Below are 53,810 nucleotides of genomic sequence, written 5' to 3'. Positions count from 1 at the left end.
TTCGGCCTTCGCGTTCCTGGGATACCTCTTGCCTTCGCTCCTGTGGTCAGCCGCTCGCTCGTGAGCGCACGGAGCGAAAGCTCGTATATCTGTTCGCGACCCATCGTGCCGTGAGTCACGTCCGGACGCGTGCGCTCAGCTGCAGGTCGTGAGCTGTGCTGAGCAAATCGTCACCGGAGCAGAGCTGCCCGACCGGGCTCCCGGAACGATCCAGCCCCGCCCCAGCAGCTTACCTTCCAAGGTATGGATGGTGACCTCGACATTGCCGGCGCGGCAGGCGTGGACGGCAGCAACATGGACGCCTGGTTCACCATCCCCGCTCGGGAAGCGGGTTGAGACGGGAGCTTCGGCAGATGGGCTGGCGCGCAGGCCGTCTCCCGACTGGATATGGAAGTCGAGCCGTGATCCGTGCACCCAGCCTCGACCGCGATACCAGCGACCCAGCTTGCGCTTCTCGTCGGCTGTCTCGATGTCGTCGACGTTTGCATTCTCGATCAGAAAGAAGCCGTCCTTGACGGCGACGATGTCCACTTGCGCGCCCTCGTCGGGGCTCTGAAGACGCTTCCTTGCAGCCGGCAATGTGCCAACCATGGGAGCCTTCGCCGACGCCCCCGAACGCACATTGGTCTTTCCGTCAGCATCGACCACGAACGCATGGAACCGGCAGGCCTGAACTCCAGCAGGCAACGGTGTCTTTTGCGCGTTGGCCGATTCTGTCGCCAGCAAGAGGACAACGCTGACGGCGCACGAAACCGATGTGATCGATGATCGATACATGATCCCTCCATAAACGCACGCCGCGCTGGCAAGGCACAGATTAGAAGGCTGCCGCGTCGACCGCCAGTTGCCGGTGACATGCAGAACCACTGCCGTGCGAGGGCGTCACGCTCCGATGGGACGTTTCATGCTGGCCCGCGTCCGTCAGCGACCTTGAAGGGCGAGCAGGTTGACGTCGATCGTCCGGGCGCGGAAGCCAGCCTCGCAATAGCAGAGATAGAACTCCCAGAGCCGGCGAAACGCCTCGTCGAAGCCCAACGGCGCGATTTCTGCCCAGCCTTCCAGGAAGCGCCGACGCCACTCCTTCAAAGTCATGCCGTAGCTGTCGCCGAAGTCGAGCTGTTCGACCACGGCGAGAGCGGCAGCCTCGGCGCTTCGTTTCAGCACCGGAACCGACGGAAGACTCCCTCCGGGAAAGATGTAGCGCTGGATGAAATCGGTGCCCTGCTGGTAGCTCTCGAACAACGCATCGTCGATCGTGATCGCCTGTAGAACGACCCGGCCGCCGGGCCTGAGCGAGCGGCTCAGGGTATCGAAGTAAGACGGCCAGTAGGCGCGGCCGACCGCCTCGATCATCTCGATCGAAACGATGCGGTCGAACTGTCCGGCAATGTCGCGATAGTCCCGGAGTTCGACGGTGACCCGCTCGGACAGGCCTGCGGCGGCGATGCGCTGCCGTGCCGCTTCGAGCTGAGCCGGCGACAAGGTGATCGCTGTCACCCGGCAGCCCTCGCGGGCCAGCCGCTCAGCCAGCGCCCCCCAGCCGCAACCGATCTCCAGGACATGCTCGCCGCCCGAGAGACCGAGCATGGCGATGATCCGGTCCAGCCGGCGCTGTTGGGCGGCCTCGAGCGTCTCGGCCGGCGCCTCATAGAGCGCCGAGGAATACATCATACTGGCGTCGAGCCAGCGGCCGTAGAAGTCATTGCCGAGGTCGTAATGCGCCGTGATGTTGCGGCGGCTGCCGCTACGGGTATTGGCGTTGAGAACATGCCGCAGGCGGTTAAGCAGCCGCGCCGGCCAGGCACCTGAAACCAGCTTGCGCAGCGTCGCATCGTTGCGCGCACCGAGCTCGATCAGTGCCGTGAGGTCCGGCGTGTGAAGGTCGCCGTCACGATAGGCCTCGGCCAAGCCGATATCACCATCGAGCAGAAGCCGGCGGATCGAGCGCCAGTTGTTCAGGATCATCGTCGCCTGAGGCCCCGGCATGCCCGGCGCGCTGCAAATCCGCTCGCCGTCTGGCGTGAAGACCGTCAGGTGGCCGACCGCGATCCGGGATAGAATGCGGCGCAGGAACCAGCGCGACAGGCCCATTCCGCGCGATGGCGCAAACACCTGTTCCGACATACGAAGGCGATGCTCGGTTTCCGGCCGGCTCATGGCTGCAGCTGTCCTTTCGCATGGGACGAGGCGATGCGGCCCCGACTGAAGGGCGGCTCAGGCGCGGCCGAATGCGGCTGCCAGGGGATGCGCTTCGCCAGCAGCCGCAACGCATGCCAGTGAATGGCAGCGGTGACCTTCAGCGTGAGGAGCGGATGCGTCGCCAGCAGCCGCAACAGCGCTGCGTCGCTGAGTTCCGATCGCTGGCCGCTCAATACGGCCGTGATCAGGCGCCCTTCGCCATCGCTACCATCGATGGCGATGGAGACACGCTCTTCCGGTGGGGCCACCGTGAAGTCGTAGCTCATGCCGAGCTTCATGAACGGCGAGACGTGGAAGACCTTGCCGGCCTCCTGCCTCAACGCGCCGTCAGAAGCACGGGCCGGCGCGACATAGCTGTGAACCTCGCCGAAGGTGTTGTGCACCTCGTAGACGGTGGCGCAGAGACTGCCGTCGCGGCGATAGCAGAAATAGGTGCTGAGGGGGTTGAAGGCATAGCCGAGGATGCGCGGCATGGTCAGCAGTCGGATCGGGCCACCATCATACGCGATTCCGGCTTTCGCCAGAGTTTCTTCGATCTGGGGTCGTAGAGGCCGACCGCTGCGATCCCCGTAATCCGCGTCACGAAATGCGTAGAGATTGAAGCGGTTATGCGAGAACAGCGTGAGTTTCGCGGCCAGCCGATCGATCTCGTCGAGATCGAGAAGAAGCCAGAACACGCGATAAACCAGCGCATGCGGTCGCGGCCGAAACCGATGATGCCTGACACGGCCGACATAGAGGGCCGATTGCAAGGTCATGCGGCCAGCTCCTGCCGGGGGGCGACCGGAATCCGCCCGGATTCATCGCGAACCTGCCAGGGCCGACGGACACCGCCGAGCGCCTCGGCAACGGCAAGCCCCGCCTGCAAGCCGTCCTCATGGAAGCCCGAACCGAAATAGGCGCCGCAGAACCAGCTCCGACGCACGCCCTGTAGCGACCAGAGCCGCTCCTGCGCCTCGAGCGCCGCCGCATCGAAGAGCGGGTGCTCGTAGATTTCCTCGTGAAGGATAGTCTCTTCGCGCAGCGTATCCGGCGGATTGAGCGTGACGAAGAAGGGCCGCTCATCGGGCAGGCCCTGGAGTCGGTTCATCCAGTAGGTGACAGCACAGGCGGAATCCGGCTGCGCACGATGACCGATATGGTTCCAGCTCGCCCAGGCGCGGCGACGTTTCGGCATCAGCGCCGTGTCGCCATGCAGCACGGCGCGATTGCGGCTGTAGCGGAACGCGCCGAGGGCCTCGATCTCGCCCGGGCCGGGGTCGGCGAGCATCGCCAGCGCCTGGTCGGCATGGGTGGCGAAGACGACATGATCGAACGTCTCGGTCCAACCGTCGCCGGTCAGGATGACAGCATTGGCTTCGCGCCGAACCCGCCGCACCGGCGAGCCGGCTCTCACCTCGCCCGAGAAGGCGGTGCGCAGCTTTTGCACATAGGTGCTGCTGCCACCGGTCACGGTGCGCCAGACCGGCCTGTCGGTGAGCTGCAGCAGGCCGTGATTGTGATGAAAGCGCAGGAAGGCCGCTGCGGGATAGGACAGGATTTCCGCGCAGGGCGCCGACCAGATGGCCGCAGCCATCGGCAGGAGATGGTCGTCCCGGAAGGCGGCGCCGTAACCGCCGGCAGTGAGATAGTCGCCAAGCGAGACGCCGGCCGCACCGCCTGCAAGCGCGTCCCTTGAGGCATCGCGGTAGAAGCGGGTGATGTCCTGCAGCATCGCCCAGAAGCGTGGGCGCACCAGATTGCTGCGCTGGGCGAACAGGCCGGCGACGCTGGTACCGCTATATTCGAGGCGCCCGCCGTCGAGCGACACCGCAAACGACATCTCGGTCGGCTGCGTGGCGACACGCAAATAGTCCATCAGCGCGATGAAGTTCGGGTATGTCGCCTCGTTGTAGACGATGAAGCCGGTATCGACCGCGGTCTCCCCGGCAACGCGAACCGTGTTCGCATGCCCGCCGAGGCGGGGCGCGGCCTCGAACAGCACCACGTCATGCGCCTGACCTAGCAGCCACGCGGCCGACAGGCCGGAGATGCCGGCACCGATCACGGCGAGCCTCATTGCCTTGCCCTGCGCCCGCTCCATCGTCGCGTCCCTGCTTTTCATGACCGGTATACGCGCCATGAGCCGGACTGGATTTGTCGCGGGGCCGCCGAAAACGCGCAGGCGGCGTGACCCAACGCCGGGTCACATGCGTAGACGAAGGGAAGCCGGGATAATCCGTGAGAGGTCGGAATGATGCTCGTGAGCAGGCTGAAGCGGATGGCTGCCGCGCTCTGCGCCTATGCGGCGCATCCCGATCCCCGAAGCGCCGTGGCCAATACCGTCGCGCTGGTCATCGTTTCGAACCAGCCCTTCTATCCGCTTTATATCGACTGGGCGGTCTCGCCCGTCATCGCGCCGTCCTACCTGACTTTCCTGTCGACGCCGTTCTTCGCGGCTGTGCCGGCAGCCATGCGACGCAGCACCTTGCTCGGGCGAGCGCTGCTTCTCTCAGCCGGCATCGGCAACACAATGCTCTGCCGCGCTGCCTTTGGCGCCGGCTCGGGGGTCGAAGTCTTCCTGCTTCCCTGTCTCATGCTGGCTCTGATGCTGTTTCGCCGCTCGGAGCGCGCCTTTGCGCTCGGCTTCACAGCGCTCGCCTTCGCCGCCTATCTCCTGCCGGCAGCTCTTCTCGGCGGGCCGATACACCTTTACCAGACTGACGAATACGCAGCCCTGCAGCACCTGAATTTTTTGAGCGCCGCATCCCTGACAGTCCTGATCGGATGGCTCTTCTCCGGGCATCTCGACACAATTTCGCGCGCCGATGAAACCAACGATGTCCGGGGAGCGTAGAGGAGACGCACCCGCCGAAAGGACTTCGTCATGACGCGCCTTCTGCTTGCTCTCGCCCTCGCTGCCATTGCGATTGAAGGCGCGGCCGCCAGCGACATTGACGGCACATGGCTGCGCGATGACGGCAACGCACGCGTGCGCATCGCGCCTTGCGGCGACAAGATCTGCGCCACCAATCTCTGGATCGGCGACACCAGCAAAGGCGAGGCGGCCGGCGACAAGCTCGTCATGACGCTGGCCCGCCAACCCGACGGAACCTTTTCCGGTAGCGCCTACGACCCCAAGCGCGACTGGACCTACGCGATGACGATCACCGCGATGCCCGGTGCGCTGACCACGCGTGGTTGCATCGTCGGGCGCTTGATCTGCCGCGACGTGAACTGGAAGGCCGCCGAGTGATGGCGAGTGATCTGATCCCGGTGATCCGGCGCGGCACTGCCCGCGTATCTCGTTCATGGTCCCCGCTCTCGCCCTGACTGTCGACGGCATGCGCGAGGCGGGAGCCAGCGTTCAAGGAGGTCGTTTCATCGCTTTGTTCGACCCCAATAGACTGATTGCCGCGATTGCGCGCTCGGGGGACCGGGCCGCTTTCGCCGCGCTGTTCGACCATTTCGCGCCGCGCGTGAAAGGGCTGCTGATGCGCGGCGGCACCTCGGCGGAGCTGGCCGAAGAGGTCGCACAGGAAACGCTGCTCGCGGTCTGGCGCAAGGCTGGCCTGTTCGACCCGGCGAAAGCGAGCGCCTCCACTTGGATTGCCACGATCGCACGCAATCTGCGCATCGACATCGCCCGTCGCGAAACGCGCTCGCGGCTGTCGCAAGTTTACGAGATTCTCGATGACGAAGCCCCCGAACAACCCGATGCGACGCTCTCCGGCGCCGAACGCGATGCGCGTGTGCGGGCCGCGATGACCCAGCTGTCTCCCGACCAGTACCGTGTGGTCGAGCTCGCCTTCCTGGAAGGCTTCAGCCACCAGGACGTTGCCGATCGCCTCGCCATCCCCTTGGGCACGGTGAAATCCCGCCTGCGCCTGGCATTGTCGCATCTGCGCGGCCGGCTAGAGGATCTGCGATGAGCATCATCCATCGCCCATCCGAGGAGACGCTCGCTGCCTTCGCCGCAGGACAGCTCGACGAGGGCCTGGCCGTTGTCGTCGCCTGCCATATCGAGGCGGATTCGGAGAGCCGACGGCGCCTGCGGGAGCTTGAGGCCGTGCAAGGTGCGCTGCTGGATACGATCGAGCCCGTCGCGATGGCGACCGCTCCCCGGGATGTTGGAGCGGTCGCGCAAGCCGTACCGGTTCCCGGCATGGCGGGTTCCGCCCCCGAAACCGGTATGCCGCAGGTGCTTCGTCCCTATGGCCTTGGTCCGTGGCGGCCGATCGGCATCCGCATCGCCATGCGGCGCGTCGAGGTTCCCGGCGCAACCGCGCGCGTCTTCATGCTGCGTGCCGGCCCGGGGATCGCCCTGCCGCACCACAAGCATACCGGGTTCGAATGGACCACGATCCTCGCCGGTGCCTACGAGCACGAATACGGGCGCTATGCGGCCGGGGATTTCGACGAAGCGGATTCCGAGCATGACCACACCCCGCGCGTCGACCCTGTCGAGGGTTGCACCTGCATCGTCGCGATGACGGGAAGCGTGCAGCTGCAGGGATGGCTTGGCCGGCTGCTGCAGCCGCTGGTGCGGTTTTGACGATCTCAGCCTTCGTCGTGGCTCTGGCCTTCGTGGCCGTGGCCATGTCGGCCTTCATGGCATTGGCGACGATGGTGGAGCGCCGCACCGGCAATTCCGGCTGGATCGACGTGGTCTGGACCGCCGGGCTGGGCCTGACGGGGATCGCAGGTGCGTTGCTGCCCTTCGGGACCGGACCGATGTCGCGGCGCCTGCTCGTGGCAGGGCTTGCACTGGCCTGGGCGCTTCGCCTCGGCCTGCATATCGCGCAGCGCACGAGCGGCATCGCTGAGGATCCTCGTTATGCGAGACTCAAGCGCGACTGGGGCAGCGATGCCTCCCGGCAACTCGCCAGGCTTTTGCAGATGCAGGCGCTGGCCAGCATTCCGCTGGGATTGGGCCTCATCCTCGCGGCACATAACCCCACGCCTTCGCTCGGTTGGGGCGATATCGCAGGCATTGCCATTTTCGTGACAGGGCTGGTGGGCGGAGCGCTAGCCGACAGTCAATTGCGCGCGTTTGCCCGCTCAGGCCGTGGCGGCGTCTGCGACCGTGGCCTCTGGCGCTGGTCGCGCCATCCCAACTACTTCTTCGAATGCGTGCTCTGGTGCGCCTATCCGGTGCTCGCGCTGGCAGTCGGCTACCCTTGGGGCTGGCTCGCCGTGTTGGCGCCGGCCTGCATTACAGTGCTGCTGACGCGCATCTCCGGCATCCCGCCTTTGGAGGAGCATATGCTCGCCAAGCACGGCGACGCCTATCGCGCCTACCAAAACCGAACCAGCGCCCTGATCCCGCTGCCGCCGAAAGGAGCGACGTGATGACGATCATGCAGAAGCTCTCGACCTGGGGCGAAGGCCTCCCCGTTCCCGATGCCGTCAGTCGCATGGTCATCGCCTCGCTGGTCGGGCGAACGGATCGTTCGCTCGCGGGACAGCCGGCTGATGCCGCAGCCTTCGCCCGCGACATGGCGGCGTTTCCGATCGCCGTTCATACCGACGCCGCCAACGCCCAGCATTACGAGGTGCCGGCCGCCTTTTTCGATCAGGTGCTTGGCGCGCGGCGCAAATATTCCTGCTGCTACTACGCCGATCCCGGCGACACGCTGGCGGCAGCGGAAGAGAAGGCGCTGGAACTGACCGCGGACCATGCCGATCTCGCCGACGGGCAGGACATCCTCGAACTTGGCTGCGGCTGGGGCTCGCTGTCGCTGTGGATGGCGGAGCGCTATCCTAAGGCGCGGATCGTATCGGTCTCCAATTCGGCCTCGCAACGCGCCTTTATCGAGCAGCAGGCGCAGCGCCGCCATCTCGGCAATCTCCGCGTCGTCACTGCCGACATGAACGCGTTTGCGACCGACGAGCGTTTCGACCGTGTCGTCTCCGTTGAAATGTTCGAGCACATGGCGAACTGGCGCGAACTCCTCGGGCGGGTTCGTGGCTGGCTGAAGCCGGACGGCCGCCTCTTCATCCATGTCTTCGCTCACAGGCAGGGCTGCTACCGCTTCGATGCGGCGGATACGGGTGACTGGATCGCGCAGCATTTCTTCACCGGCGGCCTGATGCCGAGTGCTGCGCTCGCGCACCAGTTCCCGGACCTCTTCGCGGTGGAGGCCGAGTGGCGCTGGAGCGGCGAGCATTACCGCGCCACGGCAGAGGACTGGCTGGCGAATTTCGATCGCAATCTCGCGAAGATCGACCCGATCCTGCGCGAGACCTATGGCGCGCAGGCGCCGCTCTGGCGCCGCCGCTGGCGCCTGTTCTTCCTGGCGACAAGCGGCTTGTTCGGCCATGCCGGCGGCGAGGCCTGGGGCGTCCATCACTACAGATTGCGCGCAACCTGACGGCCCGGGGCTAGACCCAGCCCCAGTCGGCAAGGCGGCGGACGACGCCAAAGGCAATCCATGTGCACAGGCCGACGACGACCGTGCCGTAGACGAGGTCAACCAGCGTGATCGTCAAGGTCCACGGCCGCAGCGTGGCGTAGTTCGTCAGGTCGTAGGTCGCGTAGGCGAGCAGGCCGATGAGCGCGCCATTGATCAAGGCGGCGCTTGGGCTGCCCTCGCGCAGAGCCGGCATCAACGCGAAATAGACGACCCCGAGCGGGAAACCGAAATAGAACAGCGCCGCAGGCCAATAGCGCACCTGCTCGACGATCAGGTCTCCCAGTACCGGGCGATAGAGTTTGGCCGTCATCGTGCTCAGCCAGATGGCATCGCAAATGCCGAATGCGATGAGGAAGGCGACATAACCGGCGATGAAGCGCATCGTGACCTCCAGGGGTTCCGCGAGGAGATACGCCAGGCAAGCTGACGTGGTTCAGTGTCGCCGACGATCCTGAACCATCGCGGCGCAGATCCATCCCGACGGCCGGAGCGTATCGATAGCGATGTTTCCTCGACCCTAGGCGGCCATGACGACCCGAATTGCCCGACGCACGATCCTGCCGCTGCTTGCCGGGCTCGCCCTACCCGCTTGCACAGCCCTGCGCCCCGGCGGCCTGACCGAGGGCGCGCGCGATGTCGCCTACGGCCCGCATCCCCGGCAACGGATGGATATCTATGTGCCTCATGGCGATGGAGGTGGGCCGAAGCCGGTTGTCTTCTTCATCTATGGCGGCTCATGGGCCAACGGGGCGAAGGAAACCTATTCCTTTGTCGGAGACGCCCTTGCCGCGCGCGGCTTCGTCACGGTGATCGCGGATTATCGCCTGGTGCCCGAGGTCCGCTTCCCGGTCTTCATCGAGGATGGTGCGCTGGCACTGCGCTACGTGCGGGACAACATCACGCGCTTCGGCGGCGCACCGCGGAACCTCCACCTGATGGGGCATTCCGCGGGCGCGTATAATGCGATGATGCTGACCCTGGACGGGCGTTACCTCGCCGCGGCGGGCATGCGTTCCAGCGACATCCGTTCGACCATCGGCCTCTCCGGCCCTTACGATTTCCTGCCGTTCGACATCGACGTCACGAAAGAAGCGTTCGGAAACGCGCGCGACCCTGCCCAGACGCAACCGATCAATTTCGTGCGCCGCGACGCTCCGCCGATCTTTCTGGTGACGGGCTCGGACGACACAACGGTCCTGCCCCGCAACAGCGAGCGCCTTGCGCGGGCGCTCAAGAAGGCTGGCGCCCAATCGGTCTCCCTGAAGATCTATCCGGGGCTTGGCCATGCCGGCACAGCGACCGCGCTCTCCAGGCTGCTGAAATGGCAAGCGCCTGTCCTCGACGATGCCGTCGCGTTCTTGCAAGCGACGTGAGGAAGTTCCCAACCGCTGGTCAGCGCCTCTGTTGCGGAGCTGCCCGGAAATCGACACACCTTGGGTGTCCTTTTGATCGTTGCGGCCGCTCACGAACGGCTCCGAAGTTGAAGCGCCGCATCGCACCGCTGACAGAACACCGTCAGCCGCCGAGCGTGGCCTGACCATCGTCATGACCACGGATGAACCGGCCCATGCGCTCGAAATCGGCGATTACCCCGTCCCGCTCTACGGGGCCGGCCGCTTCTAAGCAGGGACGGTGGCAGACATGCGCGCGCCGGAGCGGCTGTCGACCCTCTGTTCTATCGGCATGCAGAGCCCGGACCACGCCGATGGCTGATCCGCCAGGACCCTGCTTCACGCCGCATCCCGCCGGCGCCGACGCAGCGCGGATGTCCGCATAGAGCAAGCACGGACCCTCAACCAACCGCTGGCGTCGGCGGGCCAGGCGGCGGATCACGCCTGCGCGTGCTTGATCAGGTTGTTGCGGAGCTTGACGATCGACTTTTGCGTCTTCGCGAACTCGTCCGCCTCCATCCCTGTCGCCTTGACCAGACTCCGCTGCGCACCCCGCTCGCGCAGGCGCCGCCCCTCCTCCGTCAGGCTGACGATCACCTGCCGCTCGTCGCCGGGATCGCGCTGGCGGCGCAGATAGCCGAGTTCCTCGAGCTTCTTGAGGATTGGCGTCAGCGTGTTGGATTCGAGAAACAGCTTCTCGCCGAGGCCCTTCACCGTCTGATTGTCATCCTCCCACAGCGCCACGATCGCGATCCACTGGGTATAGGTGACGCCCAGCTCCTCGAGGATCGGCTTGTAGGCCCGGCCAAAGGCGAGATTGGCCGAATAGACCGCGAAACACATGAAATCGGCGAGATTCCTGGTGGCGAGATCAGGCGGCTTCGATTGGGTCATCAACATCTCCCATATCCGTACAGGCCGGATGCAACCCATATAAATCGCATCCGATTAAATCGGAAGGGATTGACACGCGGCTACGCGCTTCTAGATAAAGCGTATCCGATTAAAGCGGATACGATTCAAATCAGAAGGCGCAGCATCATGAGCACCAAGGTTCTCTATACCGGCCGAACCCACACCACCGGCGGGCGCGACGGCGCCGCGCGCAGCTCCGACGGCCGCCTCGACGTCACCCTCTCCCCGCCCGGCTCGTCCGGCGCCGGCACCAATCCGGAGCAGCTTTTCGCGGCGGGCTGGTCGGCCTGCTTCATCGGCGCGCTCGGCCACGCCGCCGGGGCGCGCAAGCTCCGGTTGCCCGCCGACACGGCCGTCGATGCCGAGGTCGATCTCGCCAATACCGATGGCGCCTATTTCCTGCAGGCGCGGCTCAATGTCAGCCTGCCCGGCATCGAGCGTGAGGTCGCCGAAGCGCTGGTCGAGGCCGCGCATCAGACCTGCCCCTATTCCAAGGCGACCCGCGGCAACATCGAAGTGGTGACCACCATCGCATGACGCTCCAGCCGATGGCCGCTTCCCTGCCGGGGAACGGCCATCGGGTCATGGACGGCCGGCCCGGGCAACCCGGGCCTGTCACCGACGACGCCAACGCCTGAACGGGAGCGCTCCGATGTCGCTTTTCATTCTGTCCTATCTCGCGGGCGTTCTGACGATCGCGTCGCCCTGCATCCTTCCCGTCCTGCCGTTCATCCTGGCGCGCGCCGACCGGCCCTTCCATCGGAGCGGCCTGCCGATGCTGCTCGGACTGGCCATCGCCTTCGCGGCGGTGGCGAGCCTCGCCGCCTTCGCCGGCGGCTGGGCGGTCGCGGCAAACCAGTTCGGCCGTGCCGCCGCGCTGGTCCTGCTCGCCATCTTCGGCCTCGGCCTCATTCTGCCCGCGCTCTCTGCCAGGCTCGCGGCGCCATTCGTCGCGGCAGGATCGCGGTTGACGCTATGGGCGCAGGACGGACGCTCAGGCCTGGTTTCGTCAGTAGCACTCGGCGTGGCCACGGGGCTGCTCTGGACGCCCTGCGCGGGCCCGGTGCTGGGTCTCATCCTCTCGGGCGCGGCCTTGAGCGGCCCCGGCGCCCGGACCAGTGCGCTTCTGCTCGCCTACGGCCTCGGAGCCGCCACCTCGCTGGCCGCCGCGCTGCTGGGCGGGCGGCTGGCGCTCATGCGTCTGCACCCGTCGCTGCCTTGGGTCGAACGGGCACGCCGGCTCGCCGGTATCGCCGTCATCGGCAGCGTCGCTGTGCTGGGTCTCGGCCTCGATACCGGCCTGCTTCAGCGCCTTTCCACCGAACAGACCAACAAGCTGGAGAACACGCTGGTGAAACTCGTTTCGGATCCGGCGAGCCTCTGGCCGAACTCTGCGGTGGCTGCGAGCCCCGACACGATCGCCGGCCCCCTCGCCTCGCTGCTTGGCCGGACGGGCTGGATCAACTCGGCCCCGCTTCGCGCGGAGGATCTTCGCGGCAAGGTCGTCCTCCTCAATGTCTGGACCTATTCCTGCATCAACTGCCTGCGCGCGCTGCCGCATGTGAAGAGCTGGGCGGCCAAATACGAAGCGCAGGGCCTCGTCGTCATCGGCGTCCACGCCCCGGAATTCGCCTTCGAGAAGGTCCAGGACAATGTCGCCCGGGCCAGCGCCGCGCTCGGCATCCGCTATCCGGTCGTGCTCGACAACGATTTCCGCATCTGGCGCGCCTTCGGCAACAGCGGCTGGCCGGGTCTCCATATCGTCGGCGCCGATGGCCGCATCCGCCATCAGGCAACCGGCGAAGGCCGCTACGAACAGACAGAGCGGGTGATCCAGCGCCTGCTGGCCGAAGCGAACGCCACCGGCACCGCCGGCTCCAGCCAGCCGGTCGAGGGCCTGGGCACGCAGAAGGAGGCCGACTGGGGCAACCTGCGCTCACCCGAGACCTATCTCGGCCATGACAAGGCCGAGCGTTTCGCCTCCCCCGGCTCGCTCACCCGCGACGAGCCGCGCGAATACCGGCATCCGGCCACCCTGCCGGCGAATTTCTGGAGCCTGTCGGGCAACTGGACGGTCGGCCCCGAATTCGCTGCGCTGAATGCCGCCGGTGGAGGACTGCGCTACCGCGTCCATGCCCGCGACCTGCATCTCGTACTGGTCCCCGGTACGCCCGACCAGCCCGTCCGGTTTCGCGTCAGGATCGACGGCGCAGCACCAGGAGCAAGCCACGGCTCGGATACCGACGAGCAGGGCTTCGGCACCGTTCGCGATGGCCGGCTCTACCAGCTCGTGCGCCAGGCAGGGCCCGTCGGCGACCGCATCGTCGAGATCGAGTTTCTCGACGCGGGCGTGCGCGCCTACGCCTTCACCTTCGGCTGATCTCGCGATCGACGCGCCTCCCAGCCTCCCCAGTCCCCAGGAGAACGATCATGCAAGTTTCCGATTCATCCGAGCGCATCGACCTGAAGCGCCGTGGCTTCATGACGACCGCCGCCGCGGCTGTCGCCGCCGCAAATCTCGGCCTCATCGGTCGGGTCGTCGCCCAGCCTGCAACCGGGCCCGACTCCAGCGGCTTCACCAGCATCAGGCAGATCGAGGCCGGCGTCCTGAACATCGGCTATGTCGAGGCCGGCCCGGCGGACGGCCCCGCCGTCATCCTCCTGCATGGCTGGCCCTACGACATCCACAGCTATGCCGATGTCGTGCCGCTGCTGACGGCCCGGGGCTATCGCGTGATCGTGCCGCATCTGCGCGGCTACGGCACAACCCGGTTCCTGGCGGCCGAGGCGCCCCGGAACGGACAGCAATCGGCCCTAGCCGTCGATGTGATCGCCCTCATGGATGCGCTCAGGATCGAGAAGGCCGTTCTCGGCGGCTACGACTGGGGCGCCCGCACCGCCAATATCGTCGCTGCGCTATGGCCGCGGCGGGTCAAAGCTATGGTTTCGGTCAGCGGCTACCTGATTGGCAGCCAGAGCGCGAACCGGATGCCCCTGCCGCCGAAGGCCGAGCAGGAATGGTGGTACCAATACTATTTCGCGACCGAACGCGGCCGGGCGGGCTATCAGCAGAACACGCATGATTTCGCGCGGCTGATCTGGCGGACGGCATCGCCGCGCTGGGCCTTTGACGACGCGACCTTCGCACGCAGTGCCGCCTCGCTCGACAATCCGGATCACGTCGCCATCACGATCCACAACTACCGCTGGCGGCTCGGCCTGGCGGAGGGCGAGGCCCGGTACGACGATCTTGAACAGCGGCTTGCCCAGGCTCCGTCGATCATCGTGCCGACAATCACGCTGGAAGGCGACGCCAACGGCGCGCCGCATCCCGAGCCGGCAGCCTATGCCAAGAAGTTTTCGGGCTGGTATCAGCACCGCACGCTTTCTGGCGGAATCGGGCACAACCCGCCGCAGGAGGCGCCCGCAGCCTTTGCCGAGGCGATCATCGCCGTCGACCGCACGTGACCCCGGCGGCCAAGTGTTTTACATGCAAATCGACCGAGGGCAGCGAGTCGGGATGCCATGCAAGACGCAGCGGATGCTGAAACGCAGCACAAGAACCACGCGGTCTATTTCGTGCCGGGCCTGCATCGCGGCCTGCGCGCGCTGGAGATCGTCGCCGGCGCCGGCCGCCCGCTGGGCATCTCCGAGATCGCGGCCGAGCTCGGACTGACGCGGTCCTCGGTCTTCCGGCTGGTCTACACGCTGCGGCATATGGGCTTCCTGGAGGAGGAGCAGTCAAAGCAGTTCACGCTGGGGCCGCGCGTCCTCAATATCGGCTTCGCCTTCCTCGCTTCCAAGGACATCATCGAGATCGCCCGCCCCGAACTTGAGGCGCTGCGCGACGAGACGCAGGTCTCGGCGCATCTGGCGATCCGGGACGAGCGGGACGTGCTGTACCTGAGCTGCGTCCAGACCCGGTCGGGCTTCCTCAGCAACATGAATGTCGGCTCGCGCGTGCCGGCCTATGCCTCGCCGATGGGCTGGCTGCTGCTTGCCGGCCTGCCGCAGGCGGACATCGCGGACCTCTTCCGCACCACCGCCTTCGAGCCGCTGACGGACCAGACCCCGAGCTCGATGCAGGCTCTGCTCAAAACGGTCGAGACGGCGGCAGGGCATGGTTTCGTAATCAGCAGAGGCGTGATGGAAGCCGCCGGCAGCTCGATCTCGGCACCGATCCGCAATCGCCGCGGCGAGATCGTCGCGGCGATCGATATCTCGGGCCCCGATTCCGCCTTCGACCTCAGCGAGATCGAAGGGCGCTATCTGAAAGCGGTATGCGCGGCGGCGAAGCGGATTTCCGAACGCCTGGGATAAGCGGCCTCAGGCCGACAGCCCCAACATGACGCGCGCCTCGGCCGACGTCGCGAGCGAGCCGCCAAGATTCTCGACGATGGTTGCGGCCTTCTCGACCAGCTCGGCATTGTCGCGGGCGAGTACGCCCTTGCGGATATAGACATTATCCTCAAGCCCGACCCGGACATGGCCGCCGAGCAGGAAGGCCTGTGCCAGCAGCGGGAATTCATGGCGGCCGATGCCGAAGCCCGCCCAGATGCAATCCGGCGGCAGTTGCGAAGCGAAATAGAACAGCGTCTCGGGATTGGGGATCGCGCCATAGCGCACGCCGAGCACGATCTGGATCAGCAGCGGATTGCGCAAAGTGCCGTCTTCCTGCAATGCCTTCGCGAGCTGCAGGTCGCCGCCGTCGAATATCTCGAGCTCCGGCAGCACGCCTGACGCATAGATGCGCCGGGCCATCTCGGTGACGTTGCGCGGCGTGTTGATCACCACCGCGCTGCCCGAGAACATCGTGTTCAGGTCGAGCGTGCAGATCTCCGGTTTCAGCCCCTCGACATGGGCAACGCGGCGCTCCGGCGTGGTCAACGTCGTGCCGGGTGCCGCGACGGCCGGGTTGTCGAGGCCCGGAACGTAGCGCCCGCCCTCCCCGGTCGAGAGATTGAGGATGACGTCGGAGCCGGACTGCCGGATGCGATCGACGATCTCGCCGAAGAGGCCGAGATCCATGCTGCCCTTGGTCGTCACCGGATCGCGGGCATGGATATGGACGACCGCCGCGCCTGCCTTGCCGGCCTCGATGGCGGCGGTGGCGATCTCGGCCGGCGTCACCGGCAGGCCGGGATGCTGGTCGCGGGTCGTCAGGTTGCCGGTGACGGCGCAGGTGAGGATGGTCTTGCGGGACAAGGCGGGGCTCCTCAGGCAGCGGTATCGGTGGCGGACAGGGTCGTGGCGAGCGCGCGCCCGAGCTTGCCGACGATCTCGTCGACATGGCCGGCATCGATGATGAAGGGCGGCGCCAGCAGGACGTGGTCGCCGTCGACGCCGTCGGCCGTGCCGCTCGACGGATAGCAGATCAGCCCGAGCTCCTGCGCCTCCTGCTTGATCCGCGCCGCCAGGTTCCGCTTCGCCACGAAGGGCCGCTTGCTGTCGCGATCGGCGACCAGCTCGATCGACTGGAACAGGCCCCGCCCGCGGATATCGCCGACATGCGGATGCTGGCCGAAGGCGTCGTGGAGCCTCTCGGAGAGCAGCGCCCCCATGCGCTGGACATTGTCGAGCAGGCCGTCCTGCTCGATCGTCTCGATCACGGCGATGGAAGCGGCGCAGGCGACGGCATGGCTCATATAGGTATGGCCGTTGGCGAGGAGGCCTGAACCGGCCTCGATCGCAGCCGTGACGCGTTCGCTCGCCAGCATCGCGGCGATCGGCTGGTAGCCGGCGCCCAGCCCCTTGGCGATGGTGATGATGTCCGGCCGCACGGCTTCCTGCTCGCAGGCGAAGAAGGCGCCGGCGCGGCCCATGCCGCACATCACCTCGTCGGCGATGAAGAGCACGCCATGGCGGTCGCAGATCTCGCGGATGCGGGCGAAATAGCCGGGGACGGCGGTGACGGTGCCGAGCGTCGCCCCGACGATCGGCTCGGCGACGAAGGCGGCGACGGTCTCGGGGCTGAGGCGCCGGATCTCGGCATCGAGCTCGTCGGCGACGCGCAGGCCGTAGGCTTCGAGCGTCTCGTCGTCGCGCCGATTGCGATAAGCGTAGCAGGGCGCGATCTGCGAGGTCTCGATCAGGATCGGCTGGTACAGCTTGCGCCGGCCGGGATGGCCACCGACCGCGAGCGCACCCAGTGTGTTGCCGTGATAGCTCATCCGCCGCGAGATGAAGCGGCTGCGCTGGGGCTGGCCGATCTCGACGAAATACTGCCGCGCGAGCTTCATCGCCGCTTCCATCGCCTCCGAGCCGCTGCCGAGGAATGCGACGCGCCCCTGCCCGAACCCCGCCGGAGCGCGATCGATCAGCATCTGCGCCAGGGTCTCGCTCGGCCCATTCGTGAAGAAGGAGGTGTGGGCGTATTCGAGCCGTCCGAGCTGGGCCGCGATCCATTCAATGACACGCGGATGGGCATGGCCGAGGCAGGAAACGGCGGCGCCGCCGCTGGCGTCGAGATAGCGTTTGCCGGCGGCGTCGATCAGATGGACGCCCTCGCCTTTCACTGCGAGCGGCGGCGTGCTGCGAAGGTTGCGGTGGAGCACGGCGGACCGCTTCGGCATGCTGTTCGACGGTGGCACGGCGCTCTCCGAGGCTGTCACAATTCTGTTGATATACAAAACACAGTTCCATATAAGAAACAATAACGGAGTAGCCGCCCCTTGAGCCTGTCAGCGCAACGCCCCTTTCACGGTATCCGGGTGCTCGACCTGACCCATGTCCTGGCGGGTCCGTTCTGCGCCTATCAGCTCGCCCTGCTCGGGGCCGATGTGATCAAGATCGAGCCGCCCGGAATGCCCGACACGGCGCGCGGACGCGGGCCGGACGATGCGCTCAACGCCGCCGGGCTCGGCATCAATTATCTCGTCCAGGGCTCGAACAAGCGTTCGCTCGCGCTCGATCTCGCCACGCAGGATGGGCGGGCGATCCTGCTCGACCTCGTCGCGGGCGCGGATGTGCTGGTCGAGAATTATCGTGCCGGCGCGCTGGCGGCACTTGGGCTCGGGCCGGAGACGCTGCAGGCGCGCAATCCCCGGCTCATCTACTGCTCGATCACCGGCTTCGCCCGCGGGCATGAGCGCGAGGGGGTGAATGCCTATGACAATGTCATCCAGGCCGCGTCCGGTGTCATGGCACGGACCACCGGACGTGCAGGCGAGCCGGTGAAATCCGGCGCCTCCTTCATCGACTATGCCACGGGCTATGCCGCCGCCTTCGCGATCTCGGCTGCCCTCTTTCAGCGGCAGGCCAGCGGCGTCGGGCAGGTCATCGACTGCTCGATGTTCGAGACCGCCCTGACCCTGATGGCTCCGGAAGCCGCCGCCGCCCTCTATGAAGGCCCAAGCCAGCCGCGCCCGAAAGAGGCCGGGCTCGGTACCTACGAGACGGCGGATGGGCTCCTGATGCTCGGGGCATTCAACGCCCGGCAGAACAAGCGTCTGTGGGAAGCATTGGGGCGTCCCGACTTCGCCGCGCTCGATGGCTGGCCGGAACTCTGGGCGTCCGCACAGGCGATGCGCGAGGCGCTCGTCCCGATCATGCGCACGCGCACCGCCGCCGCATGGGAGACCTATCTCCACGGCATCGGCATCCCGGCCGAGCGGGTGCGCAGCCTCGACGAAGCGGTACGCCTGCCGCATCTCGACAAGCGTGGCTTCTTCCACGCCGTGCAACTGGACGCGGCGGGCGCCGCCGCGGTCTCGGTGCCGCTGACGCCCTTCTCCTATGCCACAGCCGGCCCGGCGATCGACCGCCCCCCGCCGCGACTGGGCGAGCATAGTGCCGAAATCCTTGGAGAGATCGGCCGCACGCCGGCCGAGATCGCCGTGCTGAAGGAACGGGGCGTGATCGCATGATCGGCAGTTTTCCCCGCCATGAGGCCGAGCTGTTCACGCGCCTGCCCGAGGCGCTGCACTGGACGGGAGAGCCGACCGACTGGGTCCGCACCACGCGGCCGGGCCAGCGCCTGCATTCCTTCCTCGAAGGCCCCTGCTTCGATGCCGAGGGTCATCTCTGGCTGGCCGACGTGCCCTATGGCCGGCTGTTCCGGATCGCGCCGGATGGCAGTTGGCGGCTCGCCTTCGCATATGACGGCGAGCCGCATAGCTTGCGCCCGCGCGGCGACGGGACCTGGCTCATCGCCGACTACCGCCACGGGCTGCTCATCTGCGATCCCGCGGCGCAGAAAGTCACCACGCTCTGCGGACGCGTGAACACCGAGCCCTTCCGCGGCCTGAGCGACCTCACCATCGCGCCCAATGGCGATGTCTGGTTCACCGATTCCGGCCGCTCCAGCCTCTCCGACCCGACCGGCCGGGTCTATCGCTTGCGGCAGGGCGAGACCAAGCCGGAATTGATCCTCGCGAACGTGCCCTACCCCAACGGCATCGCGCTCTCGCCGGACGGCAAGCTCGTCTATCTCGCCGCCACCCGCGCCAACGCGGTCTGGCGCTTCATGGCCGAGGCGCCCGATCTCGCCTGGCCGATGGTCGGCACCTTCCTCCAGCTCTCGGGCGGGCTCGGCCCGGACGGCCTCGCCGTCGATGCTTCAGGCCGGCTCGCCATCGCGCAGGCGCAGGCCGGACGGCTCTATCTCGTCGATGCGCTCGGCGATCCCGTCGCCGTGGTCCATACGCCGGGCGGGCTCTGGACGACGGCCTGCGCCTTCTCGCCCGACCAGTCGACGCTGTTCATCGTCGAAGCCCAGACCGGCAGCGTCTTCCGTGTTCCCATGGCCCGGCTCCTTGCCAACTCTTCCTCAGGACGACCCGCATGACCCTGCTGACGAAGGACACGCTCAAGGGCTTCGTGCCGGCCGTCGTCACCCCTTTCGACGCGCGCGGCGAGATCATGGAGGGCGCCTTCGCGCAGCTGGTCGAGCATCTCATCGGCATCGGCGCGCAGGGCATCTGCGTGGCCGGCGACAATGGCGAGAGCTGGGCGCTCGACCGTGACGAGCGCGCGCGGCTCACCCGCATCGCCGTCGATCGCAGCGCCGGGCGCGTCCCGGTGATGATGGGCTGCACGGCGCCGGGCTCCAAGCAGACGATCCAGTATGCGCAAGCCGCGCGCGATGCCGGCGCCGCCGGCATCCTCGTCATGCCCCAGACCTATGTGATGAAGGCGACGCGCGAGGAATTGCTGCGCCGCTTCGACCTGCTGGGCAAGGCGGTCGACATGCCGATCGTCCTCTATAATTCCCCGCGCCGCGCCGTGATCGAGCTCTCGATCGACGATGTCGCCGCGATCGCGGGCATCGCCCCGGTCGTCGGCATCAAGGAATCCAACCGCGATATCGGCCACCTCACCCGCTTGCTGCACCGGATGGGCGACAGGATCGCGGTGATGGTCGGCCCGGCCTATTACATCCTCGCCGGCAGCGCGCTTGGCGCCTCCGGCTTCATCGCGACCGGTCCCGAGCTTCTCGGCAAGACGGGCGGGAAACTGATGGAGATCGGCCGCAGGGCGCCGGATACAGCCTATGTCGACGCCCATCACAAGCTCACCATCGTCTACGAGACGCTGATGTCGCTGGGCACCTGGCCCTCCTCCTTCAAGGCGGCGCTGAACCTTCAGGGCCTGCCGGCCGGCGTGCCGCGCGATCCGCTGCTGCCGCTTGCCGGACCGGCGCTCGACAAGCTGCGCGCAACGCTCGACGAACTCGGCCTCCTGCCCGGCGACTGAGATGAAAGGCGATCTGCGCATCCTGCCGATAGGCGCCTGGAAGCGGGAGGTCAGCTTCAGCTTCGACGGCGAGACGCTGAGTGCCGCCGAGGGCGAGACACTGGCCGCCGCGCTCCATGCGCAAGGGCGCCGGACGCTGCGGATCCATCGCGACGACGGCGGCCCGCGCGGCGCCTTCTGCTTCATGGGCGTCTGCCAGGAATGCGTCGTGCTGATCGACGGCCGGCAGACGGAAGCCTGCCGCACCCTCATCCGCGAGGGCCTCGTCGTCGAGAGGCTGCGATGAGCACACCGCTCGATCTCATCGTGCTGGGGGCAGGCCCCGCCGGAGCCGCGGCAGCGATCAAGGCGCGCGCGCTTGGCCTGTCGGTCGCGGTGATCGACGAGGCGGCGGAAGCGGGCGGACAGGTCTATCGCGCGCCCTCCGCCGGGCTGGAATCGGCTCCGGCCGATGCCGAGCGGGCGAAAGGCGATGAACTCCGCGCGAAACTCGCGGATAGCGGCGCGATCCTCCATACCAACCAGCGTGTCTGGTCGCTGACGCCGGGCTTCTCCGTCATCGCGATCGGCCAGGAAGGCCCCCTGACACTGGAAGCGCCCAACCTGATCGTGGCCGCCGGCGCGGTCGAGCGGCATATCCCGGTCTCCGGCTGGACCTTGCCCGGCGTCATCGGGCTGGCTGCAGCGACCATCCTTCTCAAGTCGCACGGCGTCCTGCCGGGGCGGCGGGTGGTGGTCGCGGGCGCGGGGCCGCTGCTTCTGCTCGTCGCCAGCAAGATCGTCGCCGCAGGCGGCGAGGTCGCGGCGATCGTCGATGCCTCGCACCGCGCAGGCTGGCTCGCCCGGCTCGGCGCGATGGCAGCGCGGCCGGACCTCATGGCCAAAGGCGCAGGCTGGCTGCTGCACCTACTGAAAGCGCGGGTTCCGATCCATTCAGGCGCAGCCATCCATGCGATCCATGGCACGGATGGCGTCACATCGGTCGAGATCGGTCGCATCGACGGAGATTGGCGGCCGGTTGGCGATCCGGTTCGGACGATCGAGGCCGATGCGGTCTGTCTCGGCTTCGGCCTCTCGCCGTCGACCGAGGCCACGCGGCTACTCGGCGCCCAGCACCGTTATGCGCCGGAGCTCGGCGGCTGGGTCCCCGAGGTGAGCGCTTTGCTCGAAACCTCCGTGCCAGGCCTGTTCGTGGCCGGCGATGGCGGTGGTATCCGTGGTGCCGACGCCGCGCCGCTCTCGGGCGAACTGGCAGCGATCGGCGTCGCGCGCCGGCTCGAACGTGGCAGGGATTTGGAACGGGAGGCCGCGACGGTGGCAGCACGCTGGCTCCGGTCGTCTCGTTTCGGCGCGGCCATGTCGGCGCTTGCCATGCCGCCGCCCGGCGCCGCCGCCCTGATCGATACAGAGACGACCGTTTGCCGTTGCGAGGGCCTGACCCGCGCGACGTTGGACGCCGCGATCACGGCCGGTGCGAGGACGCTGGCCGACCTCAAGGCGACGACGCGCTGCGGCATGGGGCCTTGCGGTGGCCGCGTCTGCGGCGAGGCGGCGGCCATGCTGATCGGCGCGGCGACCGGCCAAAGCCGCGAGACGATCGGCCAGCCGAGCGCCCGGCCTCCCCTGCGCCCGGTCCCGCTCGCCGCTATTGCCGGCACCTTCGACTACGACGACCTCCCAATCCCTGCCCCGGCCCCGCTATGAGCGAAACCTACGATCTCGCCGTAATCGGCGGCGGCATCCTCGGCAGCGCCGCCGCCTGCCGCGCTGCCGCAGGCGGGATGCGGGTGATCGTCATCGAGCAGCGGACGATCGGCAGCGGCGCGTCCGGCGTGAATGCCGGCACGCTCTCGCTGCAGATCAAGCGCGTCAAGCTGATGCCTTACGCCCTCAAGGGCCACGAACTCTGGGAGCATGCCGGCGCGCATGTCGGCTTCCACAAGACCGGCGGCATCACACTCGCCTTCAACCAGCGCGAGGCCAATCTCCTGCACGAGCGCATGGCACTGAAGCGCGAGGCGGGCGCACCGATCGAATTGATCTCGCCGGCCCGCGTTGCCGAGATCGAGACCAACCTGTCGCGCAAGGTCGTCGCGGCGAGCTGGTGCGCCGAGGACGGCTACGCCAATGCCAGCCTGACGGGCGCCTATTACCGCGCGCTGCTGGAGGCGGCAGGTGTCGCCATCCGCGAACACACGCCCGTCACCGCCATCGACAGCAGCGGCGGCGGTTTCGAACTCGCCACGCCAGCAGGCACGATCCGCGCGACACGCCTGCTCCTGGCCTGCGGTGCCTGGCTGAAGAGCGCAGGCACGATGATCGGGCTCGACCTGCCTGTCCGGGCGCGCGTCAACACCGTCTCCGTCACCGAGCGCGGCCCGGCGCTGGTCGGCACCGTGATCGGCCATGCCACCGGCCTGCTGACGCTGAAGCAGAAGCCGAACGGCAGCGTGCTGATCGGCGGGGGGTGGCAGGGCACCGGCTCACCGGAACAAGGTCGCGGTGCGGTCGATCCCGAGACGCTGCTGCCGAATCTCAGGCTCGCGATGTTCGCCGTGCCGGGCCTTGACCGCTTCCGGGTGGTGCGCTCCTGGACCGGCTTCGAGGCCAATGTCCCGGATTTCTATCCGCTCGCAGGCGCTGCGCCCGGCGTCGAAAACGCCTTCCTGCTCGGCTGCGTGCGCGGGGGCTACACCATCGGCCCCTATATCGGCGCGCTGATGGGCGACCTCATCCTCGGCCGGGAGCCGGAGCTGCCGCTCTTCGACCCCTGCCGTTTCTCCACCGACGCCGCTGCCGCGGCCTGATCGCACAGGTGACTGCACCCATGGCCAAGGATCTCAATCGTCTCGACGGGCGCGTCGCGATCGTCACCGGCGGCGGCACCGGCATCGGCAAGGCGATCGCCGAGGCCTTCGCGCAGACCGGTGCCCATGTCGTGATCTCCGGCCGCACCCGCGAGACGATCGAGCCGGTCGCGCAGGCGATCGGCGGTACGGCCGTGCCCTGCGACGTCGCAAAGCTCGACGAGGTCGAGGCGATGTTCGCGCAGGCGCAGGCGATCACCGGCAAGGTCGATGTTCTCGTCAACAATGCCGGCCAGAGCGGGCCGATCGGCAATATCGTCGATGTCGATCTCGATGCCTGGCGAGCTTGCGTCGAGATCAACCTGTTCGGCACGGTGAATTGCCTGCGGGTCGCGAGCCGGATCATGAGCGCGCAGGGTTCGGGCTCGATCGTCAACATGTCGTCGCTGATGGGCCTCAAGGGCTATCCGATGCGCAGTGCCTATTGCGCCACCAAATTCGCCGTCATCGGCCTCACCGAAACGGTCGCGCGCGAGATCGGCCCGGCGGGCGTGCGCGTCAACGCGCTCTGCCCCGGCGCGGTCTCCGGCGAATTGATGGACCGGGTCGTCGCGAAGCGCGCCGCCGCCGAGGGGCGCGATCCCGCGGAGATCATCAAGCAGAACTACACGGATGTCGCGGCGCTGCGCCGCTGGGTGACGCCTGAGGAGGTCGCCGCCGCCGCCCTGTTCCTGGCGTCCGACGCCTCCTCCTCGCTCACGGGCGAGCGCATCAAGACCGATGCCGGCCGCTTCTGACGATGTGTCAGCGATCTTGAATAAAACAAAGTTTTGTATATAAACAAAATCAAAAGAGGGGTGAAGCGATGCGCAGATGGTTCGGCGAGGCCGCGCGATGAGCGATGCGTCCGGCACCAGCAACCGGCTGCCTCCTCTCGCCGAGGACACGGTCGGTCCCTATTACCCCTACTCATTCCTCGACGGCGATCGCAGCGACCTGACGCGGCTGCATTACGGGCTGAGCGTCGGCCCCAAGGGGCAGCAGATCATCCTGCGCGGGCGCCTGCTCGACAGTGACGGCCAGCCTGTCGACGATGCGCTGGTCGAGTTCTGGCAGGCCAACGCCGCCGGCATCCTGCGCACGCCCGACAGCGATGGCCATCCCGGGCTCGATCCCTTCTTCGACGGGTTCGGGCGCCTGATCACGACCGCCGAACCCTTCGAGTTAAAGACGGTCAAGCCTGGCCCAATCAGGGCCGATAACGGGACGCCGGCGCGCGCGCCGCATATCACGCTGACCATCTTCTCGGACGGGATCACGCGGCTGGTCACGCAGGTCTTCTTCGAAGATGAAGCGGATGCCAATGCCGCCGACCCCCTGCTGGGGAGCCTGCCTCCGGAGCTGGGCGCGCGACTGATCGCGAGGCGGATCGGGTCGGTGGGCGACGACGTCGCGCTCTACGAGATCGCGATCGTGATGCGCGGCCCCGGCGAGACACCCTTCTTCGACGATCTTTCGAGCTGAGCGGAGACGTCCATGACCCTGAATCGCGGACGCCTGATGCTGCCCGGCCCGACTGACGGTGCCGCCGAGCGGCGCGTGCCGATCGAACGCCTGCACCTGATCCCGGAAGCGGCTCGGCAGAGCTTCGTGCCCTGGCTCTCCGACCTGCCGGGGCTCAAGCTCGGCGAGAACGACCTCACCCGCATCGCGCCCGGTCGACCGCAGGCCGAGGGCGAGGTCATGGAAATTTCCGGCCGCGTGCTCGACGAGTTCGGCCGGCCCGTGCGCCACACCCTCGTCGAGATCTGGAACGCCAACAGATGGGGGCGCTACACCCATGTGAAGGACCCGGTGCGCGAACGGCTCGACCCGAATTTCCTCGGCTTCGGCCGGACGATGACCGACGAGGCTGGGCGCTACCGATTCCGCACGATCCGGCCGGGCTCCTACCTGGCGCGGCCGGACATCGACCGCTGGCGACCGGCCCATGTCCATGTCTCGATCCGCGGCGGCTCGGCCCGACTGATCGCGCAGATGTATTTCGAGGGCGACCCGCATCTCGCCCGCGATCCGATGTTCATCCTGCTCGGCGAGGCGCAAGGCCGGCATTTCGGCCAGCCCGCCGGCCAGGGCCCGAACGGCGAAGCGCTCTACCACTGGGACATCGTGATCGGCGGCCGCAACACCGCCTATTTCGAGACGTGACAGCCAGGATCAGCATCTCGGCGCAGCCTTTGTCGGGAGCCGACGAGACGTTCGGGTGATCCTCACGTGTCGCTAGCCCGCTCTGAAGAGCGGCGCTCACGTGAATCAGGTCACGCATTCGATCGGCGGCGTGCGACACCGTGATGCCGGCCAAAGCGCTGACTCTGTGCATGACAATCCCGACGCGCTTGCCGGACCCCGCTCCTCGGTTATGCTGGAAAAAACGCATAATCCTGGGAGGGGCGATGATAATCTGGTCGATGATCGTCTGGTTGGCCTGTGCTGCGGTCTTTCTCGAACTGGTCGAACGGGCTCCGTCCATCGACGGTTGAAGCGCGCACTTGATCGGCCCGCGGGGTGAGCGGCCGGCTCGGGAAGCCGAAGCGGCTCGCATGAGTCGCTTGCCCGCAAGGTCGGATGCCTGCGGCGCAGGCAGCCCGGCACCGCAGAGCGCCCTTGCGGACAGCCTGAGGCCGACCGAAATCACCACGCCATGACGGCGCGCCTCAGGCTGCCCCGGCCGCCGCGAAGGCTTTTCCGACGATCTGCCGCGCATCCTCCTGGATCGCGGCCAGATGCGCCTCGTCCCGGAAGCTCTCGGCGTAGATCTTGTAGACCTCCTCGGTGCCCGACGGGCGCGCCGCGAACCAGCCATCCGCCGCCGTGACCTTGACGCCGCCGATCGGCGCGCCGTTGCCTGGGGCATGGCTCAGGATCGCGGTGATCGGCTGACCGGCGAGCTCCTTCGTCGCGATCTGCTCGGCCGACAGGTTCTTGAGAACAGCCTTCTGGCTCGCGCTCGCCGGCGCATCGACGCGCGCATAGCGGGGCTCGCCGAGCTCCGCCGTCAGCTTGCCGTAGAGCACGCCGGGGTCGCTGCCGGTCTTCGCGGTGATCTCGGCGGCGAGCAGGCCGAGGATGATGCCGTCCTTGTCGGTCGTCCAGGCAGAGCCATCCATGCGCAGGAAGGAGGCGCCCGCGCTCTCCTCGCCGGCGAAGCCGAAGCTGCCCGAGATCAGCCCGTCGACGAACCACTTGAACCCGACCGGCACCTCGACGAGCTTCCGGCCGAGCTTGGCCGCCGCCCGGTCGATGATCGCGCTCGACACCGCCGTCTTGCCGATCGCGGCATCCGCGCGCCAGCCCGGCCGGTTGGCGAAGAGGTAGGCGCTCGCCGCCGCGAGATAGTGGTTCGGGTTCATCAGCCCGCTGCTGCGCGTCACGATGCCGTGCCGGTCGGCATCGGTATCGTTGGCGAAGGCGACGTCGAAGCGGTCGCGCATGCCGATCAGGCTCGCCATCGCATAAGGCGAGGAGCAGTCCATCCGGATCTTGCCGTCCCAGTCCGCGGTCATGAAGCCGAAGGTGGGATCGACCTCCTTGCTGACGATCGTCGCGTTCAGGCCGTAGCGATCGATGATCGGCTGGTAGTAGTCGAGCCCGGCGCCGCCGAGCGGGTCGATCCCGATCACGACGCCGGCCTGCCGGATCGCCTCCATGTCCACGACGCTGGCGAGGTCCGAGACATAGCCGGTGATGTAGTCGTGCCGGTGGACATGCTCGCTCTTCAGCGCGGTCTCGTAGGGGATGCGCAGAACCCCTGCGAGCTTCTCGGTGAGGAAGGCATTGGCCCGCTTCTCGATCCAGCCGGTCGCGTCGGTATCGGCCGGCCCGCCATGCGGGGGGTTGTATTTCAGGCCGCCATCGGCCGGCGGATTATGCGAGGGCGAGATCACGACGCCATCGGCGAGTCCGGCGGAGCGGCCGCGATTATGCGCGATGATCGCATGCGAGATCACCGGGGTCGGCGTGAAGCCGAGTTTCTCGTCGATGATCGTGGCGACGCCATTGGCCGCGAAGACCTCCAGCACGGTCTCCAAGGCGTTGCGCGAGAGCGCATGCGTGTCGATGCCGAGGAAGAGCGGGCCGTCGATGCCCTGCTCGCGGCGATAGAGGCAGAGCGCCTGCGCGATCGCGAGGATATGCGCCTCGTTGAACGAGCGCAGCAGCGCCGAGCCGCGATGGCCGGAGGTGCCGAAGGCGACCTGTTGCGAACGCTGCGCGGGATCGGGTTGCTCGTAATAGGCTTTGGTGAGGGCCGCCACGTCGACGAGTTGGCCGGGCTCGAGCCGCTTGCCGGCCAGGGGACTCACGGAATCGCTCATGTAGGCTCTCGTTCTAGGCACGTCAGGACGCGACATCCCTTATAGACGCCGGCATGAACAGAGTTGCAACGGAATGCGACAGTCTCACGGCACAGGCGAGGATTACGCACCGGCAGCGCGTTCCTTGGCCGCCCTGTCCCGCATCAGAGCCCGCTCCCTCGCGTTCTGCGTCAGCGCGACCGCGCTGTCGAATGCGTCTGCCGCCTCCCGGTGGCGGCCGAGCTTGGCGAGCAGGTCGCCGCGCACGCCCGGTAGCAGGTGATAGCGTTTGAGCGCCGGTTCGCCGGCCAGAGCCTCGACCAAGGCAAGCCCTGCCGCCGGCCCATCCGCCATGCTGACCGCCACCGCACGGTTGAGCTCCACGACCGGCGACGGCGTCACCCGCCCAAGCACGGTGTAGAGCGCGACGATGCGCTTCCAGTCGGTCTCCTCGGCCGTGCGGGCACGGGCATGGCAGGCCGCCAGCGCCGCCTGCAGCAGATAGGGGCCGGGCGCCGCTCCGGCGAGCCGCTGTGCCTGCTCCAATGCAGCAAGGCCGCGGCCGATCAGCAGGCGGTCCCAGCGGGCGCGGTTCTGGTCGAGCAGCAGGATCGGCTCGCCATCGGCGCCGACGCGCGCCCGCAGCCGCGAGGCCTGCAATTCCATCAGCGCGACGAGGCCGTGGACCTCGGGCTCGTCAGGCGCCCGCGCCGCGAGGATGCGCCCGAGCCGCAGCGCCTCCTCGCACAAGGACGGCCTGACCCAGTCCTCGCCGGCCGTGGCCGAATAACCCTCGTTGAAGATGAGGTAGACGACCTCCAGCACAGAGGCGAGGCGCTCGCCGAGCTCGACGCCGGCCGGCACCTCATAGGGCACCTTCGCTTCGCTCAGCGTCTTCTTGGCGCGCACGATGCGCTGCGCCATGGTCGGTTCCGGCACCAGGAAGGCGCGCGCGATCTCGTCGGTCGTGAGGCCTCCGAGGAGCCTGAGCGTCAGCGCGATCCGCGCCTCCTTGGGCAGCACGGGATGACAGGCGGTGAAGATCAGGCGCAGCAGGTCGTCGCCGACCTCGTCATCGAGCGCCTCGTCGATATCCGGCATCGCCGGCCTTTCACTGTCGATATCGCGGCCGATCTCGTCCTGCTTGCGCCGGGCCATGATCTCGTGGCGGGCGGTGTCGAGCGCGCGGTGCTTGGCGACCTGCATCAGCCAGGCGGCCGGATTGCGGGGCACGCCCTCTTCGGGCCATTGCTTCAGCGCCGCGACCAATGCGTCCTGCGCCAGTTCCTCGGCCCGGCCGACATCGCGGGTCAGCCGCGCGAGCCCGGCGATCAGCCGGGGCGCCTCCATGCGCCAGACCGTCTCGATGGTGCGGTGTGCATCGCTGCCCGACATGGGAAGCGATACACACCATCAGCCCATCGGCTGGCAAGCGGCGCCTTGGTCGCTCAGCCCTGCCCTTCGGACTCGGCCTTGAGGCGGTCCCACTGCGCCGCGGTTTCCGGCGTGACGATCTCGCCGAAATCGGCCAGCTCGAACAACGGCCGGATCTCGATCTCGGACGGGCCGGGCATCGGGTTGGGGCAGCGCTTGACCCAGGCGATCGCCTCGTCGAGCGAGGCGCATTCCCACAGCCAGTAGCCGGCGACCAGCTCCTTGGTCTCGGCGAAGGGGCCATCGACGACGGCGCGCTTGGTGCCGTCGAACTGGACGCGCGCTCCCTTCGAGCTGGGGTGGAGGCCGTCACCGCCCTTCATGATCCCGGCTTTCACCAGCTCCTCATTGTAGGCCATCATCGCCTCGAGCAGCTCCTGGGTCGGCGGCGCGCCGGCTTCGCTGTCCTGGGTCGCCTTGACCATCACCATGAAACGCATCGGTTTTCTCCTTTGAAAGGCGGAAGCACGGCTCGCGCCTGGATTGGATTTCGGGATTTACGTCGTTCAGCCGACAAGCTTCGCTGCGGCGGCCTGGATGCGCTCTTCCTGCTCGCGCAGTTCAGGCGTCAGCGCCTCGCCGAAATCCTCCATCTCGAAGATGCGGCGCAATTCGATCTCGGCGCCGTCGTCGAAGGGCGCGCGCTTCAGCCACTCGACCGCCTCGTCGAAGGACTTCACCTGCCAGATCCAGAAGCCGCAGAGCAGCTCCTTCGTTTCGGCGAAGGGGCCATCCGTGATCGCGCGCTCGCTGCCCGAGAAGCGCATGCGGATACCCTTCGCGCTCGGATGCAGGCCGTCGCCCGCCAGCATGATGCCGGCCTTCACCAGCTCCTCGTTATAGGCCCCCATCCGGGTGAGGAGCTCTTCGCTCGGCATGATGCCGGCTTCGCTGTCCTTGCTTGCCTTGACCAGAACCATCACACGCATCGGTTTTCTCCTTGGGTTTGGGAGAACCGGGCGGCTCCGGCGAAAGCCGCCGAAACCCGTTCTCTGACTGCACGTCGAACGGGCGCGACCGGAATCGACAACACTGGGAATCTTTTTTGATTTTTTTTTTGCGAAGCCGCCCACGCGCTCCATCCGGAGCGAACGCGGGCAGCTTCGATCCGGTTCAGGCGCTGCGCGGCAGCGCCTCCAGGAAGCGGGCCGGCTCGCCCTGCGAGGGGGTCGTCAATTCGCCCTCCCACATCACCTTAAGCCCACGCACGAAGGTGCCGACCGGCCAGCCAGTGACGGTGACGCCGTCATAGGGCGTCCAGCCGCATTTGGAGGCACTCCACTCCTTGGTGATCGTCTCGCGGCGCTTGAGATCGACGATGGTGAAGTCCGCATCGTAGCCGACCGCGATCCGGCCCTTGCCTTCCAGCCCGAAGATGCGCTGCGGACCGGCACTGCTGAGATCGACGAAGCGCTCAAGCGTCAGCCGGCCGGCATTCACATGGTCGAGCATGATCGGCACCAGCGTCTGCACGCCCGGCATGCCGGAATGGCTCGCCGGATAGGGATGATGCTTCTCCTCATGGGTATGCGGCGCGTGGTCGGAGCCGAGCACGTCGACGATGCCCTGCTCGACGCCCCACCAGATGCGCTGGCGATGGCTGTCGTCGCGAATCGGCGGGTTCATCTGGGCATAGGTGCCGAGGCGTTCGTAGCAGTCCGGGGCGACCAAGGTCAGATGGTTCGGCAGCACCTCGACCGTCGCGACATCCTTGTGGTCTTTCAGGAAGACCATCTCTTCGCCGGTCGAGATATGCAGGATGTGGACGCGCGCGCCGGTCTCGCGCGCGATCCGTACCAGCCGCTTGGTGCAGGTCAGCGCCACCTCCGGCGAGCGCCAGACCGGGTGGCTCGACGGATCGCCCTCGACCCGCAGGGGCATGCGCTCGCGCAGCATCATCTCGTCTTCGGAATGGAAGGCGGCGCGGCGGCGCGTGCGCTTCAGGATCTCGGCGACGCCCCTGTCGTCCTCGACCAGCAGGTCGCCGGTCGACGAGCCCATGAACACCTTGATGCCGGCGGCGCCCGGCAGCCGCTCCAGCTCCGGCACGTCGTTGGCGTTCTCATGCGTGCCGCCGACCCAGAAGGCGAAATCGCAATGCATGCGGTGGCGCCCGCGCCTGATCTTGTCGGCCAAAGCCTCCGGCGTCGTCGTCTGCGGAATCGTGTTCGGCATCTCGAAGACGCAGGTCACGCCGCCGAGCGCCGCCGAGCGCGAGCCGCTCTCCAGATCTTCCTTGTGGTCGAGCCCCGGCTCGCGGAAATGCACCTGGGAGTCGATCACGCCCGGCAGGATATGCAGACCGGTGCAGTCGACGGTCTCGCCGGCCGAAGCCTGCGAGAGGTCGCCCAGCGCCATGATCTTGCCGCCGGTGACGCCGACATCGCGCGCGACGCGGCCATCCTGGTTCACCACCGTGCCGCCCTTGAGGATCACGTCATAGGTCTGGGGCATGGCTGTCTCCGGCGGTTGAGTGAAAGACCGATGCAGCCTACCTATCGGCCAACGCGTCGTCCCGGAAGCCCAAACAGTTTTCGGGTGGCGCCAGCGTCTCCTTTTCGGCTGTCGAGACCTCGACCCGAAACCAGAACTGGAACGGCCTCATGTCCGCCACACGATTGATCGATCGCGGCGTCATCCGCGTCAGCGGCGACGATGCGCGCGACTTCCTGCAGAATCTCGTGACCAACGATCTCGATCCGGTCGTGCCCGGACAGGCCGGCTACGGCGCGCTGCTGACGCCGCAAGGCAAGATGATCTGCGATTTCTTCATCCTCGCGCTGGCGCCGGAGGATGGCGGCGGCTTCCTCATCGACTCTCCCCTGCTCCAGACCGCCGACCTGATGAAACGCCTGAAGCTCTACAAGCTGCGCGCCAAGGTGGCGCTGGAAGACCTGACCGAGAAGAGCGCGGTCATCGCCTCCGCCGATGGCGCTGCGCTGCCCGAGGATGCCGGCTTCGTCTATGACGACCCGCGCCTGCCGGCGCTCGGCCAGCGTGCCATCACCGATGCCGATGGCGTCGAATCCCTCGTCACGGCCGAGCCGGACGCCTATCACGCCCACCGCATCGCGCTCGGCATCCCCGCGGGCGGACGCGACTTCGCCTATGGCGACACCTTCCCGCATGAGGCGCTGCTCGACCAGCTCGGCGGCGTCTCCTTCAAGAAGGGCTGTTATATCGGGCAGGAGGTCGTCTCCCGCATGCAGCATCGCGGCACGGCCCGCACCCGCGTCGTGCCTGTCGTCTTCGACGAGGGCATCGCGGCCGAAACCGGCGCGGAGGCGACCGCCGGCGGCAAGCCACTCGGCAGCATCGGCTCTGGCGCCAACGGTCGAGCGCTTGCCATGCTGCGGCTCGACCGGCTGGCCGACGCGCTCGCCGCAGGCACGGCCCCGCTCGGCGGCGGACTGGCCTTCCAGCTCGCGGAGAAGCCCGGCTTCATCCGCTTCCCCTTCCCCGGCGAGACAGGCTTCGGAGCCGCCGCAGGAGCAGCCCTATGAGCGACGCCGTCATCGTCGGTGAGGAACGCATCGCGATCCAGGGCGCGGACGGCAAGTTCCGCTGCCGCTGGCCGGGCACCGATCCGCTCTACATCGCCTATCACGACACCGAATGGGGCGTGCCGGAATATGATTCCCGCGCGCTCTGGGAGAAGCTGATCCTCGACGGCTTCCAGGCCGGCCTGTCCTGGATCACCATCCTGAGGAAGCGGGACGCCTTCCGCGCCGGCTTCGCCGGTTTCGAGCCGGAGGTGGTCGCCCGCTTCACCGAAGCCGATGTCCAGCGCCTGCTCGCCGACCCCGGCATCATCCGCCACCGCGGCAAGATCGAGGGTACGATCAAGAGCGCGCAGGCCTATCTCAGGATCAGCGAGCGCGAGCCCTTCGCCGATTTCCTCTGGAAGCATCTCGACGGCCGCGTGCTGCAGAACAGCTACCGGACGCAGGGCGAGGTCCCGACCCAGACCAAGCTTTCCGAGACGATCTCGAAGGAGCTGAAGAAGGCCGGCTTCACCTTCTGCGGCCCGACCATCGTCTATGCCTTCATGGAGGCCTGCGGGCTGGTCAACGACCACCTGACCGGCTGCTTCCGCTGGAGCGAATGCGCCGCGCTGGCGCGCGACTCGCGCCCCGCAGCCTGATGGCCCGCAAGCCCGAACCGCCCCGCGCCTGGCAGCGCATGCTTTCAGGGCGCCGGCTCGACCTGCTCGACCCCTCGCCGCTCGACATCGAGATCGAGGACATCGCCCATGGTCTTGCCCGCGTCGCCCGCTGGAACGGGCAGACGCGCGGCGCCCACTCCTTCTCGGTCGCGCAGCATTCGCTGCTGGTCGAGGCGGTCGCCGCCCATCTCAATCCGGACTGGAGCCGCGGCTGGTGCCTGATGGCGCTGCTGCACGACGCGCCGGAATACGTGATCGGCGACATGATCTCGCCGTTCAAGGTGGTGATGGGCGACGCTTACAAGAGCGTGGAATTGCGCCTGTTGGCGGCGATCCATCTGCGCTTCGGCCTGCCGGCTGCGACGCCAGCCATCCTGAAGCGGAAGATCAAGGAGGCCGATACCATCGCCGCCTTCTTCGAGGCGACGCGCCTCGCGGGCTTCGAACGCGAGGAGGCCCTGAAATTCTTCGGCCGGCCGCAGGCGCTGCCGACCGAAGTTCTGTCCTGGCTCGATCCCCTCGATACCGAGGCGGCGCAGGCGCGCTTCCTTTCGCGCTTCACCGCGCTAGGCGAGGCTGGGCTTACAGGGTCAGGCGCACCGCACTGATCTCGCTGGCGATCGCCTTGAAAACCGGGCTGAGCTGCGAGGCGTTCTTGACGTCGTAATACATCTCCGGCCGGGTCGCGCAGTTCTTCAGCAGGGTCGCATCGCCGTCGATGACGCGGATCGTGTAGAGGTTGATCCCGGCATTCTTGACCCCGGTGCAGGCTAGGCTTGTCCGGGCATCGATATCGTTGCCGTTCGTCGTGAAGCGGTTCTCGGTATTGTCGCCGTCGGTCAGCAGGATCATGTACCTCTTGAGATTCGGCTCCGTGGAAGGTTTGGCCTCCATGAAAGGAGCGGGCGGCGACAGCGTGGCCCAGCCCCAGACCGCCCCGATCGTGACGTTGGTGTTGCCGACCGGCGTCATCGTGTCGACACGGGCGTTCAGCGTCGCCCAGTTGGACGTCAGCGGAAGGACCTCCGCGAGCGAGGTCTGGCCGCACCAGGTCGCGGGATATTGCTGCGCGCTGGCCGCATAGGAGCCTGCATCCGTTACGTCGTAGTTCTGGTCGCGGTCGGCGATGCAGCCATGGCTCTGCGCCCAGACCGCCTTGGTCAGCGCCTCGTTGCAGGTCCTCACGCCCTTGTTGTTGGTCTTGCAGCCCGAGAGCGTGGAATCCGGTTCCGCCACACCGCCGGGTGTCGTGCAATTTGCGCCATTCCTGTCGCAGCTCATCGTCACTGCGCGCGTCATGCCGTAACGGATCCACTGCTCGTCCTTGAGCCCGCGGTCGATGCGGACCTGGGTGTTGAACGGCACGATCGAAATCTTGATCTGGTCGGCATCGAGCGACGCATCCTTCATGATTTGGATCAGATCCTTGGACGCCTGCTTCAACGCCGTCATCTTGCCCGATGACGACATCGAACCGGTATTGTCGAGCACGAGGGCGAGCTCGATCTTGTTGGTTCCCCAGGTCGACTGGCTGTTGGAAGAGACGGGAATCTGGTCGTTGCCGAGCACGCGGGCAATGGTCGTCGGCACATTGGCATTCGCAGTGATCTTGATCGTTCGCGCCGTCCGGTCGATCGTCACGGTGGCGGCCGAGAACTGGTCTTTCACATCGGCCGGCAGGTTGTCGCGGATCCAGGCGTTGATGCGGGCAGTCACCTGCGCGTCCGTCAGCTTCTGGGCATCGCGTGCCGCCATCAGCGCGGCGGAGTCGATCGCCGAACTGAGTGCCTGGCGGGCATTGCTGGCGCGGGAGTAATCGACGGCGACGCCGACGACGCCCATCAGCGGAACAAGCGCGAGCCCGAACATCATCAGGAAGTTGCCGCGCTGATCCTGCCGGAAGCGCCGCATCATCTCAGGCAGGAAACCGAACGTCATCATGTGCCTCATCCAGGGCCGAATTGCCGCATTCGACCCTGGAAGCGTTGGCGGTGGGAGCTTACGAATTGCTAAAACCGATTTGCGGAAGTCGGGCCTATCTGCACATTTTGAATGGAAACTCTCTGCCGTTACGTCATCCTGCGTTTGCCGCAGCAGAAATACAACCAATAAGTGTATCTATGGTTTCTTGCCCGGAAAGGATGCTATTTCCGAAACGGAACAAGTGATCGTCATTTTTTCCGGATTTTGCAAAGCACGATTTCACGGAATGATGGCCTCAACCTGATCGGAGAACCATCCATGTCGGACACCCCCACCCTCGCCCTGCCGGCCGGCGTCGTCGTCAAGGGCGCCCTGCAGCCCGGCTTCGACCAAATCCTTTCCACCGAGGCGCTCGCCTTCGTCGCCGACCTGCACCGTCGCTTCAACGAGACGCGCAAGCGCCTGCTCGCGCTCCGTGCCGAGCGGCAGAAGCGCTTCGACGCCGGCGAGACGCCCGACTTCCTGGCCGAGACCAAGCATATCCGCGAGGGCGACTGGAGCGTCGCGCCGATCCCGGCCGATCTGCTGGATCGCCGCGTCGAGATCACCGGCCCGGTCGACCGCAAGATGATCGTCAACGCGCTGAACTCAGGCGCCAAGGTCTTCATGGCCGATTTCGAGGATGCCTCCTCGCCGGTCTGGGCCAATATGATCGAAGGCCAGATCAATCTCCGCGACCGCTGGGCGAACAGGATCGACTTCACCGATCCGACGAACGGCAAGGACTACAAGCTCAAGGACAAGCCGGCCGTCCTGATCATCCGCCCGCGCGGCTGGCATCTGCCGGAGCGGCACATCATCATCGACGGAGAGGAGGCCTCGGGCTCGCTGGTCGATTTCGGCCTCTATGTCTTCCATAACGCCAAGGCGGCGCTGGCCGCCGGCTCGGGCCCGTATTTCTACCTGCCGAAGCTGGAGAGCCATCTCGAGGCCCGGCTCTGGAACGACGTCTTCGTCGCCGCCCAGTCGGCGCTCGGCCTGAAGACCGGCACGATCAAGGCCACCGTCCTGATCGAGACCCTGCCCGCCGCCTTCGAGATGGACGAGATCCTCTACGAACTGCGCGAGCACATGGCCGGCCTAAATTGCGGCCGCTGGGACTACATCTTCTCCTTTATCAAGAAGCTCGCCCGCAACAAGGCCTATGTCCTGCCGGACCGCTCGCAGGTCGTGATGTCCAAGGCCTTCCTGCGGGCCTATTCGCTGCTGCTGATCAAGACCTGCCACAAGCGCGGCGCCTTCGCGATGGGCGGCATGGCGGCGCAGATCCCGGTCAAGAACAACCCGGAAGCCAATGCCGCGGCCTTCGCCAAGGTCAAGGCCGACAAGGAGCGCGAGGCCGGCGACGGCCATGACGGCACCTGGGTCGCGCATCCCGACCTCGTCCCGGTCGCGATGGAGGTGTTCGACCGGCTGATGCCGCAGGCCAACCAGCTCGACAAGAAGCGCGACGATGTCTCGATCGGCGCCAAGGACCTGCTGGAGGTCCACCAGGGCACGCGCACCGAGGAAGGCTTCCGCGAGAACATCCGCGTCGGCGTCCAGTATATCGAGGCCTGGCTGCGCGGCCGCGGCGCGGTGCCGATCTACAACATGATGGAGGATGCCGCGACCGCCGAGATCAGCCGCGCCCAGATCTGGCAGTTCTGCCAGTACGGTGTCGATCTCGAAGGCGGGATCAAGGCCGATGCGGCGCTGTTCAAGCGTTGCCTGCCGGAAGAGATGGAGCGCGTGAAGGGAGAGCTCGGCGCGGAGAACTATGCCAAGGGCCGCTTCCCCGAGGCGATCGCGCTGTTCGAGACGCTCTCGCTGGCGCCGAACTTCGAGGACTTCCTCACCGTTCCCGCCTACGCCAAGCTGAACTGAACTAGGTTGGATAGATGCTCGGAAGGGCGCCGCGGCATCGCGGCGCCCTTTTCATTTGCACGGTTCAGTGCAGATGCCACCAGACCCGCGCGCCGATGAGAATGGCGAGCAGGACGACCGACCCGAACAGGTGCAGCAGGTCGGCCTTCCAGCCGCCGGCCGATGTCCTGGGAACGGATCGGTAGATCGCTTCCCTGCGGCGGCGATAGGTCCCGATTGCGGTCATGAAAACCTCCATCCGGTTCGCGGCGGGCGCAGCCGCGCCCGCTCTGGATTCAAAGCCTGCGGGCTGCCGCCACGCCGTTGCCTGTTGGCTTCGTCGCCATGCCGACAAGCGGATGCGGCAGATCCTCGATGGCGTCGCAAAGCAGGGGCACGCATTCCGGGCGCGGCGGCGCGAGCGGCGCGCGGCAGGCGGCGCCCACCTCCGGATGCAGCATCGACAGCGCGAGCTTGATCAGGACCGGATCAGGCTCACGCGCGAGCAAATCGAGCAGCGGAACCAGCCGCCGCTGCAGGATCTGCGCCTGCCCGTAGAATTCGGAGCGCGCCGCGCTGTCCAGCCGCGCCAGCCAATGCGGCGCGAGATTGCCGACGCTGGTGATCGCCCCGCAGCCGCCCGCGAGCAGATAGGAAGGAATCGTCTCGGCCGCGCCGGTCAGGCGCATGAAACGGCGGTCGCGCGCGCGCGCGATCCGATCGCAGCGGACCAGATCGCCCCGCCGCTCGAGGATGCCGACGATGTTCGGCGCCCCTTCCAGCATCTGCAGCGTCTCCAGCGCGATCTCGACGCCGCAGCGATCCGGGTCGTTGTCGAGGATGATCTCGAGCCCGGTCGCCTGCGCCGCCGCCAGCGCATGAGCCGCGAGCCCGGCCTGCGTCGGCCGGTTGTAATAGGGCATGCGCAACAGCAGGGCCGAGGCGCCGGCCTTCTCGGCAGCGGCGATCTCGGCGACGGTCCCGGCAGTCGAATAGCTGCCGACGGCGGCGATCACCGGGTAATGCCGGCCGGCGATGCGACGGGCGGCGGCGCAAAGCGCCTCCCGCTCCGCGCCGCTCAGCGTCGGGCTTTCTCCCGTCGCGGTGCCGACCACGATGCCGTCGGCGCCCTGCGCGATCTGCCAGAGAATGAGGCGTTCCAGCGCGCCATAGTCGATCCCGTCTTCGTCGAAAGGCGTGACCAGCGCGGTGAACATGCCGTGAAGCCAGTGGTTCATGGCATGGCCTCAGAGCAGCGAGAGCGTCTTGGCGGTCACCCGGACCGCGCGCGCCCGGTGTCCGGTCTCGAAGACGGCGTAGCGGAGCGCGGCACTGCGATCGCAGAAGATGCCGCCGCCACGCCCATGCGTCTCGACGGCGAGCCAATGGCCTTCCGCGTCGCGCCCGACCAGGAACTGGAGCGGGCCGCCGAAGGATTTGCGAGGGATACTGAACATCATCCTGTTTCCCGAACGGCCTCCAAGGGCCGCCCGGACAAGCTAGGGGCGGCGCCATAGGCGTTCGAGACGAGGCAAGGGGCGATACCATCAAGATTCCATAGGGATCGCGCGCCACGCGCTTTGACATCCACCAGCCGGACGGGCTCAATCCGCGCCCCTCCTTCCGGATTCGCCCGATGCGGTACCGCCTCTTCGCCACCCTCGTCGCAACCAGCCTGCTGGGCGCCTCAATCGCTCAAGCTGCAACGCTCGCACCGGAGCAGCGCTTCAGGACGTTAGGCGACTTCTCCGCGAAGAAGGCGGGCAAGCCGGCGCGCGATGTCAGCGGCCTCGCTTGCATGCCCGCCGCGAACGGAACGCAGCGCTGCCTGCTGATCAATGACGAAGGCTCCTTCGCGCAATTCGCCCGCATCGCCGAGAATCGCATCACCCCGGATGCGACCCTGCCCATCATCGGGACCGAAGCCTCGTCCGATACGTTCGGCCAGCCGCCGCAAGGCATCTGCAAGATGCCCGGGCGCTTCGCCGAGCTCGACGGCGAGGCCGTCGCCTATGCCGACGGCGCCTTTTATGTCGCAGGCTCGCATGGCTGCTCGCGCAAGAAGGGCGAGTTCCGCCTCTCCTCCTTCCACCTCGCCCGGATCAAGGTCGATGCGGAAGGCTCGCCCGCAGGCAAGGTCGAGCTCACCTATCGCCTGAGCGACATGCTGCGCGCCGCCGGCTCGGCCGCGCCCTTCTTCGGCCGGGGCCTGATGGACGATAACGGCCTGAACATCGAAGGCATCGCGGTCGTCGGCGACACGCTCTGGGCCGGCCTGCGCGCGCCTTCGCTCGGCAATCGCGGCTTCCTCGTCGGCGCCTCGCTCAAGGCCCTGTTCGCGCCGGGCCATGCACCGGCGACGGAGGCACCGCGCGTCTTCGAATTGCCGGCCGGCAGCAACCGTGGCATCCGCGACCTCGCGCCCCTGCCTGACGGCCGCCTGCTCGCCCTGCTCGGCCCGGCACAGGAACAGGCTCTGCCCTATTCCCTGATGCTGATCGACCCCGCCAGGCCCGATGTCTCAACCTCTCTGGGCGATCTGCCCGGCCGCGGCGGCGACAAGGCCGAATCCCTGACCGTCCTGGGGCAAGACGCCAAGGGCCTCGCGGTCCTCGTCGGCTATGACGGCCCGAAGAACGGCCATTTCGAATCCTACCGCCTGCCGCTTGGACCGCGCTGACCTCATGGATTTCCGCAACGACCTGTTCCGCCTCGTCGAGCGCTATCGCGCCGAGGTCGCCGGCCCGCACGAGCATCTCGCCCTGCTGCGCTGGCAGATGACTGAGGACCACGCGCTCGACCGGCGCGACACTTTCCCAGGTCATCTCACCACCAGCGCCTTCGTGCTCTCGCCCGATCATGCGCAGGTCCTGCTGATCGACCATGTCGTGATCGGCCGCTGGCTCCAGCCCGGCGGCCATTGGGAGGAAGCCGAGCACTTCCATCTCTCGGCCGCGCGTGAGGCGATCGAGGAAACCGGCGTGCAGGACCTTGTCCTGCATCCCTGGCATCAGGGCGGCGACCTGCCCTTCACCATCGACAGCCACGACGTACCCGGCAAGCCGTCGCGCGGCGAGCCGGCCCATATCCATCACGACCTGCAATATCTCTTCCTGGCCGACCCAACCCTGCCGCTCGTCGCCCAGATCGAGGAGGTCCATGCCGCCGCATGGAAGCCGATCGACGCACTGGCCGGGATCGCGCCGCGCGCGCTGGAGCGATTGTCGAAACTGCCGAAGCCCTGACTGTTGCGGCGCAACAACAGCGGGGCTGATTGCGGAAACGACTATGGCTCTTTTATCGCGGCAGGGTCAGGCTCCCGACATGGTTCAGTTGAGGATGGAAATAGTTATTGCAATTGATTTGCATTAGCGTATCAATCCGAGACCTCCCCGGAGCACACCTATGTCTTCGAAAGCCATCGCTCTCGCCCTGATCGCCGCGGCCCTCTCGGCCCCCGCCATCGCCGCCGACCTCTCGTCCCGCAAGGGCGCGCCCGTTGCACCGCCCCCCGTCGTCTCTGCCTGCACGGAAAGCGAGGGCATCCCGACCGACGCCTTCGGCTTCACCACCGGCTCGGATGTCGCCGATACCGGCTCCTTCGGGACCAGTTTGACCTATGGCGGCGGCTTCGGCACCCGCGGCGGCAGCTCGAACAGCCATGGCTTGACCCTGCAGGGCTCCTACGGCCTCTTCCCCTGCTTCGAGATCGGCCCCTACGTGCTCGGCAACATCACCAGCGCCTCGGCTGGCGGCGTCAGCGCCGACTCGCGCGCCTTCGGCGCCGGCGTCGAGATGAAGTACAAGCTGCTCGGGCGCGACATGCACGGGCTCGGCCTGACTCTGGTCATCGACCCCAGCCTGAACCGCACCGATCCGGACGGCGCCGGCCGCTTCACCACCTACAATACCGGCATCCGCATCTTCGCCGACAAGACGCTGATACCGAATACGCTCTATGCCGCACTGAACGTGTCGCATGACCTGACCTGGACCGGCCCCTCGCCCTATCAGCGTTCCTCGACCTTCACGGTCGGTGGCTCGCTCGCCTGGCAGGTGCAGGAAGGCCTCTATCTCAGCGGCGAAGTGCGCCATATGCGTGCCCATAACGAGCTCGGCTTCGGCAACGAGGCGGGCTACGCGACCTTCGTCGGCCCCGGCGTGTTCTGGCAGGCGACGAAGCAGCTCGCCCTGTCCGCCGCTTACAACATCCAGGTCTCCGGCAAGGCCAAGGGCGAGCCGGGCAATCTCGACCTCACCAATTTCAGCCAGCATCTCGTCAAGGTGAAGCTCGGCTACAGTTTCTGACCCTCTCCTGACGACACATCGATGAAAGAGCGGCAGCGGCGACGCTGCCGCTCTCTGCGTTTCGGCGCGCCTTGGCGTTGACATACTCCCCCTCAGTACCATAGCGTCGCGGCAACCGGAGCCTCGGTGCCGATGCCTCACACGCCCGAAGATAAGAAGCGCGCCGTCACGCGGCTGCGCCGGATCAGGGGCCAGACCGACGCCCTGATCGCCGCCGTCGAACGCGGCGAGGAATGCGGCGCCCTCCTGCAGCAGCTCGCGGCACTGCGTGGCGCTGCGACCGGGCTGATGGCCGAGGTGCTGGAAAGCCACCTGCGCGAGACCATGACCCGACCGTCCGAGGCAGCGCCGGCAGAGGACAACGACGAGATCGCCGCGATCATGCGGGTCATCCGCCCCTATCTGAAATGAACATCCGCAAGGAAGGAACCACCCGATGAAGACCCGCGCCGCCGTCGCCTGGGAAGCCGGCAAGCCCCTCACCATCGAAACCATCGAGATCGGCGGCCCCAAGGCTGGCGAGGTCCTCGTCGAGGTCATGGCGACCGGCATCTGCCACACCGACGCCTACACGCTCTCGGGGCTGGATTCGGAGGGCAAATTTCCCGCGATCCTCGGCCATGAGGGGGCGGGTATCGTGCGCGAGGTCGGCGCCGGCGTGACCTCGCTGAAGCCCGGCGACCATGTTATCCCGCTCTACACGCCGGAATGCCGCAGCTGTAAGTCCTGCCTGTCGCGCCGGACCAATCTCTGCACCTCGATCCGCGCCACCCAGGGCCAGGGCGTCATGCCTGATGGCACCTCGCGCTTCTCCTGCGATGGCGGCGAGGTCTTCCACTACATGGGCTGCTCGACCTTCGCGAACTTCACGGTGCTGCCCGAGATCGCGCTCGCCAAGGTCCGCGAGGACGCCCCCTTCGACAAGATCTGCTATATCGGCTGCGGCGTGACCACCGGCATCGGTGCGGTGATCTACACGGCCAAAGTCTGGCCGGGCGCCAATGTCGTGGTCTTCGGCCTCGGCGGCATCGGCCTCAACGTCATCCAGGGCGCCCGCATGGTCGGCGCCGACAAGATCATCGGCGTCGACATCAATCCGGCGAAGCAGGAGATGGCGCGCAAGTTCGGCATGACCGACTTCATCAACCCGAGCGAGATCGGCAACGGCAAGGTCGTGCAGGCGATCGTCGACCTCACCGGCGGCGGCGCCGACTTCTCCTTCGACGCGACCGGCAACACCAATGTCATGCGCCAGGCACTGGAGTGCTGCCATCGCGGCTGGGGCGAGTCGATCGTCATCGGCGTCGCCGAGGCCGGCAAGGAAATCGCGACGCGCCCGTTCCAGCTCGTCACCGGCCGCGTCTGGAAGGGCACGGCCTTCGGCGGCGCGCGCGGGCGCACCGACGTGCCGAAGATCGTCGACTGGTACATGGAGGGCAAGATCAACATCGACGACCTGATCACCCACAAGCTCTCGCTCGACGAGATCAATACCGGCTTCGACCTGATGCATGAGGGCAAGTCGATCCGCAGCGTGGTCGTCTACTGAGCGGCCGTTCCACTGCCTCATTCGGCAGGCACTGAAGCACCACCTCTGTCATTCCGGGGCAGCGCAACGCGCTGAACCCGGAACCCACGACCGGGTACGACGCTTGAATAAGCCGACCGGGCAAAGGCTCACCCGGTCGTGGGTTCCGGGTTCGGCCTCTGGCCACCCCGGAATGACAAGCGTTATGCCAAGACTTTGAAGGACCCGCCCCATGGAACTCCTCTCCTCCTCGAAGACCTTCGGCGGCTCGCAGCGCGTCTACCGGCATGACAGCGCGGCCTGCGCCTGCCCGATGACCTTCGCGATCTACCTGCCGCATCAGATCGAGGACGGGCCGGTTCCGCTGCTCTGGTATCTCTCGGGGCTGACCTGCACGCACCAGAACGTCATGGACAAGGGCGAGTATCGTGCCGCGGCAGCAGCCAACGGCATCGCCATCATCTGCCCCGATACGAGCCCGCGCGGCGAAGGCGTGCCGGACGAGCCGGAGAACTGGCAGTTCGGCGGCGGCGCCGGCTTCTATCTCGATGCGACGCAAGAGCCCTATGCGAAGAACTACCGCATGGAAACCTATATCCGCGACGAATTGCCGGAGCTGATCAGCCGGCATTTCCCGGTCGACATGAACCGGCAAGGCATCTTCGGCCATTCCATGGGCGGCCATGGCGCGATCACGCTCGCGCTGAAGAACCCTGACCGCTACCGCTCCGTGTCCGCCTTCGCACCGATCACCCAGCCCTCGACCGCCGGCTGGTCGCGCCCCGCCTTCGAGAAATACCTGGGCCCGGATGAGACAAGCTGGCGCGCCTATGACTCGACCCTGCTGATCGCCGACGGCCACCGCGTCCGCGACCTGCTGATCGACCAGGGCACGGCCGACGGCTTCCTCGAGGAGGGTCTGCGCCCGCAATTGCTCGATATCGCCTGCGCCGCGGCCGGCATCCCGCTCCAGCTGACCATGCGCGACGGCTACGACCACTCCTACAACTTCATCTCGACCTTCATGGCCCAGCACATCGCCTGGCACGCGGAGCGCCTGACGGCATAAAGCCCCTGATGCGGGAACGGCCACCGTCCCGGCCGCGTTGAGAGCAGCACAGCCTCAACCGGCACCGGGGGATCGTTCCATGGCCAAGCGCCGCATGCCGCAGAGCGACCGCTCACTGTTCACCCGCCTGTCGCAAGCCGTCTCGCATTGGGCCGGACGGCCGCAGACCTTCATCGGCGCGGCAGGGCTCATCGTGCTCTGGGCGCTCTCCGGCCCCTTCTTCGGCTATAACGACACCTGGCAATTGGTGGTGAACACCTCGACGACCATCGTCACCTTCCTGATGGTCTTCATCATCCAGAACAGCCAGAACCGCGACACCGCGGCGATGCAGATCAAGCTCGACGAGCTGATCTGCCGGCTGGAAGGCGCCCGCGAGGAATTGCTCGATCTCGAAGAGCTCGACGAGGACAAGCTCGAAGCCATCCGCCGCGAATTCGAGGCAATGGCGGCCAGGGCCCGCAAGGGCGCCGGCGCGGCAGCAGGAAAGCCCCTCGCCTAGGCAGGCCGTCCCGTGGCCCAACTCGCAGCACGCCATGCGCGTGGACGCATTCCGCCCAGTCTTCGTTCACGCCCCGGTAAGGTTAGCTTTTAGGGTTAAGTGTCATTTAAGAAATCACTGCCATGGTCCTTCCCGTTGGTAACACGCGCGGGCTGCGTTCTCTGCGCCGCGCAAACGTGAAGGACACTGCCATGGGCAGCCTGAAAACTCTCGCGCTGGCGGGCGGCTTGGCCCTCGGCGTCTCCGCCGCGGCGCAGGCCGCGGACCTCAACTACGCTCCGCCTCCCCCGCCCGAGCCGCTCGGCCTCAAGGGCACGATCTCCAGCGGCATCTACCTGCGCGGCGATATCGGTGTCGGCGTCCAGAGCGTTGGCAAATATCATCAGGACGACGTCGCGCAGTTCGGCGGCACCTTCTTCGGCAAGAGCGACAACGCCGTCTTCTTCGGCGGCGTCGGTGTCGGCTATCGCTTCAACAACTGGCTGCGTTTCGACGTCACCGGCGAATATCGCGGCGGCGGCTCGATCGGGGTGAACGACATCGTCTTCAACCCGTTCAACAACGGCAACCAGACCAACACCTACAAGGGTAACCTGACCTCGCTGGTCACCCTGTTCAACGGCTATTTCGACCTCGGCACCTGGAACTGCCTGACGCCCTATATCGGCGCCGGTATCGGCTTCTCGCAGAACCGCATCAGCGGCCTGACCGACCAGGGCGCCCTGCTCGGCAACTTCGTCGGCCCGACGCTGGGCTATGCCAATACCGGCAGCAAGACCGACCTCGCCTGGGCCCTGATGGCCGGCGTCGGCTACGAGGTGAACAAGAACCTCACCCTCGAAGTCGGCTACCGCTACCTGAACCTCGGCGACGCCCAGTCGGGCCGCCTGGTCAACGCCTTCACCGGGCAGATCCAGGCTCCGCTCAAGGCCAAGGACATCGAGAGCCACGATTTCCGCATCGGCATGCGCTGGAACTTCGGCGACCCGAACTGCTGCGGCACGCCGGAGCCGGTCGCCTACGCCCCGCCGCCGGTGGTGCGCAAGTACTGATCTCAAGTACCGATCCGAAACGTCGGATGAAGACACGAAACGGCGCGGGTGCTCCCCGCGCCGTTTTGCTTGTGTCAGCGCAGCAGCGACTGCCCGGTCATCTCGGCCGGCTGCGCCAGCTCCATCAGCGCGAGCAGCGTCGGAGAGATATCGGCGAGGCGCCCATCGGCAAGACCCTTGCCCTGCCCGCCGACCAGCATCAATGGCACCGGATTGGTGGTGTGGGCGGTATGCGGCTTGCCCGTGACCGGATCGACCATCAGCTCGGCATTGCCATGGTCGGCGGTGACCAGAAGCGCCCCGCCCTGGCGCCCGATCGCCTCGGCAATGGCGCCGAGTCCGGCATCGACCGTCTCGACCGCCTTGATCGCGGCCGCGAGCACGCCGGTATGGCCGACCATGTCGGGATTGGCGAAGTTGAGCACGACGAGATCGTAGCGCCCCGAATCGATCGCCTCGACCGCCTTGGCGGCGAGTTCCGGCGCCGACATCTCCGGTTGCAGGTCATAGGTCGCGACCTTGGGCGACGGCGCCATCACCCGGTCCTCGCCCGGATAGGGCGTCTCCTCGCCGCCATTGAAGAAATAGGTGACGTGAGGATATTTCTCGGTCTCGGCCATGCGGACTTGGGTCCGCCCGGCCTTGGCGACCGTCTCGCCCAGGCCATTGGCCAGCGTCTGGGCTGCGAACAGCATCGGCATGACCTTGTCGAGCTCCGCGCTGTAGGAGGTCATGCTGACCGCCTTGACGAGCACCGGCCGGCGCGGCCGGGCGAAGCCGGCGAAGTCCGGCTCCAGCACGGCGGCGAGGATCTCGCGGATGCGGTCCGAGCGGAAATTGAAGCTGAGCAGCCCGTCGCCGTCCTTCATCCCGGCATAGACGCCGATCGCGGCCGGCAGGATGAACTCGTCGGTGACGTTCTGCGCATAGGCCGCGGCGATCGCAGCCTGCGCATCCGGGAAGCGCTCGCCCTCGCCCAGCACCATGGCGCGCCAGGCCTTCTCGACCCGCTCCCAACGATTGTCGCGGTCCATCGCGTAATAGCGGCCGGATACGCTGGCGATGGTGGCGCCCGCCGGCAGCGCCGCGGCGAAGGTCTTCACATACTCGGCCGCCGATTGCGGCGGCGTATCGCGCCCGTCGGTGAAGACATGGACATGCACGGTCACGCCCTGCGCGGTCAGGATGCGGGCAAGTGCCACCGCATGGTCCTGATGGGCATGGACGCCACCCGGCGAGACGAGGCCGAGCAGATGGCAGGCGCCGCCGCTTGCCTTCAGTCCGGCGACAAGGCCGGTCGCCTCAAGCGCTTTGGCGATCGAGCCGTCGGCGATCGCCTGGTTGATGCGCGGCAGGTCCTGCATCACCACGCGGCCGGCGCCGAGATTGAGATGGCCCACCTCGGAATTGCCCATCTGCCCCGGCGGCAACCCGACATCGAGCCCGGAGGTGTGCAGGAAGGCATGCGGGTTCGCCGCCCAGAGTCGGTCGAAATTGGGGGTGTTCGCCAGCCGGATCGCGTTATTCTCGCTCTCCTCGCGCCAGCCCCAGCCATCGAGGATCATCAGCATCACGGGGCGAGGCGGCATCGGCTTGACCTGTCGGCAATGGTGAAAACTGCTTGTGCGGATACCACGCGCCACGCCGCCGATGCGAGTGTTAAGAAGGCAGCGGACCACCATGGAGAAGACGCATGTCGATCAAGGCGCTGGTTTTCGATGCTTATGGCACGCTCTTCGATGTCCAGTCGGTCGCCGCCGTCACCGACGCCGCCTTTCCCGGCCATGGCGCGACGATCACCCAGATCTGGCGGCTGAAACAGCTCGAATACACCTGGCTGCGCGCCCTGATGGATCGCTACGAGGACTTCTGGACCGTCACCCGCGACTCCCTCGATTTCACGCTGAGGACGCTCGGCCTCGCCTCCTCTCCCGAGCTCGTCGCCAGGATTGCGGCCGCCTATGACGCGCTGCTGCTCTACCCGGAAGCACGCGCCGCGCTCGAAGGCCTCGCCTCCCACCGCCTCGCGATTTTCTCCAACGGCAGCCCGGACATGCTGAAGCGGCTCGTCGCCCATGCGGGGATTACCGACCTCCTGGAGACCGTGATCAGCGTCGACGAGATCGGCGTCTACAAGCCCGATCCGCGCGGCTATGCCCATGTCGAGAAGCGGCTCGGCCTCGCCCGCGACGAGATACTCTTCGTCTCATCCAACGGCTTCGACATTGCCGGCGCCAAGGCGCATGGTTTCCATGTCGCCCGCATCGAGCGCGTGCCCGCCGGCCGGCTGCGCGGCGAGCTTGCCGCTGCCGCGACGATAGACCCGGCATTGATGTTCAAGGCGCTCAGGATGCAGCCGGAGCAGCTCGGTTTCCAGGCCGATGCGACCATTGCCGCGCTGACCGATCTCGTCTCCTATGTCGCCGGACTGAGACAGGCCTGACGCGCCTCGCGTGGAGACCCCGATGATCAAGCTCTACTACCACCCCTCGCCGAACCCGGCGAAGATCGCGCTCTTCCTGGAAGAAGCCGGCCTGCCCTACGAGATGGTGCCGGTCGATACCCGCAAGGGCGACCAGTTCAAGCCGGAATTTCTCGCGATCAACCCCAATGCCAAGACGCCGGCCCTCACCGATGGCGACGTCACAATCTTCGATTCCAACGCGATCCTGCTCTATCTCGCCGAGAAGACCGGCCAGTTCCTGCCCGATGACACGCCGAAGGCGCGCGGCGAGATGCTGTCCTGGCTGATGTTCGTCGCGACCGGCATCGGCCCCTATTGCGGCCAGGCCGTGCATTTCAGCCGCTTCGCCCCGGAGAAGCTGCCCTACGCCATCAACCGCTATGCCCGCGAGGCCGAGCGGCACTGGGGCATCGTCAACGACCTGCTCGCAAGCCGACGCTACATGCTGGGCGACCGCTACACGCTGGTCGACATGTCGATCTGGGGCTGGGCGACGCGGCTCTCCTTCGCCATCGGCGAGACCTGGCCGGAGATGTTGCCGCATGTGAAGCGTCATCTCGACGAGATCTCGGCCCGCCCCGCCGCGCAGCGCGCCGTCGCGCTGAAGGACCAGTTCGCCTTCAAGGCGGATTTCGACGCGGAAGCGCGGAAATTCCTGTTCCCGCAGAACGCCCATCTCGCGAGCTGATCGCGACCCGGCACCGCCTGTGCATCATGCCTGCCCCGCCGGCGAAAGCGCTGGCGGCGGCGGGCTTTTCGGGCCAGTGTCCGCCCGGTTCCGCGCTCGGGAGACGCGGGCAGGAATAGCCTCCGAGAGGACGAATGCCGACCGATATCGAGATCGCGCGCGTAGCCACGCTGCAGCCCATCGCCACGATCGCCGCAAAGGCGGGCATCCCCTCCGAGGCCCTGAATCCCTACGGCAAATACATCGCCAAGATCGATACCCATGCGATCCCCGGCTTCCAGGCGAAGCCGGACGGCAAGCTGATCCTCGTCACCGCGATCAGCCCGACGCCTGCCGGCGAAGGCAAGACCACGACGACAGTCGGCCTCGGCGACGGGCTTTCCCGCATCGGCAAGCGCGCGCTGATCGCTTTGCGCGAGCCCTCGCTCGGCCCGAGCTTCGGCATGAAGGGCGGTGCGGCCGGCGGCGGCTATGCCCAGGTCGTGCCGATGGAGCAGATCAACCTGCACTTCACCGGCGATTTCCACGCGATCACCAGCGCCCATAACCTGCTCGCGGCGATGATCGACAACCATGTCTACTGGGGCAACGGCTTAAACCTCGACACCCGCCACATCGCCTGGCGGCGCGTCCTGGACATGAACGACCGGGCACTGCGCTCGATCGTCTCCTCACTCGGCGGCGCCAGCAACGGCTTCCCGCGCGAGGACGGCTTCGACATCACCGTCGCCTCCGAAATCATGGCGATCTTCTGCCTTGCCCGCGACGCCGCCGACCTGGAGGCGCGCCTCGGCCGCATCGTCATCGGCCGCACCCGCGACAAGCGCCTCGTCACCGCCGCCGAGATCAAGGCGACCGGCGCGATGAGCGTGCTGCTCAAGGACGCGCTGATGCCGAACCTCGTGCAGACGCTGGAGGGCACGCCGGCCTTCGTCCATGGCGGCCCCTTCGCCAATATCGCCCATGGCTGCAATTCCGTCATCGCGACCAAGGCCGCGCTGAAGCTCGCCGATTACGTCGTCACCGAGGCCGGCTTCGGCGCCGATCTCGGCGCCGAGAAGTTCTTCGACATCAAGTGCCGCAAGGCCGGGCTGAAACCGGCCGCCGCCGTCGTCGTCGCCACCGTCCGCGCGCTCAAGATGCATGGCGGCCTCGCCAAGGACGCGCTCGGACGCGAGGACCTGAAGGCGCTGGAGGCAGGGCTCTCGAACCTCACCCGCCATGTCAACAATATCAGGAAATTCGGCGTGCCGCCGGTCGTCGCGATCAACCATTTCACGACGGATACCGCAGCCGAGCATGAGCTGATCCGCAACTACTGCCGCAACCACCTCGGCGTCGAGGCAGTGATCTGCCGGCACTGGGCGGAAGGCGGCGCCGGCGCCGAGGAACTCGCCCGCAAGGTTGCGGCGCTCGCCGACGAGGGCGAGGCCGATTTCGCTCCGCTCTACCCCGATGCGATGCCGCTTCGGAAGAAGCTGGAGACGGTGGCGCGCGAGATCTACGGCGCCGAGGGCGTCAGCGTCGATGCCAAGCTGCAGGCGCGTTTCGCCGAGCTGGAGGAGGCGGGCTTCGGCGACCTTCCGGTCTGCGTCGCCAAGACCCAGTATTCCTTCTCGGCCGACCCGACGCTCCGCGGCGCCCCCTCCGGCCACATCGTCCCGCTGCGTGAGCTCAGGCTCTCGGCCGGCGCCGGCTTCGTCGTCGCGATCTGCGGGGACATCATGACCATGCCCGGCCTGCCGCGTGAGCCCGCCGCCGAGCGCATCCATATCGACGCGCAAGGACGCATCGAAGGACTGTTCTGAAAGGCGTCATCCCGTGCGCGCCGCAGCGTGAAACGCTGCTGCGCAGACACGGGACCGTCTCCCGGAAAAGGCGCCCTCCCGTCGCGCGATCCCGTGTCTGCGTAGCGGCACTTCGCGCCGCAACGCGCACGGGATGACCACGATTTCTTAAAGCTTACGCAACGGATCGGCCCCTACCTTGCGCCATCCCGCAAGGAAGCCGACCCGATGAGCCAGGCCGAAACCGGTCTGCCCCGCACGCATAGCCTGAAGGCCCGGGTCATGGGCTGGACGCTCGCCATCCTGGTGGCGATCGCGATTCCGGCCGGCGCGGCCTTCCTGTGGATCGTCGACGCGACCGTGGTGAAGCTCGGCACGCTCGTCGCCGAGAAGCAGATCCTGTTCGATCGCTATCGCGGGCTGGAAGCGCTGATGCGCGAGGTCTCGCTGGCCGAGACCGTCGCCCGCGCGCCCGCCATCGTCGACTGGGCCGAGAACGAGAATGATCCCGGGAAGGCCGAGCGCGGCTTGGCCGAGCTGGAGCATTACCGCCAGTCCTTCCGGGACCGCAGCTATTTCGCCGTCATCGCCGGCTCGGGTAATTACTATTTCAACGACAAGGACAACAGCTACGAGCACGCTCGCAAGCGCTACACGCTCTCGGCCGCCAACCCGCGCGACGGCTGGTACTACAAGACGGCGGCGCTCGGCACAGGCTGCCACCTGAATGTCGACAACGACGACAACCTCCGCGTCACCAAGGTCTGGATCAACTGCATCATCCGCAAGGATGGCCGCGTGCTGGGCATCATCGGCAGCGGTCTCGACCTGACCCAGTTCATCCGCGAGGTCGTCGATATCCCGCAGACCGGCGTGCAGAGCATGTTCGTCGATCGCAGCGGCGCCGTGCAGGCCCATCGCGACGCCAGCCTCGTCGACTTCCACAGCCTGACCAAGGACATCTCGTCCAAGAAGACGATCTACCAGATCATCGACAACGACCCGGACCGCAGCCTGCTCGGCCAGATGATCGCCCGCGTCGGGGCCGGCGACGACCTCGTGCAGTCCCGCTTCATGACCGTCGATGGCAAGCGCGTGCTCGTCGGCGTCGGTTATCTCGACCGCCTCGGCTGGTTCAACGTCACGGTGATGGATATCGACCGCATCATCGACCGCAGCCTGTTCCTGCCGCTCGGCCTGCTCTTCGGCGTGGTCCTGCTGGCGGCGGCCGCCCTGATGACCCTGCTGTTCAAGCGCGCGGTGCTCGACCGGCTTGCCCGCGTCGAGCATGCCGCCAGCCATGTCCGCGCCCGCGAGTTTCGCGCCGTTGCCATCGATGCCGGGCGCGACGAGATCGGCCGTCTGTCGCAGGCCTTCGGCACGATGGCGCGCAGCATCGAGGAGAACACCGCCCGTCTCGAGGAGGCCGTGCGCGAGCGCACCGAGCAGCTCGAGCGCCTCGCCCATGCCGATCCGCTGACCAGCGTCTTCAACCGCCGCGGTTTCGAGCGGGCCTTCGCGAAGAGCCGCAGCCGTGCCGGCCGCACCGGCCATCAGGCCGGCCTGCTGCTGGTCGATCTCGACAATCTCAAGCCGCTCAACGACCGCTACGGCCACCAGAGCGGCGACGAGGTCATCGCCGAACTTGCCAAGCGGATGACGGCGCTGCTGCGCGACCGCGACATCTGCGCCCGCTGGGGCGGCGACGAATTCATCCTGCTGCTCGACAATGTCGACCGCGCCGGGTTGTCGGCCATCGCGGGGGCGATCGTCGCAGCCGCCGCGGAACGCCCCGTCGCTCTCGACAGTGGCGCCTCCGTCTTCGTCACGACCAGCATCGGCGCGACCCTCCTGGAACCGGAGGATACGCTCAACGAAGCCGCCAGCCGGGCCGACGAAGCGCTCTATGTCGCCAAGCGCAACGGCCGCAACGGCTTCGCCATCAGCCCGCCGGATGAGCTTCCGCTGCGCCGGCGCAGCAGCGCCTGAAGCGTGTCATCCCGTGCGCGCTGCGGCATGGAATGCCGCTGCGCAGACACGGGACCGTCTCCCTGAAAAGGCGCCTTCCCCTCGCTCGATCCCGTGTCTGCACCGCGGCACTTCGCGCCGCAATGCGCACGGGATGATACGCTTCAAGCGAAGTCGAGCTGGACCTTGATCGCCTTCGACTTGTCGGCGGCGAGGTCGAAGGCCTCGACCGCCCGGTCGACCGGGATCGACGCCGTCAGCAACGGCGACAGGTCGATCGAGCCCGAGCCGATCATCGCCACCGCCCAGTCGAACTCCTCGTGAAAGCGGAAGGAGCCGCGCAGGTCGAATTCCTTGGCGACGACGACGTTCATCGGCAGCGTGAACTGACCGCCGACGCCAATCTGGACGATGACGCCGCCCGGCCGGACCACGTCGAAGGCGCCGGTCAGCGCATGCTGGTTGCCCGAGGCCTCGAACATCACGTCGAAGGCGCCCTTCTCCGCGCCGTACTCGGCCTTGAGCCGCTCCGGCTCGGCCGCGACATTGACCGTCGCTGTCGCGCCCATCCTGCGCGCCACCGGCAGCGGTCCGTCCACGACATCGGTCGCGACGATCTCGGAGGCGCCCGCCGCCTTGGCGGCGAGGATGGTCAGCGCGCCGATCGGCCCCGCCCCCGTCACCAGAACGCGCTTGCCGAGCAGTGGCCCGGCGCGCTTGGCGGCATGGAGGCAGACCGAGAGCGGTTCGGCGAAAGCCGCTTCCGCAGCCGTGACGCGCGGCGCGACCTTCACCGCCTGACGCTCCTCGACGACCAGAACATCGCGGAAACCGCCCTGCACATGCGGGAAGCGCATCGCCGAGCCGTAGAACAGCATATCCGTGCAGTGCTGCTGCAAGCCCATCTGGCAATAGCGGCAATGGCCGCAGGCGCGGCTCGGATTGACCGCAACCCGGTCGCCCGGCTTCACCCGCGAGACCTCGCCGCCGATCGCCTCGACCCGGCCGGCGATCTCATGGCCGAGGATCATCGGCTCGCGTACGCGGATCGTGCCGAAGCCGCCATGCAGGTAGTAATGCAGGTCCGAGCCGCAGATGCCGCCGGCCTCGATCCGCACGCGCACATCGCGCGGCCCGAGTTCGGGCGCGGTCGTCGGTTCGACGCGCAAATCCTTCTCGGCATGGATGACGACGGCACGCATGGCTCGCTCCCGAATTCGCCGCGCGACGGCGCGTGGCACCATTGTCTAATCGATTGAAACCTG

At 67.0% G+C, this 53,810-nt stretch carries 55 protein-coding genes; 36 read left to right on the top strand and 19 right to left on the bottom strand.

All coding sequences use genetic code 11. The annotated features are described in order from the left end of the window. Positions 1-135: 135 nt before the first annotated feature. From AC07NY_RS06065 to AC07NY_RS06050, 4 genes are all read right to left on the bottom strand, one after another. Entirely contained in the window at positions 136-777 is a 642-nt protein-coding gene (locus AC07NY_RS06065; RefSeq protein ID WP_494582513.1) for an SH3 domain-containing protein, read from the bottom strand. 144 nt (positions 778-921) lie between these two features. Next, the gene (locus AC07NY_RS06060) at positions 922-2,157 is read right to left on the bottom strand and encodes a class I SAM-dependent methyltransferase (protein ID WP_494582511.1); all 1,236 of its coding nucleotides are present in this window, start codon (positions 2,155-2,157) and stop codon (positions 922-924) included. Continuing rightward, the gene (locus tag AC07NY_RS06055) at positions 2,154-2,957 is read right to left on the bottom strand and encodes a DUF1365 domain-containing protein (protein ID WP_494582509.1); all 804 of its coding nucleotides are present in this window, start codon (positions 2,955-2,957) and stop codon (positions 2,154-2,156) included. The genes AC07NY_RS06060 and AC07NY_RS06055 overlap by 4 nt, the downstream gene beginning before the upstream one ends. Continuing rightward, a complete protein-coding gene (locus AC07NY_RS06050) occupies positions 2,954-4,303 on the bottom strand; it encodes an NAD(P)/FAD-dependent oxidoreductase (protein WP_494582508.1) in 1,350 nt (449 codons plus the stop codon). Before AC07NY_RS06050 ends, AC07NY_RS06055 begins: the two co-directional genes overlap by 4 nt. 156 nt (positions 4,304-4,459) lie before the next feature. On the opposite strand from AC07NY_RS06050, the gene AC07NY_RS06045 reads away from it, so the two are divergent. Genes AC07NY_RS06045 through AC07NY_RS06020 form a run of 6 tightly spaced genes read left to right on the top strand, consistent with a single transcriptional unit; the run spans position 4,460 to position 8,552 of the window. Beyond that, positions 4,460-5,035: a hypothetical protein gene (locus tag AC07NY_RS06045; protein ID WP_494582507.1), complete on the top strand. Its 576-nt coding sequence runs from the start codon at positions 4,460-4,462 to the stop codon at positions 5,033-5,035. Positions 5,036-5,065: 30 nt separating this feature from the next. Continuing rightward, positions 5,066-5,434: a DUF2147 domain-containing protein gene (locus AC07NY_RS06040; RefSeq protein ID WP_494582505.1), complete on the top strand. Its 369-nt coding sequence runs from the start codon at positions 5,066-5,068 to the stop codon at positions 5,432-5,434. A 55-nt stretch (positions 5,435-5,489) separates the two neighbouring features. Continuing rightward, positions 5,490-6,110 (top strand): sigma-70 family RNA polymerase sigma factor, encoded by a 621-nt coding sequence (locus tag AC07NY_RS06035; RefSeq protein ID WP_494582503.1) that lies wholly within the window; start codon positions 5,490-5,492, stop codon positions 6,108-6,110. Further along, positions 6,107-6,733 (top strand): ChrR family anti-sigma-E factor, encoded by a 627-nt coding sequence (locus AC07NY_RS06030; protein WP_494582501.1) that lies wholly within the window; start codon positions 6,107-6,109, stop codon positions 6,731-6,733. Before AC07NY_RS06035 ends, AC07NY_RS06030 begins: the two co-directional genes overlap by 4 nt. Further along, positions 6,730-7,530, top strand: a complete 801-nt coding sequence (locus tag AC07NY_RS06025; RefSeq protein ID WP_494582500.1) for a DUF1295 domain-containing protein — start codon at positions 6,730-6,732, stop codon at positions 7,528-7,530. Before AC07NY_RS06030 ends, AC07NY_RS06025 begins: the two co-directional genes overlap by 4 nt. After that, complete coding sequence (locus AC07NY_RS06020; RefSeq protein ID WP_494582498.1) at positions 7,530-8,552, top strand: SAM-dependent methyltransferase; 1,023 nt, start codon at positions 7,530-7,532, stop codon at positions 8,550-8,552. Before AC07NY_RS06025 ends, AC07NY_RS06020 begins: the two co-directional genes overlap by 1 nt. A 10-nt stretch (positions 8,553-8,562) precedes the next feature. On the opposite strand, the gene AC07NY_RS06015 is transcribed toward AC07NY_RS06020, so the two are convergent. Continuing rightward, on the bottom strand, positions 8,563-8,976 hold the full coding sequence (locus tag AC07NY_RS06015; RefSeq protein ID WP_494582497.1) for a DUF2177 family protein: 414 nt from the start codon (positions 8,974-8,976) through the stop codon (positions 8,563-8,565). A 145-nt stretch (positions 8,977-9,121) separates the two neighbouring features. Here AC07NY_RS06015 and AC07NY_RS06010 point away from each other — a divergent pair, with 145 nt between their 5' ends. Continuing rightward, positions 9,122-9,967 (top strand): alpha/beta hydrolase, encoded by an 846-nt coding sequence (locus AC07NY_RS06010; RefSeq protein WP_494582495.1) that lies wholly within the window; start codon positions 9,122-9,124, stop codon positions 9,965-9,967. Between the two features lie 456 nt (positions 9,968-10,423). On the opposite strand, the gene AC07NY_RS06005 is transcribed toward AC07NY_RS06010, so the two are convergent. Continuing rightward, entirely contained in the window at positions 10,424-10,879 is a 456-nt protein-coding gene (locus tag AC07NY_RS06005; RefSeq protein WP_492284947.1) for a MarR family winged helix-turn-helix transcriptional regulator, read from the bottom strand. Positions 10,880-11,026: 147 nt separating this feature from the next. Between AC07NY_RS06005 and AC07NY_RS06000 the strand changes: the two genes are divergently transcribed. The 4 genes from AC07NY_RS06000 (at position 11,027) to AC07NY_RS05985 (ending at position 15,220) form a co-directional block, all read left to right on the top strand. Beyond that, entirely contained in the window at positions 11,027-11,437 is a 411-nt protein-coding gene (locus tag AC07NY_RS06000; protein ID WP_494582493.1) for an organic hydroperoxide resistance protein, read from the top strand. 115 nt (positions 11,438-11,552) lie between these two features. Then, the gene (locus AC07NY_RS05995) at positions 11,553-13,280 is read left to right on the top strand and encodes a redoxin domain-containing protein (RefSeq protein WP_494582492.1); all 1,728 of its coding nucleotides are present in this window, start codon (positions 11,553-11,555) and stop codon (positions 13,278-13,280) included. Between the two features lie 50 nt (positions 13,281-13,330). Then, entirely contained in the window at positions 13,331-14,368 is a 1,038-nt protein-coding gene (locus AC07NY_RS05990) for an alpha/beta fold hydrolase (RefSeq protein WP_494582490.1), read from the top strand. 57 nt (positions 14,369-14,425) lie between these two features. Continuing rightward, the gene (locus AC07NY_RS05985; RefSeq protein ID WP_494582488.1) at positions 14,426-15,220 is read left to right on the top strand and encodes an IclR family transcriptional regulator; all 795 of its coding nucleotides are present in this window, start codon (positions 14,426-14,428) and stop codon (positions 15,218-15,220) included. A 6-nt stretch (positions 15,221-15,226) separates the two neighbouring features. On the opposite strand, the gene AC07NY_RS05980 is transcribed toward AC07NY_RS05985, so the two are convergent. Then, the gene (locus tag AC07NY_RS05980; RefSeq protein WP_494582486.1) at positions 15,227-16,105 is read right to left on the bottom strand and encodes a beta-keto acid cleavage family enzyme; all 879 of its coding nucleotides are present in this window, start codon (positions 16,103-16,105) and stop codon (positions 15,227-15,229) included. A gap of 11 nt (positions 16,106-16,116) precedes the next feature. Continuing rightward, the gene (locus AC07NY_RS05975) at positions 16,117-17,472 is read right to left on the bottom strand and encodes an aspartate aminotransferase family protein (RefSeq protein WP_494583696.1); all 1,356 of its coding nucleotides are present in this window, start codon (positions 17,470-17,472) and stop codon (positions 16,117-16,119) included. Positions 17,473-17,571: 99 nt separating this feature from the next. On the opposite strand from AC07NY_RS05975, the gene AC07NY_RS05970 reads away from it, so the two are divergent. From AC07NY_RS05970 to AC07NY_RS05930, 9 genes are all read left to right on the top strand, one after another. Continuing rightward, positions 17,572-18,765, top strand: coding sequence for a CaiB/BaiF CoA transferase family protein (locus AC07NY_RS05970; protein ID WP_494582484.1), 1,194 nt, complete (start codon positions 17,572-17,574; stop codon positions 18,763-18,765). Then, positions 18,762-19,685, top strand: coding sequence for an SMP-30/gluconolactonase/LRE family protein (locus AC07NY_RS05965; protein ID WP_494582482.1), 924 nt, complete (start codon positions 18,762-18,764; stop codon positions 19,683-19,685). Before AC07NY_RS05970 ends, AC07NY_RS05965 begins: the two co-directional genes overlap by 4 nt. After that, complete coding sequence (locus AC07NY_RS05960) at positions 19,682-20,593, top strand: dihydrodipicolinate synthase family protein (protein WP_494582480.1); 912 nt, start codon at positions 19,682-19,684, stop codon at positions 20,591-20,593. The genes AC07NY_RS05965 and AC07NY_RS05960 overlap by 4 nt, the downstream gene beginning before the upstream one ends. A 1-nt stretch (position 20,594) precedes the next feature. Further along, on the top strand, positions 20,595-20,879 hold the full coding sequence (locus AC07NY_RS05955; RefSeq protein WP_494582478.1) for a (2Fe-2S)-binding protein: 285 nt from the start codon (positions 20,595-20,597) through the stop codon (positions 20,877-20,879). Then, entirely contained in the window at positions 20,876-22,297 is a 1,422-nt protein-coding gene (locus AC07NY_RS05950) for an FAD/NAD(P)-dependent oxidoreductase (RefSeq protein WP_494582476.1), read from the top strand. Before AC07NY_RS05955 ends, AC07NY_RS05950 begins: the two co-directional genes overlap by 4 nt. Beyond that, on the top strand, positions 22,294-23,400 hold the full coding sequence (locus AC07NY_RS05945) for an NAD(P)/FAD-dependent oxidoreductase (RefSeq protein WP_494582474.1): 1,107 nt from the start codon (positions 22,294-22,296) through the stop codon (positions 23,398-23,400). Before AC07NY_RS05950 ends, AC07NY_RS05945 begins: the two co-directional genes overlap by 4 nt. A 20-nt stretch (positions 23,401-23,420) precedes the next feature. Beyond that, entirely contained in the window at positions 23,421-24,197 is a 777-nt protein-coding gene (locus tag AC07NY_RS05940; protein ID WP_494582472.1) for an SDR family NAD(P)-dependent oxidoreductase, read from the top strand. A gap of 97 nt (positions 24,198-24,294) precedes the next feature. After that, positions 24,295-24,924 carry a protocatechuate 3,4-dioxygenase subunit alpha gene (gene pcaG, locus AC07NY_RS05935; protein WP_494582470.1) on the top strand — a complete coding sequence of 210 codons (630 nt, stop codon included), beginning with the start codon at positions 24,295-24,297 and terminating at the stop codon, positions 24,922-24,924. Positions 24,925-24,936: 12 nt separating this feature from the next. Then, complete coding sequence (locus tag AC07NY_RS05930; RefSeq protein ID WP_494582468.1) at positions 24,937-25,608, top strand: dioxygenase family protein; 672 nt, start codon at positions 24,937-24,939, stop codon at positions 25,606-25,608. Between the two features lie 506 nt (positions 25,609-26,114). Here the strand turns inward: AC07NY_RS05930 and pgm are convergent. The 5 genes from pgm to AC07NY_RS05905 all read right to left on the bottom strand — a co-directional run bounded on the left by pgm (position 26,115) and on the right by AC07NY_RS05905 (position 31,640). Then, entirely contained in the window at positions 26,115-27,773 is a 1,659-nt protein-coding gene (gene pgm / locus AC07NY_RS05925) for a phosphoglucomutase (alpha-D-glucose-1,6-bisphosphate-dependent) (protein WP_494582467.1), read from the bottom strand. 102 nt (positions 27,774-27,875) lie between these two features. Further along, entirely contained in the window at positions 27,876-29,147 is a 1,272-nt protein-coding gene (locus AC07NY_RS05920; protein WP_494582465.1) for an RNA polymerase sigma factor, read from the bottom strand. Between the two features lie 53 nt (positions 29,148-29,200). Beyond that, positions 29,201-29,626 (bottom strand): YciI family protein, encoded by a 426-nt coding sequence (locus AC07NY_RS05915; protein ID WP_492284963.1) that lies wholly within the window; start codon positions 29,624-29,626, stop codon positions 29,201-29,203. Between the two features lie 66 nt (positions 29,627-29,692). Continuing rightward, positions 29,693-30,115, bottom strand: coding sequence for a YciI family protein (locus tag AC07NY_RS05910; protein WP_492284964.1), 423 nt, complete (start codon positions 30,113-30,115; stop codon positions 29,693-29,695). A 184-nt stretch (positions 30,116-30,299) separates the two neighbouring features. After that, positions 30,300-31,640, bottom strand: coding sequence for a dihydroorotase (locus AC07NY_RS05905; protein WP_492284965.1), 1,341 nt, complete (start codon positions 31,638-31,640; stop codon positions 30,300-30,302). A 149-nt stretch (positions 31,641-31,789) separates the two neighbouring features. On the opposite strand from AC07NY_RS05905, the gene ygfZ reads away from it, so the two are divergent. Genes ygfZ through AC07NY_RS05890 form a run of 3 tightly spaced genes read left to right on the top strand, consistent with a single transcriptional unit; the run spans position 31,790 to position 33,959 of the window. After that, positions 31,790-32,689 carry a CAF17-like 4Fe-4S cluster assembly/insertion protein YgfZ gene (ygfZ, locus tag AC07NY_RS05900; protein ID WP_494582462.1) on the top strand — a complete coding sequence of 300 codons (900 nt, stop codon included), beginning with the start codon at positions 31,790-31,792 and terminating at the stop codon, positions 32,687-32,689. Beyond that, positions 32,686-33,330, top strand: a complete 645-nt coding sequence (locus AC07NY_RS05895) for a DNA-3-methyladenine glycosylase I (RefSeq protein WP_494582460.1) — start codon at positions 32,686-32,688, stop codon at positions 33,328-33,330. The genes ygfZ and AC07NY_RS05895 overlap by 4 nt, the downstream gene beginning before the upstream one ends. Beyond that, positions 33,330-33,959, top strand: a complete 630-nt coding sequence (locus AC07NY_RS05890; protein ID WP_492286075.1) for a YfbR-like 5'-deoxynucleotidase — start codon at positions 33,330-33,332, stop codon at positions 33,957-33,959. The genes AC07NY_RS05895 and AC07NY_RS05890 overlap by 1 nt, the downstream gene beginning before the upstream one ends. On the opposite strand, the gene AC07NY_RS05885 is transcribed toward AC07NY_RS05890, so the two are convergent. Next, positions 33,934-35,292: a TadE/TadG family type IV pilus assembly protein gene (locus AC07NY_RS05885; protein ID WP_494582458.1), complete on the bottom strand. Its 1,359-nt coding sequence runs from the start codon at positions 35,290-35,292 to the stop codon at positions 33,934-33,936. The genes AC07NY_RS05890 and AC07NY_RS05885 overlap by 26 nt on opposite strands. 300 nt (positions 35,293-35,592) lie before the next feature. Here AC07NY_RS05885 and aceB point away from each other — a divergent pair, with 300 nt between their 5' ends. Further along, positions 35,593-37,200, top strand: coding sequence for a malate synthase A (gene aceB, locus AC07NY_RS05880; protein ID WP_494582456.1), 1,608 nt, complete (start codon positions 35,593-35,595; stop codon positions 37,198-37,200). Positions 37,201-37,264: 64 nt separating this feature from the next. Here aceB and AC07NY_RS05875 read toward each other — a convergent pair whose 3' ends face one another. From AC07NY_RS05875 to AC07NY_RS05865, 3 genes are read right to left on the bottom strand one after another with little or no spacing between them, the layout of a single operon-like run. After that, the gene (locus AC07NY_RS05875; protein ID WP_377840414.1) at positions 37,265-37,426 is read right to left on the bottom strand and encodes a hypothetical protein; all 162 of its coding nucleotides are present in this window, start codon (positions 37,424-37,426) and stop codon (positions 37,265-37,267) included. 49 nt (positions 37,427-37,475) lie between these two features. Beyond that, positions 37,476-38,417, bottom strand: coding sequence for a dihydrodipicolinate synthase family protein (locus AC07NY_RS05870; RefSeq protein WP_492284970.1), 942 nt, complete (start codon positions 38,415-38,417; stop codon positions 37,476-37,478). A 9-nt stretch (positions 38,418-38,426) separates the two neighbouring features. Beyond that, positions 38,427-38,636 (bottom strand): hypothetical protein, encoded by a 210-nt coding sequence (locus tag AC07NY_RS05865; RefSeq protein ID WP_257731202.1) that lies wholly within the window; start codon positions 38,634-38,636, stop codon positions 38,427-38,429. 179 nt (positions 38,637-38,815) lie between these two features. On the opposite strand from AC07NY_RS05865, the gene AC07NY_RS05860 reads away from it, so the two are divergent. The 8 genes from AC07NY_RS05860 to AC07NY_RS05825 all read left to right on the top strand — a co-directional run bounded on the left by AC07NY_RS05860 (position 38,816) and on the right by AC07NY_RS05825 (position 45,638). Beyond that, positions 38,816-39,859: a DUF3616 domain-containing protein gene (locus AC07NY_RS05860; protein WP_494582453.1), complete on the top strand. Its 1,044-nt coding sequence runs from the start codon at positions 38,816-38,818 to the stop codon at positions 39,857-39,859. A 4-nt stretch (positions 39,860-39,863) separates the two neighbouring features. Beyond that, complete coding sequence (locus AC07NY_RS05855; protein WP_494582451.1) at positions 39,864-40,424, top strand: NUDIX hydrolase; 561 nt, start codon at positions 39,864-39,866, stop codon at positions 40,422-40,424. A gap of 160 nt (positions 40,425-40,584) precedes the next feature. Continuing rightward, entirely contained in the window at positions 40,585-41,487 is a 903-nt protein-coding gene (locus AC07NY_RS05850) for a DUF6662 family protein (protein ID WP_494582449.1), read from the top strand. A 132-nt stretch (positions 41,488-41,619) separates the two neighbouring features. Further along, complete coding sequence (locus tag AC07NY_RS05845) at positions 41,620-41,898, top strand: metal/formaldehyde-sensitive transcriptional repressor (protein WP_494582447.1); 279 nt, start codon at positions 41,620-41,622, stop codon at positions 41,896-41,898. 25 nt (positions 41,899-41,923) lie between these two features. Then, positions 41,924-43,036 (top strand): S-(hydroxymethyl)glutathione dehydrogenase/class III alcohol dehydrogenase, encoded by a 1,113-nt coding sequence (locus AC07NY_RS05840; RefSeq protein ID WP_494582446.1) that lies wholly within the window; start codon positions 41,924-41,926, stop codon positions 43,034-43,036. A gap of 211 nt (positions 43,037-43,247) precedes the next feature. Then, positions 43,248-44,084, top strand: a complete 837-nt coding sequence (gene fghA / locus AC07NY_RS05835) for an S-formylglutathione hydrolase (protein WP_494582444.1) — start codon at positions 43,248-43,250, stop codon at positions 44,082-44,084. Between the two features lie 79 nt (positions 44,085-44,163). Beyond that, complete coding sequence (locus tag AC07NY_RS05830; RefSeq protein WP_494582442.1) at positions 44,164-44,586, top strand: low affinity iron permease family protein; 423 nt, start codon at positions 44,164-44,166, stop codon at positions 44,584-44,586. 191 nt (positions 44,587-44,777) lie between these two features. Continuing rightward, complete coding sequence (locus AC07NY_RS05825) at positions 44,778-45,638, top strand: outer membrane protein (RefSeq protein ID WP_492284978.1); 861 nt, start codon at positions 44,778-44,780, stop codon at positions 45,636-45,638. 74 nt (positions 45,639-45,712) lie between these two features. Here AC07NY_RS05825 and gpmI read toward each other — a convergent pair whose 3' ends face one another. Further along, positions 45,713-47,227: a 2,3-bisphosphoglycerate-independent phosphoglycerate mutase gene (gene gpmI / locus AC07NY_RS05820; RefSeq protein ID WP_494582440.1), complete on the bottom strand. Its 1,515-nt coding sequence runs from the start codon at positions 47,225-47,227 to the stop codon at positions 45,713-45,715. Positions 47,228-47,331: 104 nt separating this feature from the next. Between gpmI and AC07NY_RS05815 the strand changes: the two genes are divergently transcribed. The 4 genes from AC07NY_RS05815 to AC07NY_RS05800 all read left to right on the top strand — a co-directional run bounded on the left by AC07NY_RS05815 (position 47,332) and on the right by AC07NY_RS05800 (position 52,566). After that, complete coding sequence (locus tag AC07NY_RS05815) at positions 47,332-48,081, top strand: haloacid dehalogenase type II (protein WP_492284980.1); 750 nt, start codon at positions 47,332-47,334, stop codon at positions 48,079-48,081. A gap of 22 nt (positions 48,082-48,103) precedes the next feature. Further along, on the top strand, positions 48,104-48,790 hold the full coding sequence (locus AC07NY_RS05810; protein WP_494582438.1) for a glutathione S-transferase family protein: 687 nt from the start codon (positions 48,104-48,106) through the stop codon (positions 48,788-48,790). A gap of 134 nt (positions 48,791-48,924) precedes the next feature. Then, positions 48,925-50,598 carry a formate--tetrahydrofolate ligase gene (locus tag AC07NY_RS05805; RefSeq protein WP_494582437.1) on the top strand — a complete coding sequence of 558 codons (1,674 nt, stop codon included), beginning with the start codon at positions 48,925-48,927 and terminating at the stop codon, positions 50,596-50,598. A 207-nt stretch (positions 50,599-50,805) separates the two neighbouring features. Next, positions 50,806-52,566, top strand: a complete 1,761-nt coding sequence (locus AC07NY_RS05800) for a sensor domain-containing diguanylate cyclase (protein ID WP_494582435.1) — start codon at positions 50,806-50,808, stop codon at positions 52,564-52,566. A gap of 143 nt (positions 52,567-52,709) precedes the next feature. Here AC07NY_RS05800 and AC07NY_RS05795 read toward each other — a convergent pair whose 3' ends face one another. Continuing rightward, positions 52,710-53,747, bottom strand: a complete 1,038-nt coding sequence (locus tag AC07NY_RS05795) for an L-idonate 5-dehydrogenase (protein ID WP_494582434.1) — start codon at positions 53,745-53,747, stop codon at positions 52,710-52,712. Positions 53,748-53,810: the final 63 nt, after the last annotated feature.

The sequence above is a fragment of the Allobosea sp. GW821-FHT09G06 genome, from assembly GCF_059416005.1.
The sequence above is the reverse complement of the archived record's forward strand: the minus strand, read 5'-3'. Positions and strand labels throughout refer to the sequence as shown.

Bases quoted from the DNA above. Each gene is read 5' to 3' on its own strand.
- AC07NY_RS06065 (WP_494582513.1), bottom strand. From the start codon at position 777: ATGTATCGATCATCGATCACATCGGTTTCGTGCGCCGTCAGCGTTGTC.
- AC07NY_RS06060 (WP_494582511.1), bottom strand. From the start codon at position 2,157: ATGAGCCGGCCGGAAACCGAGCATCGCCTTCGTATGTCGGAACAGGTG.
- AC07NY_RS06055 (WP_494582509.1), bottom strand. From the start codon at position 2,957: ATGACCTTGCAATCGGCCCTCTATGTCGGCCGTGTCAGGCATCATCGG.
- AC07NY_RS06050 (WP_494582508.1), bottom strand. From the start codon at position 4,303: ATGAAAAGCAGGGACGCGACGATGGAGCGGGCGCAGGGCAAGGCAATG.
- AC07NY_RS06045 (WP_494582507.1), top strand. From the start codon at position 4,460: ATGGCTGCCGCGCTCTGCGCCTATGCGGCGCATCCCGATCCCCGAAGC.
- AC07NY_RS06040 (WP_494582505.1), top strand. From the start codon at position 5,066: ATGACGCGCCTTCTGCTTGCTCTCGCCCTCGCTGCCATTGCGATTGAA.
- AC07NY_RS06035 (WP_494582503.1), top strand. From the start codon at position 5,490: ATGGTCCCCGCTCTCGCCCTGACTGTCGACGGCATGCGCGAGGCGGGA.
- AC07NY_RS06030 (WP_494582501.1), top strand. From the start codon at position 6,107: ATGAGCATCATCCATCGCCCATCCGAGGAGACGCTCGCTGCCTTCGCC.
- AC07NY_RS06020 (WP_494582498.1), top strand. From the start codon at position 7,530: ATGACGATCATGCAGAAGCTCTCGACCTGGGGCGAAGGCCTCCCCGTT.
- AC07NY_RS06015 (WP_494582497.1), bottom strand. From the start codon at position 8,976: ATGCGCTTCATCGCCGGTTATGTCGCCTTCCTCATCGCATTCGGCATT.
- AC07NY_RS06010 (WP_494582495.1), top strand. From the start codon at position 9,122: ATGACGACCCGAATTGCCCGACGCACGATCCTGCCGCTGCTTGCCGGG.
- AC07NY_RS06005 (WP_492284947.1), bottom strand. From the start codon at position 10,879: ATGACCCAATCGAAGCCGCCTGATCTCGCCACCAGGAATCTCGCCGAT.
- AC07NY_RS06000 (WP_494582493.1), top strand. From the start codon at position 11,027: ATGAGCACCAAGGTTCTCTATACCGGCCGAACCCACACCACCGGCGGG.
- AC07NY_RS05995 (WP_494582492.1), top strand. From the start codon at position 11,553: ATGTCGCTTTTCATTCTGTCCTATCTCGCGGGCGTTCTGACGATCGCG.
- AC07NY_RS05990 (WP_494582490.1), top strand. From the start codon at position 13,331: ATGCAAGTTTCCGATTCATCCGAGCGCATCGACCTGAAGCGCCGTGGC.
- AC07NY_RS05985 (WP_494582488.1), top strand. From the start codon at position 14,426: ATGCAAGACGCAGCGGATGCTGAAACGCAGCACAAGAACCACGCGGTC.
- AC07NY_RS05975 (WP_494583696.1), bottom strand. From the start codon at position 17,472: ATGCCGAAGCGGTCCGCCGTGCTCCACCGCAACCTTCGCAGCACGCCG.
- AC07NY_RS05965 (WP_494582482.1), top strand. From the start codon at position 18,762: ATGATCGGCAGTTTTCCCCGCCATGAGGCCGAGCTGTTCACGCGCCTG.
- AC07NY_RS05960 (WP_494582480.1), top strand. From the start codon at position 19,682: ATGACCCTGCTGACGAAGGACACGCTCAAGGGCTTCGTGCCGGCCGTC.
- AC07NY_RS05955 (WP_494582478.1), top strand. From the start codon at position 20,595: ATGAAAGGCGATCTGCGCATCCTGCCGATAGGCGCCTGGAAGCGGGAG.
- AC07NY_RS05950 (WP_494582476.1), top strand. From the start codon at position 20,876: ATGAGCACACCGCTCGATCTCATCGTGCTGGGGGCAGGCCCCGCCGGA.
- AC07NY_RS05945 (WP_494582474.1), top strand. From the start codon at position 22,294: ATGAGCGAAACCTACGATCTCGCCGTAATCGGCGGCGGCATCCTCGGC.
- AC07NY_RS05940 (WP_494582472.1), top strand. From the start codon at position 23,421: ATGGCCAAGGATCTCAATCGTCTCGACGGGCGCGTCGCGATCGTCACC.
- pcaG (WP_494582470.1), top strand. From the start codon at position 24,295: ATGAGCGATGCGTCCGGCACCAGCAACCGGCTGCCTCCTCTCGCCGAG.
- AC07NY_RS05930 (WP_494582468.1), top strand. From the start codon at position 24,937: ATGACCCTGAATCGCGGACGCCTGATGCTGCCCGGCCCGACTGACGGT.
- pgm (WP_494582467.1), bottom strand. From the start codon at position 27,773: ATGAGCGATTCCGTGAGTCCCCTGGCCGGCAAGCGGCTCGAGCCCGGC.
- AC07NY_RS05920 (WP_494582465.1), bottom strand. From the start codon at position 29,147: ATGTCGGGCAGCGATGCACACCGCACCATCGAGACGGTCTGGCGCATG.
- AC07NY_RS05915 (WP_492284963.1), bottom strand. From the start codon at position 29,626: ATGCGTTTCATGGTGATGGTCAAGGCGACCCAGGACAGCGAAGCCGGC.
- AC07NY_RS05910 (WP_492284964.1), bottom strand. From the start codon at position 30,115: ATGCGTGTGATGGTTCTGGTCAAGGCAAGCAAGGACAGCGAAGCCGGC.
- AC07NY_RS05905 (WP_492284965.1), bottom strand. From the start codon at position 31,640: ATGCCCCAGACCTATGACGTGATCCTCAAGGGCGGCACGGTGGTGAAC.
- ygfZ (WP_494582462.1), top strand. From the start codon at position 31,790: ATGTCCGCCACACGATTGATCGATCGCGGCGTCATCCGCGTCAGCGGC.
- AC07NY_RS05895 (WP_494582460.1), top strand. From the start codon at position 32,686: ATGAGCGACGCCGTCATCGTCGGTGAGGAACGCATCGCGATCCAGGGC.
- AC07NY_RS05890 (WP_492286075.1), top strand. From the start codon at position 33,330: ATGGCCCGCAAGCCCGAACCGCCCCGCGCCTGGCAGCGCATGCTTTCA.
- AC07NY_RS05885 (WP_494582458.1), bottom strand. From the start codon at position 35,292: ATGATGACGTTCGGTTTCCTGCCTGAGATGATGCGGCGCTTCCGGCAG.
- aceB (WP_494582456.1), top strand. From the start codon at position 35,593: ATGTCGGACACCCCCACCCTCGCCCTGCCGGCCGGCGTCGTCGTCAAG.
- AC07NY_RS05875 (WP_377840414.1), bottom strand. From the start codon at position 37,426: ATGACCGCAATCGGGACCTATCGCCGCCGCAGGGAAGCGATCTACCGA.
- AC07NY_RS05870 (WP_492284970.1), bottom strand. From the start codon at position 38,417: ATGAACCACTGGCTTCACGGCATGTTCACCGCGCTGGTCACGCCTTTC.
- AC07NY_RS05865 (WP_257731202.1), bottom strand. From the start codon at position 38,636: ATGTTCAGTATCCCTCGCAAATCCTTCGGCGGCCCGCTCCAGTTCCTG.
- AC07NY_RS05860 (WP_494582453.1), top strand. From the start codon at position 38,816: ATGCGGTACCGCCTCTTCGCCACCCTCGTCGCAACCAGCCTGCTGGGC.
- AC07NY_RS05855 (WP_494582451.1), top strand. From the start codon at position 39,864: ATGGATTTCCGCAACGACCTGTTCCGCCTCGTCGAGCGCTATCGCGCC.
- AC07NY_RS05850 (WP_494582449.1), top strand. From the start codon at position 40,585: ATGTCTTCGAAAGCCATCGCTCTCGCCCTGATCGCCGCGGCCCTCTCG.
- AC07NY_RS05845 (WP_494582447.1), top strand. From the start codon at position 41,620: ATGCCTCACACGCCCGAAGATAAGAAGCGCGCCGTCACGCGGCTGCGC.
- AC07NY_RS05840 (WP_494582446.1), top strand. From the start codon at position 41,924: ATGAAGACCCGCGCCGCCGTCGCCTGGGAAGCCGGCAAGCCCCTCACC.
- fghA (WP_494582444.1), top strand. From the start codon at position 43,248: ATGGAACTCCTCTCCTCCTCGAAGACCTTCGGCGGCTCGCAGCGCGTC.
- AC07NY_RS05830 (WP_494582442.1), top strand. From the start codon at position 44,164: ATGGCCAAGCGCCGCATGCCGCAGAGCGACCGCTCACTGTTCACCCGC.
- AC07NY_RS05825 (WP_492284978.1), top strand. From the start codon at position 44,778: ATGGGCAGCCTGAAAACTCTCGCGCTGGCGGGCGGCTTGGCCCTCGGC.
- gpmI (WP_494582440.1), bottom strand. From the start codon at position 47,227: ATGCCGCCTCGCCCCGTGATGCTGATGATCCTCGATGGCTGGGGCTGG.
- AC07NY_RS05815 (WP_492284980.1), top strand. From the start codon at position 47,332: ATGTCGATCAAGGCGCTGGTTTTCGATGCTTATGGCACGCTCTTCGAT.
- AC07NY_RS05810 (WP_494582438.1), top strand. From the start codon at position 48,104: ATGATCAAGCTCTACTACCACCCCTCGCCGAACCCGGCGAAGATCGCG.
- AC07NY_RS05805 (WP_494582437.1), top strand. From the start codon at position 48,925: ATGCCGACCGATATCGAGATCGCGCGCGTAGCCACGCTGCAGCCCATC.
- AC07NY_RS05800 (WP_494582435.1), top strand. From the start codon at position 50,806: ATGAGCCAGGCCGAAACCGGTCTGCCCCGCACGCATAGCCTGAAGGCC.
- AC07NY_RS05795 (WP_494582434.1), bottom strand. From the start codon at position 53,747: ATGCGTGCCGTCGTCATCCATGCCGAGAAGGATTTGCGCGTCGAACCG.